General features: G+C 68.1%; 48 protein-coding genes (1 of these 48 running past the window's edge). 17 read left to right on the top strand and 31 right to left on the bottom strand.

The window, feature by feature from the left end; translation table 11 throughout:
* A protein-coding gene (locus ABD810_RS12025; protein ID WP_344938014.1) for an APC family permease crosses the window boundary here: on the bottom strand, positions 1 to 382 show its 5' end (the start). It extends 1,145 nt beyond the left edge of the window; the window shows 382 of its 1,527 coding nt (coding positions 1-382); its start codon is at positions 380 to 382; its stop codon lies off the left edge, out of view.
* Positions 383 to 478: 96 nt separating this feature from the next.
* Between ABD810_RS12025 and ABD810_RS12020 the strand changes: the two genes are divergently transcribed.
* Positions 479 to 1,228 carry a FadR/GntR family transcriptional regulator gene (locus tag ABD810_RS12020; RefSeq protein ID WP_344938012.1) on the top strand — a complete coding sequence of 250 codons (750 nt, stop codon included), beginning with the start codon at positions 479 to 481 and terminating at the stop codon, positions 1,226 to 1,228.
* A 472-nt stretch (positions 1,229 to 1,700) separates the two neighbouring features.
* Here ABD810_RS12020 and ABD810_RS12015 read toward each other — a convergent pair whose 3' ends face one another.
* Positions 1,701 to 2,285 carry a TetR/AcrR family transcriptional regulator gene (locus tag ABD810_RS12015; protein WP_344938010.1) on the bottom strand — a complete coding sequence of 195 codons (585 nt, stop codon included), beginning with the start codon at positions 2,283 to 2,285 and terminating at the stop codon, positions 1,701 to 1,703.
* 244 nt (positions 2,286 to 2,529) lie between these two features.
* On the opposite strand from ABD810_RS12015, the gene ABD810_RS12010 reads away from it, so the two are divergent.
* The 3 genes from ABD810_RS12010 to ABD810_RS12000 all read left to right on the top strand — a co-directional run bounded on the left by ABD810_RS12010 (position 2,530) and on the right by ABD810_RS12000 (position 5,022).
* On the top strand, positions 2,530 to 3,345 hold the full coding sequence (locus ABD810_RS12010; RefSeq protein WP_344938008.1) for an SGNH/GDSL hydrolase family protein: 816 nt from the start codon (positions 2,530 to 2,532) through the stop codon (positions 3,343 to 3,345).
* A 75-nt stretch (positions 3,346 to 3,420) separates the two neighbouring features.
* The gene (locus ABD810_RS12005) at positions 3,421 to 3,825 is read left to right on the top strand and encodes a tyrosine-type recombinase/integrase (RefSeq protein WP_344938006.1); all 405 of its coding nucleotides are present in this window, start codon (positions 3,421 to 3,423) and stop codon (positions 3,823 to 3,825) included.
* Positions 3,826 to 4,503: 678 nt separating this feature from the next.
* On the top strand, positions 4,504 to 5,022 hold the full coding sequence (locus ABD810_RS12000; protein ID WP_344938004.1) for a hypothetical protein: 519 nt from the start codon (positions 4,504 to 4,506) through the stop codon (positions 5,020 to 5,022).
* 235 nt (positions 5,023 to 5,257) lie between these two features.
* Here the strand turns inward: ABD810_RS12000 and ABD810_RS11995 are convergent, their stop codons facing one another.
* From ABD810_RS11995 to ABD810_RS11955, 9 genes are all read right to left on the bottom strand, one after another.
* Positions 5,258 to 6,652: a cytochrome P450 family protein gene (locus tag ABD810_RS11995; protein ID WP_344938002.1), complete on the bottom strand. Its 1,395-nt coding sequence runs from the start codon at positions 6,650 to 6,652 to the stop codon at positions 5,258 to 5,260.
* Between the two features lie 1,362 nt (positions 6,653 to 8,014).
* Positions 8,015 to 9,505, bottom strand: a complete 1,491-nt coding sequence (locus ABD810_RS11990; protein ID WP_344938000.1) for a CoA-acylating methylmalonate-semialdehyde dehydrogenase — start codon at positions 9,503 to 9,505, stop codon at positions 8,015 to 8,017.
* A complete protein-coding gene (locus tag ABD810_RS11985) occupies positions 9,502 to 10,158 on the bottom strand; it encodes an SRPBCC family protein (RefSeq protein ID WP_344937998.1) in 657 nt (218 codons plus the stop codon). The genes ABD810_RS11990 and ABD810_RS11985 overlap by 4 nt, the downstream gene beginning before the upstream one ends.
* Before the next feature lie 2 nt (positions 10,159 to 10,160).
* Positions 10,161 to 12,509, bottom strand: a complete 2,349-nt coding sequence (locus ABD810_RS11980; protein ID WP_344937996.1) for a molybdopterin cofactor-binding domain-containing protein — start codon at positions 12,507 to 12,509, stop codon at positions 10,161 to 10,163.
* Positions 12,499 to 12,987: a (2Fe-2S)-binding protein gene (locus tag ABD810_RS11975; RefSeq protein WP_344937993.1), complete on the bottom strand. Its 489-nt coding sequence runs from the start codon at positions 12,985 to 12,987 to the stop codon at positions 12,499 to 12,501. Before ABD810_RS11975 ends, ABD810_RS11980 begins: the two co-directional genes overlap by 11 nt.
* Before the next feature lie 21 nt (positions 12,988 to 13,008).
* Positions 13,009 to 14,697, bottom strand: coding sequence for a thiamine pyrophosphate-binding protein (locus tag ABD810_RS11970; RefSeq protein ID WP_344937991.1), 1,689 nt, complete (start codon positions 14,695 to 14,697; stop codon positions 13,009 to 13,011).
* Between the two features lie 57 nt (positions 14,698 to 14,754).
* A complete protein-coding gene (locus tag ABD810_RS11965; RefSeq protein ID WP_344937989.1) occupies positions 14,755 to 15,618 on the bottom strand; it encodes a carbon-nitrogen hydrolase family protein in 864 nt (287 codons plus the stop codon).
* A 12-nt stretch (positions 15,619 to 15,630) separates the two neighbouring features.
* Positions 15,631 to 17,046 (bottom strand): dihydropyrimidinase, encoded by a 1,416-nt coding sequence (gene hydA / locus ABD810_RS11960; protein WP_344937987.1) that lies wholly within the window; start codon positions 17,044 to 17,046, stop codon positions 15,631 to 15,633.
* On the bottom strand, positions 17,043 to 17,921 hold the full coding sequence (locus tag ABD810_RS11955) for an ABC transporter permease (RefSeq protein ID WP_344937985.1): 879 nt from the start codon (positions 17,919 to 17,921) through the stop codon (positions 17,043 to 17,045). Before ABD810_RS11955 ends, hydA begins: the two co-directional genes overlap by 4 nt.
* Positions 17,922 to 18,263: 342 nt before the next feature.
* On the opposite strand from ABD810_RS11955, the gene ABD810_RS11950 reads away from it, so the two are divergent.
* On the top strand, positions 18,264 to 19,103 hold the full coding sequence (locus ABD810_RS11950; protein WP_344937983.1) for an FAD binding domain-containing protein: 840 nt from the start codon (positions 18,264 to 18,266) through the stop codon (positions 19,101 to 19,103).
* Positions 19,104 to 19,278: 175 nt separating this feature from the next.
* Here the strand turns inward: ABD810_RS11950 and ABD810_RS11945 are convergent, their stop codons facing one another.
* From ABD810_RS11945 to ABD810_RS11935, 3 genes are all read right to left on the bottom strand, one after another.
* On the bottom strand, positions 19,279 to 19,941 hold the full coding sequence (locus ABD810_RS11945; protein ID WP_344937981.1) for a FadR/GntR family transcriptional regulator: 663 nt from the start codon (positions 19,939 to 19,941) through the stop codon (positions 19,279 to 19,281).
* 184 nt (positions 19,942 to 20,125) lie between these two features.
* Positions 20,126 to 21,661 (bottom strand): sugar ABC transporter ATP-binding protein, encoded by a 1,536-nt coding sequence (locus ABD810_RS11940; protein ID WP_344937978.1) that lies wholly within the window; start codon positions 21,659 to 21,661, stop codon positions 20,126 to 20,128.
* Between the two features lie 34 nt (positions 21,662 to 21,695).
* Positions 21,696 to 22,730, bottom strand: a complete 1,035-nt coding sequence (locus ABD810_RS11935; protein WP_344937975.1) for a sugar ABC transporter substrate-binding protein — start codon at positions 22,728 to 22,730, stop codon at positions 21,696 to 21,698.
* A 185-nt stretch (positions 22,731 to 22,915) separates the two neighbouring features.
* Between ABD810_RS11935 and ABD810_RS11930 the strand changes: the two genes are divergently transcribed.
* Entirely contained in the window at positions 22,916 to 23,044 is a 129-nt protein-coding gene (locus ABD810_RS11930; RefSeq protein WP_344937973.1) for a hypothetical protein, read from the top strand.
* Positions 23,045 to 23,060: 16 nt separating this feature from the next.
* Here ABD810_RS11930 and ABD810_RS11925 read toward each other — a convergent pair whose 3' ends face one another.
* From ABD810_RS11925 to ABD810_RS11910, 4 genes are all read right to left on the bottom strand, one after another.
* Positions 23,061 to 23,441 (bottom strand): integrase core domain-containing protein, encoded by a 381-nt coding sequence (locus tag ABD810_RS11925; RefSeq protein WP_344937971.1) that lies wholly within the window; start codon positions 23,439 to 23,441, stop codon positions 23,061 to 23,063.
* 131 nt (positions 23,442 to 23,572) lie between these two features.
* Positions 23,573 to 24,658 carry a 2,3,4,5-tetrahydropyridine-2,6-dicarboxylate N-succinyltransferase gene (gene dapD / locus ABD810_RS11920; protein WP_344939010.1) on the bottom strand — a complete coding sequence of 362 codons (1,086 nt, stop codon included), beginning with the start codon at positions 24,656 to 24,658 and terminating at the stop codon, positions 23,573 to 23,575.
* A 677-nt stretch (positions 24,659 to 25,335) separates the two neighbouring features.
* Positions 25,336 to 25,719, bottom strand: coding sequence for a hypothetical protein (locus tag ABD810_RS11915; protein ID WP_344937969.1), 384 nt, complete (start codon positions 25,717 to 25,719; stop codon positions 25,336 to 25,338).
* 512 nt (positions 25,720 to 26,231) lie between these two features.
* Positions 26,232 to 27,191: a LysR family transcriptional regulator gene (locus tag ABD810_RS11910; protein ID WP_344937967.1), complete on the bottom strand. Its 960-nt coding sequence runs from the start codon at positions 27,189 to 27,191 to the stop codon at positions 26,232 to 26,234.
* 74 nt (positions 27,192 to 27,265) lie between these two features.
* Between ABD810_RS11910 and ABD810_RS11905 the strand changes: the two genes are divergently transcribed.
* Positions 27,266 to 28,099: an aldo/keto reductase gene (locus ABD810_RS11905; protein ID WP_344937965.1), complete on the top strand. Its 834-nt coding sequence runs from the start codon at positions 27,266 to 27,268 to the stop codon at positions 28,097 to 28,099.
* 290 nt (positions 28,100 to 28,389) lie between these two features.
* Here ABD810_RS11905 and ABD810_RS11900 read toward each other — a convergent pair whose 3' ends face one another.
* The 3 genes from ABD810_RS11900 to ABD810_RS11890 are packed head-to-tail and all read right to left on the bottom strand — an operon-like array spanning position 28,390 to position 30,181.
* Positions 28,390 to 29,151: an ABC transporter permease gene (locus ABD810_RS11900; protein ID WP_344937963.1), complete on the bottom strand. Its 762-nt coding sequence runs from the start codon at positions 29,149 to 29,151 to the stop codon at positions 28,390 to 28,392.
* Complete coding sequence (locus tag ABD810_RS11895) at positions 29,148 to 29,969, bottom strand: ABC transporter ATP-binding protein (RefSeq protein WP_344937960.1); 822 nt, start codon at positions 29,967 to 29,969, stop codon at positions 29,148 to 29,150. Before ABD810_RS11895 ends, ABD810_RS11900 begins: the two co-directional genes overlap by 4 nt.
* Complete coding sequence (locus ABD810_RS11890) at positions 29,969 to 30,181, bottom strand: hypothetical protein (protein WP_344937958.1); 213 nt, start codon at positions 30,179 to 30,181, stop codon at positions 29,969 to 29,971. Before ABD810_RS11890 ends, ABD810_RS11895 begins: the two co-directional genes overlap by 1 nt.
* Before the next feature lie 689 nt (positions 30,182 to 30,870).
* Between ABD810_RS11890 and ABD810_RS11880 the strand changes: the two genes are divergently transcribed.
* The 5 genes from ABD810_RS11880 to ABD810_RS11860 all read left to right on the top strand — a co-directional run bounded on the left by ABD810_RS11880 (position 30,871) and on the right by ABD810_RS11860 (position 37,697).
* On the top strand, positions 30,871 to 31,893 hold the full coding sequence (locus tag ABD810_RS11880; protein WP_344937955.1) for a LacI family DNA-binding transcriptional regulator: 1,023 nt from the start codon (positions 30,871 to 30,873) through the stop codon (positions 31,891 to 31,893).
* A gap of 242 nt (positions 31,894 to 32,135) precedes the next feature.
* A complete protein-coding gene (locus tag ABD810_RS11875; protein ID WP_344937952.1) occupies positions 32,136 to 34,232 on the top strand; it encodes an alpha/beta hydrolase-fold protein in 2,097 nt (698 codons plus the stop codon).
* A gap of 202 nt (positions 34,233 to 34,434) precedes the next feature.
* Positions 34,435 to 35,799, top strand: coding sequence for an ABC transporter substrate-binding protein (locus ABD810_RS11870; protein WP_344937949.1), 1,365 nt, complete (start codon positions 34,435 to 34,437; stop codon positions 35,797 to 35,799).
* Positions 35,800 to 35,874: 75 nt separating this feature from the next.
* A complete protein-coding gene (locus tag ABD810_RS11865; protein WP_344937947.1) occupies positions 35,875 to 36,816 on the top strand; it encodes a carbohydrate ABC transporter permease in 942 nt (313 codons plus the stop codon).
* Positions 36,816 to 37,697 carry a carbohydrate ABC transporter permease gene (locus tag ABD810_RS11860; RefSeq protein ID WP_344937945.1) on the top strand — a complete coding sequence of 294 codons (882 nt, stop codon included), beginning with the start codon at positions 36,816 to 36,818 and terminating at the stop codon, positions 37,695 to 37,697. The genes ABD810_RS11865 and ABD810_RS11860 overlap by 1 nt, the downstream gene beginning before the upstream one ends.
* 199 nt (positions 37,698 to 37,896) lie before the next feature.
* Here ABD810_RS11860 and ABD810_RS11855 read toward each other — a convergent pair whose 3' ends face one another.
* The 3 genes from ABD810_RS11855 to ABD810_RS11845 all read right to left on the bottom strand — a co-directional run bounded on the left by ABD810_RS11855 (position 37,897) and on the right by ABD810_RS11845 (position 44,893).
* Complete coding sequence (locus ABD810_RS11855) at positions 37,897 to 43,191, bottom strand: caspase, EACC1-associated type (protein ID WP_425566892.1); 5,295 nt, start codon at positions 43,189 to 43,191, stop codon at positions 37,897 to 37,899.
* Between the two features lie 78 nt (positions 43,192 to 43,269).
* The gene (locus ABD810_RS11850) at positions 43,270 to 43,665 is read right to left on the bottom strand and encodes an effector-associated constant component EACC1 (protein WP_344937941.1); all 396 of its coding nucleotides are present in this window, start codon (positions 43,663 to 43,665) and stop codon (positions 43,270 to 43,272) included.
* A gap of 229 nt (positions 43,666 to 43,894) precedes the next feature.
* A complete protein-coding gene (locus ABD810_RS11845) occupies positions 43,895 to 44,893 on the bottom strand; it encodes a D-alanyl-D-alanine carboxypeptidase family protein (RefSeq protein ID WP_344937939.1) in 999 nt (332 codons plus the stop codon).
* Between the two features lie 203 nt (positions 44,894 to 45,096).
* Here ABD810_RS11845 and ABD810_RS11840 point away from each other — a divergent pair, with 203 nt between their 5' ends.
* Genes ABD810_RS11840 through ABD810_RS11830 form a run of 3 tightly spaced genes read left to right on the top strand, consistent with a single transcriptional unit; the run spans position 45,097 to position 47,772 of the window.
* Entirely contained in the window at positions 45,097 to 45,771 is a 675-nt protein-coding gene (locus tag ABD810_RS11840) for a response regulator (protein ID WP_344937937.1), read from the top strand.
* Between the two features lie 7 nt (positions 45,772 to 45,778).
* Positions 45,779 to 47,290 (top strand): ATP-binding protein, encoded by a 1,512-nt coding sequence (locus ABD810_RS11835; RefSeq protein WP_344937935.1) that lies wholly within the window; start codon positions 45,779 to 45,781, stop codon positions 47,288 to 47,290.
* Positions 47,287 to 47,772 carry a GerMN domain-containing protein gene (locus tag ABD810_RS11830; RefSeq protein WP_344937933.1) on the top strand — a complete coding sequence of 162 codons (486 nt, stop codon included), beginning with the start codon at positions 47,287 to 47,289 and terminating at the stop codon, positions 47,770 to 47,772. The genes ABD810_RS11835 and ABD810_RS11830 overlap by 4 nt, the downstream gene beginning before the upstream one ends.
* Positions 47,773 to 47,873: 101 nt before the next feature.
* Here the strand turns inward: ABD810_RS11830 and ABD810_RS11825 are convergent, their stop codons facing one another.
* The 7 genes from ABD810_RS11825 to ABD810_RS11795 all read right to left on the bottom strand — a co-directional run bounded on the left by ABD810_RS11825 (position 47,874) and on the right by ABD810_RS11795 (position 55,036).
* A complete protein-coding gene (locus tag ABD810_RS11825; protein WP_344937931.1) occupies positions 47,874 to 48,566 on the bottom strand; it encodes an aspartate/glutamate racemase family protein in 693 nt (230 codons plus the stop codon).
* Positions 48,567 to 48,695: 129 nt separating this feature from the next.
* Positions 48,696 to 50,066, bottom strand: a complete 1,371-nt coding sequence (locus tag ABD810_RS11820) for a UDP-N-acetylmuramoyl-tripeptide--D-alanyl-D-alanine ligase (protein WP_344939007.1) — start codon at positions 50,064 to 50,066, stop codon at positions 48,696 to 48,698.
* A 5-nt stretch (positions 50,067 to 50,071) separates the two neighbouring features.
* The gene (locus tag ABD810_RS11815) at positions 50,072 to 51,028 is read right to left on the bottom strand and encodes a D-alanine--D-alanine ligase family protein (RefSeq protein WP_344937929.1); all 957 of its coding nucleotides are present in this window, start codon (positions 51,026 to 51,028) and stop codon (positions 50,072 to 50,074) included.
* 147 nt (positions 51,029 to 51,175) lie between these two features.
* Positions 51,176 to 52,294, bottom strand: coding sequence for an LLM class flavin-dependent oxidoreductase (locus ABD810_RS11810; protein WP_344937927.1), 1,119 nt, complete (start codon positions 52,292 to 52,294; stop codon positions 51,176 to 51,178).
* The gene (locus ABD810_RS11805; protein ID WP_344937925.1) at positions 52,291 to 52,536 is read right to left on the bottom strand and encodes an LLM class flavin-dependent oxidoreductase; all 246 of its coding nucleotides are present in this window, start codon (positions 52,534 to 52,536) and stop codon (positions 52,291 to 52,293) included. The genes ABD810_RS11810 and ABD810_RS11805 overlap by 4 nt, the downstream gene beginning before the upstream one ends.
* Positions 52,533 to 53,708 carry an LLM class flavin-dependent oxidoreductase gene (locus ABD810_RS11800; protein ID WP_344937923.1) on the bottom strand — a complete coding sequence of 392 codons (1,176 nt, stop codon included), beginning with the start codon at positions 53,706 to 53,708 and terminating at the stop codon, positions 52,533 to 52,535. The genes ABD810_RS11805 and ABD810_RS11800 overlap by 4 nt, the downstream gene beginning before the upstream one ends.
* The gene (locus tag ABD810_RS11795) at positions 53,705 to 55,036 is read right to left on the bottom strand and encodes an NtaA/DmoA family FMN-dependent monooxygenase (RefSeq protein WP_344937921.1); all 1,332 of its coding nucleotides are present in this window, start codon (positions 55,034 to 55,036) and stop codon (positions 53,705 to 53,707) included. Before ABD810_RS11795 ends, ABD810_RS11800 begins: the two co-directional genes overlap by 4 nt.
* 512 nt (positions 55,037 to 55,548) lie before the next feature.
* Between ABD810_RS11795 and ABD810_RS11790 the strand changes: the two genes are divergently transcribed.
* Both ABD810_RS11790 and ABD810_RS11785 read left to right on the top strand, forming a co-directional pair.
* Entirely contained in the window at positions 55,549 to 56,109 is a 561-nt protein-coding gene (locus tag ABD810_RS11790; protein ID WP_344937919.1) for an RNA polymerase sigma factor, read from the top strand.
* Positions 56,102 to 57,133 carry a CU044_5270 family protein gene (locus ABD810_RS11785; RefSeq protein WP_344937917.1) on the top strand — a complete coding sequence of 344 codons (1,032 nt, stop codon included), beginning with the start codon at positions 56,102 to 56,104 and terminating at the stop codon, positions 57,131 to 57,133. Before ABD810_RS11790 ends, ABD810_RS11785 begins: the two co-directional genes overlap by 8 nt.
* Positions 57,134 to 57,671: the final 538 nt, after the last annotated feature.

Here is a 57,671-nt window from a genome sequence, read left to right as displayed (position 1 = left end):
GCAGCCACGGGACGTGGGGCACGCCGATACTCTCGAGGAACGCTTGAGTGAACAGGGCCGACGCCGGCACGGTGCAGACCGTAGACAGGATGTAGTAGCCGAGCAGGGCGAAGCCGGAGAAGAATCCGGCGCGTGGACCAAGTGTCGCCCCGACCAGCGCATAGGCGCTTCCGGCGTGGTTGTACCGTCGGGTGAGCACCGCGAAGCCGTATGCGATGAAGGCGATTCCTATCCCGCCCAAGATGAATACCAAGGGCACGGCTTTCCCGACCAGCGCCGCCGGAGCCGAGCCGTTCAGCGACAACGCCAGCGTGGGCGCCATGACACCCAACCCAAGGGCGGCTGCCCCCCAAAACCGCAACGATCGCTGCAGACCGGCCATGAACGTCCTCCAGAAAAAGGGCCTCTGGCGAGCCCAATTGGCAAGATGGTCGTCCTCTGATCTGCGCCCTGTCAAGAGCTGATCTAGAATCTGACCGTGACCGAACCGGGGATCGGCGATGCACAGCCGTCGCCGTCCGCTCCAGAACAGTTGGCCATGAGCCTCCGACGCGGGATCGCCCTCGGCACGTTTGAGCCGGGAGCGAGACTTCCGAACGAACGCACGCTCGCGGATCGCCTGGGCGTCTCCCGGATGACCGTGCGAGCAGCAATGAGAATGCTCGCCCTCGAAGGGCTCGTGACCACGTCACGAGGCCGTAGCGGCGGCACTTTCGTTGCTTCCACGCCCATCCAAGAGGCTTATGGCAGCCAGGAAGCACAGGGGATCGACCGCTTCGTCGCGCAGGTTCACGACAACTTCGAAGTCAGGCTCGCCGTCGAGCCGCTAGCAGCGCAGCTCGCGGCGGAGCGCGCCACCGCCCCTGAACGCGCCACCGTACTTGACCTCCTTGACACAAGCGTGTCCGGTATCCGGCACTACCGGATGCTCGACTCCCGATTTCACCTACTGATCGCACAAGCCTCGGGCAACACATCCCTGGCCCAGATCATCGAGGGACTGCGCACCGAGTTCTTCCTGTGGGCGGACGCCGCCTGGGCGCGGCTCGATTGGGACCTCCTCACGCCACCAGAGCAGGACTTCGGGCTCACCCATCGACGGCTTGCCGAGGCCATCGTCGATGGAGACCCTGACCGGTCTCGCGCCCTGATGGAGGCACACATCGAGGACGGCCTCCGCCAACTCAAGTCGGTCATCGCATCGGCATCACGCACGCATCCCAGCTGACCGCCCGCGTTCCGCATAATTCGTTCCGGCTGGAGCCTGTAACCTCGGGGGTATCTCAGCGCCCCCCGAACCACGTTCCAGTTCAGATAGCCAAATGCCCGTTTTTCCTCGTTCGTCCCCGTCGCTTCCGAACACGGTGCTGAGTTGGTGCTGACATTTGAGCTATACCCCATACCGGTGTAACGGGCTAGCGTGATCATCATCACGGGTGAGCCGCGCTAGCACTTCAGCACGGCGCCAGGTGTCACATGGGTCCTGAGGCATGGGGGGACTGTACGGGGTGTTGGTGTTTAATCTCTCTGCGACAGAGCCGTTAACTGGACACACCCTTCCAGCCCGGCTCCGGGCTGAGGTCGTCCACGACCGCCAGTGTGAAGGGCCTCCCGCGCGGATCCGTGCGATACCGGGAAAGTGACCGTGGGTCGCGAGTTCACGTTGACGCGCCGGCTCGGCCCCGTCGGTGCAGGGGTGCTCAGTGGCTGTGGTCTTCGCGGGGGCGGTTGAGCAGCAGGTCGGCGGCGCGGGCAAGGACCTGGGCACGGGTGCGGTCGCCGTGGTCGGCGGCCAGGAAGTGCTCGCCGATTGCCAGGCAGAAGGCCAATATGCTGCGGGCCTCGACCTCCTCGGCATCGGAGCAGAAGGTGCCGATCAACTCGCGCAGCAGCGCCATGCGCCGGTTGTCCACCCGTCGCAAGCGCTCGGCGACCGCCTCCTCGCGCCGGGCCCAGTCCCGGATCGCGAGGTCGATGGGCAGCAGGCGGCCGCTGGAGAAGGTGAGCACCCCCGCGCGTTGGATCTTGGCCCTCGGGTCGCCGCCCTCGCGCTCGATGCGTTCGATCACCTGGTCGGTGCTCTCCCGCTCCCAGGCGTCCAGCATCGCCTTCAGCAGCGCGTCCCGGTCGGTGAAGAACCCGTAGAACCCGCCTTTGGTGACGCCGAGCTTCTTCGCCAGCGCCTCGACGCGGACGGCATCCGGGCCGCCGGTCGCCAGCGCCTGCAGCCCTTCCTCGATCCACCTGTCACGCGGTGTGCGAGTTGCGCCCACGATGTGTCTCACCTCACCTCTCCCCCGTGTATACGCCACCGTATAAGCGGGCTAACCTCAGCTTATACGGTGGCGTATATGAGCGGAGACAATGAGATGACTGTTGGCGGCGTCGGGGAACAGCGGATCTGGCGCGGTCGGCTCGGTCTGCGACTCGGCCGAGGGCGATCGCGGGACACCGGCGCCGCAGCAAAGATCGCACAGCTGACCGAACGAGCCGCCTTCGCCGACGCGAAGATCGAAAGGCGGGCGGCGCATGCCCAGCGGTGAGTACCTGCGCTACGTCGCCCTGGGCGACAGCCAGACCGAAGGGCTTGGTGATGGCGATGACATCACCGGCCTGCGCGGATGGGCCGACCGGCTGGCCGAACAGCTCGCGGCGGGCGTCCCCGGTCTCCAGTACGCCAATCTGGCCGTACGCGGACGGCTGGCCGCCCAGGTCCACGCCGAACAGCTCGAGCCCGCCCTGGCCCTGCGCCCCGACCTGGCCACCGTCGTGGCCGGAGTCAACGACCTGTTGCGACCCCGGTTCGACGCCGACGAGGTGGGCGGCCACCTGGAGGCGATGTTCGCCGCGCTCACCGCACAGGGCGCCCACGTGGCGACCGTCACCTTCCCCGACATCGCACGGATCATTCCGCTCGCCCGCCCGCTCAGCCCTCGTGTCGCCGCGCTCAACCACCGCATCCGCGTCGCCGCCCGCCGTCACGGAGTCACCGTCGCCGAGACCTCCCACCACCCCGTGACCACCGACCCGCGCCTTTGGAGCCAGGACCGGCTGCACGCCAGCCCCCTCGGACACGAACGGATCGCCGCCGCCATCGCCCACGCACTGCAGCTTCCCAACAGCAGCGAGGCGTGGATCCACCCGCTCTCCTCCTTGGCGGTCACTCCCTCCCGGTGGCGCGCTGGGGCGACTGAACTGCGCTGGGCCGCAGCCTTCCTGGGCCCCTGGCTCGGCAGGCGCCTGCGCGGCCGCTCCTCAGGCGACGGCCGAACCGCCAAGCGGCCGCTGCTCACACCGGTGATCGGCGCAGATCGAACGATGCCGGGCCGGTCGTCGGCGTCGTAGCCGACCTCGGCAGGCTCACCGTCGACCGAGAGCCGCGACCGTTCCTCAATCGCTGACAACCGTCTTGGTCGGGTCGTGTCGGGGTGGTCTGCCGGCCAGGCAATCGTGTGGCAGACCGGCACCGCCCGGCTGCTGCCCCGGCTGCTGGCCGGGCGCAAGACCGGCCCGTTGTTTCTCACCGACCGCAAGGCGCGCCCCTCGGTGGCGCTGGTCGACGTCGACCCCCGTACCAGCCGCGCCCGGCTGTCGTACCGACGGGCAGCGGAGGTGTTGGAACAGCACACCACCGACCTACCGGGCGGGCCCTACACGCTGCACCGGCTGCGCCACTCCGGCCTGACGCACGCCGCCGAGGACGGTGCCTCCACACCGATGCTGATGGCGCTGTCCGGGCACACCTCGGTGCGATCACTGGCCAAGTACGCCCGGGTGTCGGCCGAGGTGCTCGGCCGGTGGCAGGCCGGACGCGGGTGGTCGTGATGGATGGCCTCGCGGTGAACGGCGCTGTCGATGGCAGGGTTGTCGACTTGAATGCCGGGCGTCAGGTGAGCAAGCGTCGTGGTGGTCATCGGTCGACATGGTGGCGGTGACCGCGAGGGGCGTGGAGGTCACCGTGCCAGACGACATCAGCGGAGTGAGGCTCCAAGTCCAGACCGGGAGCCGGATCGTCGGCTACCGCAGCGGCGCGTCAGAACCCTTCGTTCGACGACGGACGGGTGATCGGAATGTCTGCCGTCACCAATGCTTCGAGCTCCCTGGACAGCCGATCGGTCGCCATGCTTCACCAGGTCGAGCCGGTGCTTCAGAACGATGGTGGAACGCAGATCAGAAAGGTCCGGGCTGTCTTGGCCGGGTGGGGCTACCGTCTCGGCCGAGACGACGACAAGCTCCTGCCGATGGTGGCCTGCCAGCTGTTCCTACTCAACCGCAGCCCCCACCTCGAGGACCTGGCCACCGAACTGTTCGACCGAGTCCGGGCCGAACGGCTCTTTGGCAGCGGCGCGCGCCTCAACACTCTGCACGCCGTTCAACGCGCGGTCGCCGATCTCGGATTCTGCCGCCCGCCGGTCCTGACTGCCGGCCGCACCACGCCCAAAGCCGGAGGGGCACCGCAGGTCTGGACGCAGCGGACAGACCATCCGCGGCAACGCCTCCGACGTGCTCGCCCGCGACGCCATCTGCCTGCTGGACGTCCCTACCCACAAGACCGGGACGTCGTTCACCAAACCGATCGACCCGCTCATGGGCGAGGCCATCCAGGCCTGGCAGGCCATCCGACCGGCCCAGCCCAAGATGGTTGACCGCCGCACCGGTGAACAAGCGGACTTCCTGTTCGCCTTCCGAGCCCGGCGTGTCCCGGCGACCTACATCAACGGCACGATCATCCCGCTGCTCTGCCGCAAAGCGGGCGTCCCCGCAGCCGACGTCCGCGGCAACATCACCAGCCACCGGGCCCGGTCCACGATCGCCTCACAGCTCTACAACGCCAAAGAACCCATGACCCTGTTCGAGCTGCAGGCCTGGCTCGGACACCCGCTCCCCGCAGTCCCGAAAGAGCCCCGGCCTGCGGGGCCGATCATCGAGAGCCCTCGCACCGGCGAGGGCTCTTTCACGACGCGGGACCCGGGGAGCCTGTGGATCAGGGGCGCGGCGGGTTGTGGGGTGCGCCTAGCATGAAGGGCCTGTCGTCCCCCTGAGGAGGTTCGGGTGCTGCCGGGCACGGATCCGAACGCGGCCGGACCCACGGAAACGAGGCCTCTACGCGGCCCGGGCCCACCTCCGCGAGATGGCGGGCGACCGGGGAGCGGCCGTGGAGGGCTACCGCGCGGCGGCGAGCCGCACCACCAGCATCCCGGAGCGCGACTACCTCACCACCCGCGCCGCCCAACTCGCCGCAGAGCGGGAGAGCCGGTCACTGGCGCCGTAGGCCCTGAAGGAAGCGCCACAGCGCCGAGCGTGGAGGCTCCTGGTGCTGGGGGGCCGGGGCTTGAGAGCGTCCCTGACTGATGGGCCTTGAGCCGGCGTTGCCCGAGGGGGTGTGGGCCTGACTGAGTTCGAACTGCACCGGCAGCGACCGCAGCGCGCGGAGGAACGGTGAGGGCCGCCACGGCAACTGGTCGGCGGGAAGCGCGAGCCGGATGCGGGAGAACCGCTCGAACAGCCGGCTGACGGCGATCGCGGTAATACGGGTGGCCAGCCGCTGTCCCTGGCAGCGGTGCGGGCCGACGCCCCATGCCAGGTGGGCTCGGGTGCTGCGTATGGCGTGGGGGTCAATGGCGGCGCCGAAGGCCGGATCCGCATGGGCGCCGGCCACGGACACCATGACCGGATCGCCGGCGGCTATGACGAAGCGCCCCATCTTCACGTCGACCGTCGGGAAACGGAAGGTGAGGTTCGCCATCGGGGGGTTGACCAGCGCCACCCGATTGATCGTTTCCTCGATGATCCCGTCGTTCAGGCTCGCCCGAACGTGAGGATTGACCAGTATTTCGACGATCGTGTTGCAAATGAGGCTCGCGGTCACGTCGCCCGTGAGGACCGGAAGCATTATCAGCTCGCGGGCCATCTCGTCGACGGTGAAGTCGGGATTGGCCGCGAGCATGTACGACGGGAAGTCCTGCCCGGGGTTCCTCATCTTCGTGACGGCCAGATCGACCACCGAGCTGAGGAGCCGGTGCGTCGCCTCGGCCGCGTCGGGACCGGCGTCGAGCATCCGCCAGATGTCCATGAAGACGTCGTCGCCCTGTGCGCTCTCGAAGCCGAGGAGACGGTTGATGACCATCAAGGGAAGCGGCCGTGCGAACTGTGCCGAGAGGTCCGCCCAGCCCACGGTGCCACTGCCCTCCGAGAGCACCGTGATCAGGTCGTCGGCGTACTTCTTTGCGGCGCGCTCCAGGGCCTGGGACTGCACGTGGGTGTGGTCCTGGAACGGCGCGAGCGCGGAGGTCCAGGCGTCGCGCACCCGGCGCAGCGGAGCCCCATCCTGGAACGCCGAGCTGTTCACCTCGAACGCCGGGGACAGCGGCCACTCCGGTGGTATCCGGCCCTCTGCTCTGTCCCGCCAGTTCGCTAGACGCTTGCTCCAGATGCCGCCCTGGTCCCCGAGGATCTCGCGAACTTCGCTGTAGCCGAGCACGAGCCAGACCGGCACCCCGAGGAGGTCGACCGGCGCGACCGGCCCGTACGTGTCGCGGAGACGTTCGTGGACGAGACTCGGGCTCGAGTCGTAATCCCTGGTGAGCAATGGTTCTGCGCGCATCGACGACAGCAGTTGGGGGATCGATGCGGTCCAAGGGTCAGGTTTCACGGGGGGCAGTACCTCTCTTGTTACGCGACCTTGGCGAGGTGGCGCGACTGCCGCCCCGAGAGCAGTCACGCGTGGCGCCGACCTGAAAGGAAATAGCAGGCTATCCGGTACTGTACGGGAAAGGGGAAGTTTCGGATGGGTCGTATGTGTCCGAACGAAGCAATACTTCTCGACGAACAGGACGCCCGCGGGCAACCCCATCCGCGGCACACCGCCCGAGGTCAAGCCCGTGCGGGTCCTGGCCGAAGCCGTCCTCCCCGGGACCCGCCAAGCGCCTGCCGCTTTTGCGAATCGGAGACGGGCACGCCGCGTTCGGGAGGCGGCTCGGGGAAACCCACTGGTGGAAACATCAGCAGGGCGCCCCGAGTCGACCTCACCGGTGGCGCAAGCCCAGCAGCAACCGGTCATTGATGTCGCACAGGTCATAGACCCTCTGCGTCCCGACAGCCCCAGATCGCAGTCGATGACCTCGATCTCGCACCCGTCCCAGCCCATCCGAGCCGCCAGATCGGCCAGATCGTACTGACGCCGGGCCGACTCGGTGTGCTCGCGGATCTGGACCAGCGTCGACTGGCGGACATACACGATCGCGACGCGTTCCAGGTGGGAACGCGTCACCTTCGACTCTCCCCGGATCGTCGGTGCTCGCCTCACCGCTGTGGCCTTGTCCGTTCGTCACGGCGGCAGCGTCACCGCCGGGCGCCGTCTCGCGCATCCGGCGCGCCGGCACTGTCTCCGGGCCGCCGGCCAGGGCGGATTCCAGCATGTTCGCCAGCACCGCGATCACCTCGGCGCATGCGGTTAAGCCGCCCGGTCCCGGCTGATCCAGGGGGTTCTGCTCGCCGGCACCATGACCGCCGACCCCTATTGTCATGATTCATCACCGCTTGAACAGGATTGGTCTTTCTTCTCCGAAAAGGCCACCCGGTCCCCGGCAATAACTACTCGCACCATGGCAGACGAGACGAACGACCAACACCACCGCAACGGTCACAATCTGTTACTGGCGGTGTGAGGAATGCCACCGTTTGGGTCACCGGTCATAGGGCACCACGCTCCGATGACACTTCCGCAGGTCACCGGGCCGGGGAGGGCCTCCCCAGTTCCCGCCGCCACTATCGATACGTTCCGCGCCCCATACGCCGGGGAGTTCTTCACGGCTGCGCTCCAGGCTCTTCGCCGCTTCCATGGCCTTCACCCCGATTTCGACGGGCTCGGCACTCCCTTGTCCCGCCCCGAAGACGGCTGAGTAACGACGCCGCAGGCTTCGCGTCATGCTACGGACCGCGCGATGGCCAACTCGCCTTCGAGTCTCCATCTGGACGCCGCCGTCGCTGATCCGCGCGACGTGAGCCCTGACAATCAGTCCTGGGTGGGGAAGCCAAGGTTGATTCCGCCGTGGCTCGGGTCGAGCCAGCGGGAGGTCACGACCTTGCCGCGGGTGAAGAAGTGCACGCCCTCGGCACCGTGCGCGTGGGAGTCGCCGAACAACGACTGCTTCCAGCCGCCGAAGGAGTAGTAGGCCATCGGCACGGGAATCGGGACGTTGATCCCGACCATGCCGACCTCGACCTCGTTCTGGAAACGCCGGGCCGCGCCGCCGTCGTTGGTGAAGATCGCGGTGCCGTTGCCGTAGGGATTGCTGTTCACCAACTCCAGCGCCGCCTCGTACGTCGGCACCCGCAGCACGGAGAGCACCGGCCCGAAGATCTCGTCGGTGTAGAGCGACATCTCCGTGGTGACCCGGTCGAACAGCGTCGGGCCGAGCCAGAAGCCCCGCTCGTCGCCGTCGATGTCCTGCTTGCGGCCGTCCACCACGAGTTCCGCTCCCGCCTCGACGCCCGCGTCAAGATAGGACGCCACCCGATCGCGGTGTGCGCGGGTGACCAGCGGCCCCATGTCGCAACCGCGCCGGCCGTCGCCGATTCGCAGTCGCGCCATCCGCTCGGTGATCTTGGCGATCAGCTCGTCGGCCACCGGCTCGATGACAACCAGCGCGGAGATCGCCATGCACCGCTCTCCCGCCGAGCCGAAGCCGGCGTTGATCGCGGCGTCGGCGACTAGGTCGAGGTCGGCGTCGGGGAGCACCACCATGTGGTTCTTCGCGCCGCCGAGCGCCTGGACTCGCTTGCCGGCCCGGGTACCTTGCTCGTAGACGTACTTCGCGATCGGCGTCGAACCCACGAACGAGACGGCCTTGACATCGGGGTGCTCCAGCAGCCGGTCCACCGCGACCTTGTCACCGTGCACGACGTTGAGCACGCCGTCGGGCAGCCCGGCCTCGCTCCACAGCGCGGCCATGAAGTTCGCCGCGCCGGGGTTCTTCTCGCTGGGCTTGAGCACGACGGCGTTGCCGGCCGCGATGGCGACGGGCAGGAACCACATCGGCACCATGGCCGGGAAGTTGAACGGGGAGATGACGGCCACGACGCCGAGCGGCTGGCGGATCGAGTGCGAGTCGACCCTGGTCGAGACGTTCTCCGAGAAACCGCCCTTGAGCAGATGGGGGATGCCGCAGGCGAACTCCACCACCTCCAGCCCCCGGATCACCTCGCCCAGGGCATCGGCGAGGACCTTGCCGTGCTCGGCGGTGATGATCGCGGCCAGCTCCTCCTTGCGGGAGTTGAGCAGTTCCCGAAAGGAGAACAGCACCTGCGCGCGCTTGGTCAGCGAAGCGTCGCGCCAGGCGCGCCAGGCGTTCGCTGCCGAGGCGACGGCCTCGTCCACTTCGGCGGGGGAGGCGAGATCGACGTGCCCGGTCACCTGGCCGGTGGCGGGGTCGAACACCTCGCCGGCGCGTTCACCGGTACCGACCCACGGCCTGCCGTCGATCCAGTGGGTCGTGTGCGTCATTTCCGCTCTCCGTGGGTGGTGCGGATCGCGCGGTCCCGGCGAGCACCAAAGATCTTTCGGAAGGTCCGGCGGACCCAATCGGCGATGAGGGATCCCAGCAGCGGCAGCACCCGCAGCGCCGACTCGTCCTCGGCGGGAGCCGGGGGGGCCGGAGCCGGGCGGGTGGGAGGTGCGCTCTCCGCGGCGACCGGCACGGCGGTCGCGACCGACTCCAGGATGGCCTGCTCGATCCGCTGGGAGGTCTGGGCCACCATCCGGTTGCCGACCTGCTCGATCACTCCCTTGCCCATGGTGGCGACGCGACCGGTGAGGGCAAGGTCGGTGCTCACGGTGACGCGCGATCCGGTGGCCGTCGGGACCACCGACATGGTGGCGTTGGCACGCACCGATCCGGCGGTGCCGCTCTCCTCACCCTCCGCCTCGATGGTGGCGACCCTGGTAACCGGATCCGCAGACAGGATGCGGGCGATGCCGCCGTACTTCACCGTGACGGGACCGACCTTGACCTTCAGGGTGCCCCGATAGGTGTTCTCGTCCAGCGCTTCCTGCAGGCTCACGCCCGGTACGCAGGTCGCCACCCGGTTCACGTCCATCAGGTAAGCGAAGGCCACATCCGGCTCCGCCATAATAACGAAACTGTGTTCGAGGTTCATGGCTAGTCCTTATCGATAGCGGCGAGGATCTCCGCTGGGAAGAGAGGCATCGAGGTGACGGAGACCTCGAACGGGGAGAGCGCGTCCTCGATGGCCTCGGCGATCGCCGCGACGACCGGGATGATGCCCGCCTCTCCGGTGCCCTTGATACCGAGCGGGTTCCAGGGGGAGGGGGTTTCCAGGTGGTCGAGGACCAGTGGTGGCAGGTCGTCGACGCTCGGCAGGTGGAAGTTGAGGAAGCTGGTGGTGGTGGGCTGGCCGTTGTCGGAGAAGGTCAGCCGCTCCAGCAGCGCGCCTCCGATGCCCTGGATCAGCCCGCCGATCACCTGACCGTCCACGACCAGCGGGTTGATGACCCGCCCGCAGTCGTGCACGACGACGTACTGGTCGATGGTGACCCGTCCGGTTCCCGGATCGACCTCCACCATCACACCGTGGGCCCCGCTGCCGAACACCCACTGACCGCTGCGGAAGTACTCGGTGGCCGAGAGCGAGACGGGCGCCTCGGAACCGGGCTCCCGGGAGACCCAGGGGACGGGCCGCTCCGTTCCGGGGTAGCGGATGGGGTTGGAACCGCTGGCGATGTCGGCGAGGCTCACCCGGGAGTTCTCGTCACCGCGGACGAAGACGTTCCCGTTCCCGGTCTCCAGGTCGTCGGGGGAGCATTCGAGCAGTACGGACGCGGTCGCGAGGATCTTCGTCCGCAGGGCCTGGGCGGCAACGGCGACCGCGTTGCCGCTCATCACCGCGGCCCGGCTGCCGAACGTGCCGTGTCCCACCGCGTTGGGACCTCCCGCCGCCGTGACCACCTGGACCTGCTCGACCGCGCAGCCGAGGACGTCTGCGGCGATCTGGGCGAAGGTGGTGGCATGGCCCTGCCCCTGGGATGGGACCGAGACTTCGAGAACGATGCGCCCGCTGCTGTTCAGCGTCGCGGCGCACCCCTCGTAAGGGCCGACGCCGGTGCCCTCGACATAGGTGGCCATGCCCAGGCCGAGGTGGCGGCCCTCGGCCCGCGCCGCGCGCTGCCGCTCCCGGAACGCCTCGACGTCGACGTGCGAGAGCATCCGGTCGAAGCCCTCCACGTAGCTGCCGCTGTCGTAGATCGCCCGGCTGCCGTCGTGCAGGTCGAGCCCAGTGTCGTAGGGGAAGGCGTCGGAGGGGATGAGGTTGGCGCGGCGCACCCGCCACGGCTCCACGCCGAGCCGCTTGGCGACCGCCACGATCAGGCGCTCCATGACGAAGACACCCTGCGGCCGACCGGCGCCCCGGTAGGGGCTCACCGGCGGCTTGTTCGTGTAGAGCACCCGGCCGCTGTAGCGGTAGTGCTCGATGTCGTACTGTCCGGGCAGGTGTGTTCCCGTGACGGCCGGCACAGCGATCCCGTACGGAATGTAGGCACCGGTGTCATGATCGAAATTGGTGCTCACCGCCAGGATCCGCCCGTTGTCGTCGAAGGCGACGACGGCCTGGTGGTGCTGTCCCCGCTCCTGGTTGGCACTGATGAAGTGCTCCCAGCGGTCCTCGGTCCACTTCACCGGCCGGCCCAGCTGGAGCGCGGCGTAGGGGACGAGCACCTCCTCCGGGTAGAACAGCATGATCTTGGTTCCGAACCCGCCGCCGACGTCGGGCGCGGAGACCTCCAGCTGGTCCAGCGGCACGTCCAGGATCCGGCTGAGCCCCTGGCGGATCGCGACCGGCGACTGGGTCGAGTCGAACACGGTGAGCTTCTGCCGGCGCGGATCCCAGTCGGCGAGCACGCCGCGGCCCTCCAGCGGGCTGCCGCAGCTGCGCTCGATGTCGAGGGTCAGCTCCAGGGTGTGCGGCGCGGACCGGATCACCCCTTCGGGATCACCCTTGACCTGCGACACGACGGCGGCCACGTTGCCGGGGATGTCGTCGTGCACGAACCGGCCGTCGCGCCCGGCGTCGTCGAACTCGACGACCTCCGGCAACGGCTCGTAGTCGATCTGGATCAGGTCCGCCACGTCCTCGGCGATGTAGCGGTCATTGGCAACGATCATGACGATGGCCTCGCCCACGTAGCGGACCCGGTCGACCGCCAGCGGCCGCTGGGTGCGCGGCGCCAGCAGGTCGGGGTGCGGGCCCAGCAGCGGCAGCGGGCCATTGAGGTCGCCGAGGTCGTGGCCGGTCAGGACCAGCCGCACCCCCGGCGCCCGCCGGGCCTCTTCGACGTCGATGCCGGTGATCCGCGCGTTCGCGTGCATGCTGCGGACGAAGTACGCGTGTAGCGAGCCCGACACGTGGATGTCGTCGAGATACATCCCGTTCCCGCGCAGCAGCCGGTCGTCCTCCAGCCGCAGCATCCGCCGTCCCACGTTAGCCGACATCGCCGCAGGCCTCCTTCGGTCCCGCGCAGATCTCGTCGACCGCGTTCATGATGTTGCGGTAGCCCGTGCACCGGCAGAGGTGCCCGCGAAGGGCGTCAACGGCCCGCTCCTTCGAGGGAGGTCCCTCCTCTTCCAGTACCGCGGTGAGTGACATGAGGATTCCCGGGGTGCAGAATCCGCACTGCAGGGCGTGGTTGCGCTTGAAGGCCGCCTGAACGCAGGAGAGTGGCTGCCCAGGCTCGGCCAGGGACTCCACGGTGCGCACCGCCTTGCCGCTTACCTGTACGGCGAGCATCAGGCAGGCCCGCACCGGCCGGTCGTCGACGAGCACGGTGCAGGCACCGCACACACCGTGCTCGCAGCCGACGTGTGTACCGGTCAGGTCCAGATCATGGCGGATGAAATCGGACAACAGCAGGCGGGCTTCCACCTCGCGCTCGACCAGCTGGCCGTTGACAGTGGTTCGGACGTAAGGCATCGGCGGCCTCCTCGGTTCAGCTCAGATAGCGGACGGGTCGATGCCCTGGTTTGCGTACGAGGTGACGGGGGCGATCGCCTCTCGATCGACGCGGGCGTCGATCAGCGTGGGAGCATCGCTCCGCAGCGCCGCGGCCAGAGCGCCGTCCAGCTCACTCTTGGAACGTACCAGGACACCGTCGGCGCCCAGCGAACGAGCCACCGCACCGTAGTCGAGGTCGGAGAAGTCGTTGATCTCCGGTATGACGTTCTTCTCGACGTACTTCTGCAGGTGGTACTCGAAGGCCAGGGTGCCGTTGTTGACAACCACGATCGTGACCGGGATGCCCACCCGCACCGCGGTCTCCAGCTCGGCGATGTTGTAGCCGGCCCCACCGTCACCGGTGACGCAGACGACCCGGCGGTCGGGTACCGCCAGCTGGGCGCCGAGCGCTCCGGGGATCGCCCAGCCGAGCGAACCCGCGGCCCGCAGGAAGGTGGTTCCCGCCTCCCGCGCCTGGTAGAGAACGCCGGCCCAGGCGGCCATGTAGCCGGTGTCGGCGACCACGACGTCGCTGGGTGAGAGCGACTCCGACAATGCGGACACCACCTCGCGGGGGTGCATCTGCCCGGACTCGCCGTCCGTCGAGGGCACCTTGAGCGCGCTCTGGCGCCAGTCGGCGACCCGCTCGGTCACCGAGGCCACCCACGCGGTGTCCCGCGCGCCCGTCGTGGCCTGCGGGTCGGCGCCCAGCGCCGAGATCAGGGCCTGGGCGGTGAGCTTCACGTCCGCCAGCACGTTGAGGGCCGCCGACGGGTCCAGCGCGTCCGAGCGGGTGTCGACCCTGATCAGGTCGGAGGAGAACATCGTGAAGGAGTCGCTGGTCACACTGCCCAGCCGGCTGCCGAGCACGAGCACGATGTCGGCCTCGGCGACGACGTCGTTGGCCACCCCGGCCGCGTAGCGGCCCACCACGCCCACCGCGAGCGGGTGCGCCTCGCTGATGGAGGCCTTGCCTCCGATGGAGGTGACGACCGGCGCCCGCAGGGCGTCGGCCAGCTGCTGCACCTCGGGGTTGGCCCCCGAGACGCGGGAACCGGAGCCCGCCATGATCACGACCCGGCGCGCGGAGGACAGCCGGGCCACCATCGCTTTGATCGCGTCCGGCGAGGGAGCCACCCGGTACTGCGGGGCCCGCAGGTGGGCCGCCGGGGCGTCCGGCGTGCCGTCGCCCGCCAGCGCCTCGGCCAGCACGTCACGCGGGATGTCCAGGTGCGCCGGGCCGGGCGCGCTGGTGGCCTCGTGCATGGCGCGGAGCAGCATCGACCGCACGTGCTCGCCGCGGAGCGCCTCGCCGGCCCAGTGGGTCACCGGGCGGTGCATCGCCAGCTGGTCCAGCAGCTGGTATTCGTGACGGTCACGGGTCGCCGCGGGCACCGAGCTGGTCAGCGAGACGACCGGGCTCATCGCCCAGTAGGCGTCCGCGAGTGCCGAGGCGATGTTGGCCGACCCCGGGCCGTGCTGGCCGTAGACGAAGGTCGGACGACCGGTCATCCGGGCGTAGCCGTCTGCCATGTAGGCCGCGCCCTGCTCGCTCCGGCAGGGGATCATCCTGATGCCCTCGCTCTGAAGGGCGGTCCACAGCGCGGGGTCACCACCGGTCAGCATGAAGAAGATATCGATCTCCTGTGCCCGCAGGGTCTCGGCGACGACATCGGCCACTCGTCTCACGTGAGCTCTCCTTGGTTCGGATTCATGTTCAGACTTGGGCAAATGACATGTACGGGGTCAGATTTGATACAGGGCGGGGCGCCGGCTCGTGGCCAGTCCCATAGCCGCCCGTACCGAGTCGAGGTGCGCCTCGTCGTACGGCGCGGAGGCCTGCTCGAAGGGGCCGTGGTCCGCCGCGTTCAGCACTGCCCCGTCGGGGCCGAACACGGCCGACCGCCCCAGGTAGTCGGCCGTCGTCCCGTCCGGCAGCGACTCCGGGCCGACGCGGTTCGCCACGACGGCGTACACCGACTGCTGGAGCGCCATCGCCTGCATCTCGGCGAGGAAGGTAGGTGCCGTCCCCACCGGCGAGGCGGTGGGGACCGCGACGATGCCGACCTCGTTGACGCGCAGGGTCGACCACGCCTCGGGGAAGTGCCGGTCGTAGCAGATCAGCACGCCCAGCCGGGCGAAGTCGAGGTGCCAGACCACCAGTTCGTGGCCCGGCTGGAAGTACTGGTCCTCCAGGAAGACCGAGCCGTAGTGACGGACGTTGCACAGGTGGGTCTTGTCGTAGACGAGCACCTCGTCGCCGGACAGCACGCCCCGGCCGGGGAGCACCTCTCCGGCCCGGTCGAAGACGACCGCGGCGTTGCGGCTGCGGTCCGGCCCCGGCAGGCACAGGCCGGCCACGACGTAGCTGCCCGTCCGCCGCGCGAGGCGGCGGTAGGGGGCGAACACGCTCTCGGTGTCCTGGTTCGCCAGGGTGTCGGCAAGCCACTCGCCGAGGTCTGGGGCGACCGGGAAGTACGGGACGTTCGCAATCTCCGGGAGCACGATCAGGTCGTGCAGACCCTCCGCCAGGTGCAGGGCGTCCACCGTCGCCGCGTCCAGCCCTCCGGCGGCTACCTGCGCCGCCGTCAGCACGCGTTCGCCTACCACGTCGCCTCCCGTTCAGACCGTGTCGTAGGAGCTGGGACCGCGCCGGATGAGCTGCCCGCGGCCGGGGCGGCTGATGGCCTGACCCCGCTCGGCGACCAGCTCGCCGCGCGAGTAGACGTAGCGCGGCCAGCCGTGGCACTCGTAACCCTCGTACGGGTCGTAGTCGGCCTTGGAGTGCATCTGGTCCGCGGTGAGCACCCGCACGTCAGCCGGGTCGATGACGGCGATGTCGGCGTCCGAGCCCACCGCGATGACACCCTTCTTGGGGTACATCCCGAACAGCTTCGCCGGGTTCGCGGAGGTCACCGAGACGAAGCGGCAGGGGTGCAGGCGCCCGGTGCGCACACCCTCGGAGAACAGCATCGGCACGCTGGTCTGCAGGTTGGACACGCCCGCGGGAATCTTCCAGAACGGTGCCTCGGCCAGCTTCTGCTCGCTGCGCCACGGGGCGTGGTCGGTGGCGTAGGTGTCGATGTCACCCAGCCGCAGGCCCTCCCAGAGCGCCTCGCTGTCCTCGGTGGAGCGGATCGGCGGCAGGCACACGAACTTGTTGCCCTCGGACTCGGGCAGCTCGTAGACGCTCTCCTCGAGGAAGAGGTAGACCGGCCGGGTCTCCACGAAGATCTTGTCGAAGCGTTCGCGCACCTCGCGGACCGCGTCCAGCGAGGCGGCCGTCGACAGGTGCACGAAGTACACCGGCGCTTTGAGGAAGGCCGCGTACTCGGCGATCTTCCGGGTGGCGATCGCCTCGGCCTGCGCCGGCCGGGCCTGCGGCAGGTACTCCACGCCGGTCTGCCCACGCTCACGGAAGGACTCGGTGAGGTGCTCGATCAGGGCGCCGTCCTCGGCGTGCACGTTGACCAGGATGTTGCTGGCCGCCGCCGCCTCTAGCACCTTCAGGATGCCCGAGTCGGGCAGCTGGAACCCGGTGACCGCGCCGAAGACCTTGACGCTGGTGAACCCGTCGGCCACCAGGGCGGGGAACTCCTTCACCGCGGTTTCGGCATCGCTCGTCACGACGACGTGCAGGCCGTAGTCGATGTTCGACTGGGTCTTGGCCAGCTCCAGGTCACGGTCGACGGCGCTCCGCAGCGACTCGCCCTCCTCCTGGAAGGCGTAGTTGATGATGGTGGTGATGCCGCCGGAGGCCGCGGCCTGGGTGCCGGTGTCGTAGTCGTCGGCGTTGTGCGACCCGACGTAGCTCACCCAGTGGTGAAAGTGCGTGTGCACGTCGATCGCGCCGGGCACCACGAAGCATCCGGCGGCGTCCACTACCTCGGTGGCGGGGGCGTCGATCTCGCCGAGCGCCACGATGACGCCGTCCTTGATTCCGACGTCCATCGGCTCCATCGACTCCGCGTTGACGACCATGCCGTTGCGGATGATGAGGTCCAGGGGCTGGGCCTCGGACTGCTCAATGGCGCTCATGCAGCCACTCCCTTAGTGCTGATCTTGGAAAGACGGTCAAGTAGCGCGGCAACGAGGATCAGCGAACCGATCGCGACCTGCTGCCAGAAGGCGGTGACGTTCAACAGCACCAGCCCGTTCTGGATGCTGGCGATCAGGACGGCTCCGACGACCGTCCCGGCGATGCTGCCGACCCCGCCGTTGAGCGACGTGCCGCCGATCACGACCGCGGCGATCGCCGCCATGAGGTCGGCACCGCCCACGGTTCCCGAGCCGGCGTCCAACCGGGAGGCGAGGATGATGCCCGCGACGCCGGCCAAGCCTCCGCTGAGCACGAGGACGACGGCCTTGGTGCGCCGTACGTTCACTCCCGACAGCCGGGCCGCGTCTGGGTTGCCGCCGACGGCGTAGATGTTCAGGCCGAATGAGGTGCGGTGCAGCACGAGGGCGAGCACCGCCAGGATCACCGCGGCCATCAGGACCGGCGCCGGGATGCCGAACAGGCTGCCCTGACCGATCGCGCCGAACTGGGGTCCCAGCCCGAACACCGAGGTGCCCTGCGTGAGCAGGTAGGCCGCGCCGCCGGCCACGCTCAGCATGGCCAGGGAGGTGACGAACGAGGGCACGCCCAGCTTGCTGGTGAAGAACGCGTTCACCCCGCCGACCGCGGCACCGGCTAGCACGCCGAGCACCAGGGCGACCGGCCAGGGCAGTCCCACGGTCACGATGAGAACGGCGGCCAGCGAGCCAGCCAGTGCCTCCACCGAACCGAGCGACAGGTCGATCTCCCCGGCGATGAGCGCCAGGGTCAGCCCGCCCGCGATGATCGCCAGGGTTGAGGCGGCCAGGAAGATGTTCAGCAGGTTCGGAACGGTGGCGAAACTCGGGGTAGCCACCGTGAGACCGATCCAGATGATGACCAGGGCTGCCGTTGTCCCGCCGACCGAGGACCGCGCACCGCGCAGAATCCGGATCGCGCGACCGGCCGGCGGCGCCGGGGCCCGCGTGCGCAATGGCCCGCTTTGCGCCTGTTGAGTTTTCACGTGCCCTCCTGCCCTTCCGAGGGTCGAACCAAGTGGAATGTCCCGAAGCCTGGCAGAAACCATCAGAACCAGTCAAGATATTGGCCTGACCAATTATCGATAAGTGCGGATACTCTTTGGAAGCTTGCAGGTCTTTACCAGGGAATCTATCCTTGGTCTGCTAAAACTGGTCAGTCCAGACGTTGGAGGTTCGTCATGAAGCCCGCGATGATGGAGTACTACGCCCCCACCCGGCTCGACGAGGCCACCACCTTGCTGGCCGAAGCCGCCGAGAACGGCGGAAAGGTGATCGCCGGAGGCCAGAGCCTGATCCCGATGATGAACTTCCGGCTGGTCCGCCCGCCGGTGCTTATCGACCTCGGCGGGGTGGCGGAGCTGACCTCGATGGAGGCGACCGATTCCCACCTGTCCCTGGGCGCCATGGTGACCACCGCGACCATCACCTCGTCTGATCTGGTACGCCGCAACTGGCCACTGCTCGCCCACGCGGCGACCTGGGTGGGACACGATCAGATTCGTAACCGGGGCACCGTCGGGGGAAGCCTGGTCCACGCCGACCCGTCGGCGGAGATGCCCGCAGTCATGCTCCTGGCCGATGCCGGCCTTGAGGTCCGCTCGGCCACCGGGTCACGCACCGTGGACGCGGCGGACTTCTTCTGGGGATACATGTCCACCGCGCTGGAGGAGGACGAGATCCTGGTCCGTCTCACCCTGGAGATCCCCCCGCCCGGTACGCGCTGGGGCTTCTGCGAGTTCGCGCAGCGGCACGGCGACTTCGCCGAGGCCGGGGCCGCCTGTCTGCTGCCGCCCGGCGGCCAGCCCCGCGTTGTCGCGTTCGGCGCCGCGGACAGGCCCTTCCGGGCCACGGAGACCGAGTCGGTACTGCTCGCGGGCCCGGCAGTCGACGCCGAGAAGCTCAGGCGCGCCGCGTCGGAGGACGCGGCGCAGGCAGAGGTCAAGGACCGGACCAAGGTTCGTCTGCTCGGCACAATGGTGCAGCGGGCCATCGCCATGGCCAGGGACCAGCAGGTCTGACCAGACAGACGAGGACAGGCCCGGCCGGACGCGCGTGCGCGTCCGGGCCGGGCACTCCTGTGCGGGCCGGGCATGGGTGTGGCTCGGCCGGACGCGCGGGTGGGCCTGGTCGGGCGGTTGTGTCGGTCCCTTCGGGATCTTTTCCGCGGATCCCGAAGGAACGGTTACGTAAGCCCTAGACGGGACGGAACTGGTCCTCCACCCGGGCCAGGTGCAGCAGCATCGCCGCCCTCGCCCGCTCCGGGTCACGTGCCCGGATGGCCGAGGCGATCGTCCTGTGCTCGACGGCGGACAGCAGCCGGGACTCGGCGCTGTTCGCGGTCACCGCGAGCACCTGATACTCCAGATCGCGAATGCCGCGGACCACGCTGAGCAGCAGGCGGTTGTTCGTGCGCCGCACGATCCACTCGTGGAACGCGATGTCCAGCTCGGGGAAGGTGTGCTGGTCCGAGGCGTCCAACGCGTCGAGCAGCTGGTCGAGCTCGCCGAGATCGTCGTCCGGCAGGTGCATCGCCGCCATCGCGGCGGCCTGCGGCTCAAGAAAACGCCGCAACTCGAACAGGTCGATCTCCGAGCCACGGACCAGCCGGAAGGCGTAGCTCAGCGGCGCCAGGAGAAACTCCGGACTCAGATCCGTGACGTACGTGCCAGCGCCGCGCTTGGACTCAACGATGTTGACGGCCTCCAGGCTCCGCAGTGCCTCGCGCACCAGCGGCCGGGAGACCCCCAGCAGCGTCGCGAGCTCCCGCTCGGCCGGCAGCACGTCTCCGGGAGAGAGCTCGCCGTTCAGGATCAGGTTGATGACGTGCTCTTTCACGTCGTGGAGAGGGCCAGACACGGTCTTCACGCTACCGGAGGTCCGCCGAGGATATGGAAGGCGAAGAGGTGCCGACGCGCCGTCGGCACTCGACCGTGTCCGCCCCGGGCCGACGACCGGTTCCGCCGGTTGTGCCGGTGCCGGGTCAGCGGCCGGTTCCACCGACCCGGACCTATCGGCGCTGCTCACCGTTTCGGTTATGACGTCACGCTGCGGGGTGCATCGAGGAGGAGGTTGTCGCATGACGCATGATCTCCTTTTCGTCTGTTCCGCGAGGCAGTTCGGCGGCGACGGCACCCTGGCGGAAGACGAGCACCCGATCACTCATGCCGCAGATCTCCTGGCCGTCCGAGCTGACGAGGATCACGGCCACCCCCGTACGGCCCAGCTCGCGCAGGATCGCATAGATCTCCGCCCGTGCGCCGACGTCCACGCCGGCTGTCGGCTCGATCAGGATGAGCACCTTCGGACGGGTCGCCACAGACTTCGCGATGACAACCTTCTGCTGGTTGCCGCCGCTGAGCCCGCCCACCGGGACCGCCGGATCCGAAGGTTGGATGTTGAAGTCGGCGATCGCCTCCAGCGCCGCCTGCCGGACCCGCTGGCGTCGCAGCATGGCACCGGCGCTGCGGATCGAGCCCCGTACGGTCGGGCAGGCTGCGATAGTCAACGCGAGGTTGCGCTCGATGCTCATATCGGCCACCAGGGCGTCCGATCGGTTCTCCGGGACAAGGCCGATCCCCTCGCGCATCGCCTGCGCGGGTGAGGAGACACGGATCCGCCTGCCCTGGACCGTCACCTGGCCGCCAACGAGCGGACGTACGCCGGCCAGCGCCTCCGCGGCCTCCACCATCCCGGCACCGACCAGGCCGGTGAGGCCCAGCACCTCGCCGGCACGTACCTCCAGCGAGAGCGGAGGCGCGGTGCCGACACCGACGTTCGATACCTTGAGCACCGGTGCGTCGCCGGACTGCTCCGTCGCCGGCGGGTACATCGCCTGAACCGGCCGGTCCAGCATCGCGGCGATCATGGAGTCCACGTCCAGCTCTGCCTTGCCGAGCCGTTCCACGACGGCGCCGTTGCGCATGACTGAGGCCCGGTCACACAGCGTCGTGATCTCGTCCAGGCGGTGACTGACGTAGACCAGCCCCACGCCGTGCTCGCGCATACCGCGCAACCGATCGAACAGCGCCTCACGGTCGGCCGCGGTCAGCGAGGCCGTCGGCTCATCGAGGATCAGCACCTTGGCGTCGGTGGCCAGCGCGCGGGAGATCTGAACAAGCTGGGCTTCGGGTACGGACAGCGCGGAGATCGGCGTCGTGACGTCGAAGTCCAGCCCCATCGTCGCCAGAGCCTCTTCCACGATTGGCTTGGCGCCGCGCCGGTTGAGCATTCCCCACCGCGTCGTACGCTGCGATGCCTGAGACTTTCCCAGCAGGAAGTTGTCCAGAATGGTCAGCCCTTCCACCAGCGGCAGGTGCTGGTGGATGGCGTAGATGCCGAGCTTCTCCGCGTGCAGCGGGTTGCGCAGGACCGTCTGCTCGCCGTTGACCTCCAGACGCCCCCGGTCTGGGGAGTGCACGCCGGTCAACACCTTGATGAGTGTCGACTTGCCCGCGCCGTTCTCCCCGACGAGGGCGTGGATCTCACCCGGCTCAAGGCTGAAGCTCACCGCGTCCAGCGCCTTGACACTGGAGTACGTCTTACTGACCTCGACGGCTTCGAGAAGCGGCCCGCTCATTGGGCATTCTCCACAGCTCGCATGTCCGTTGTCATCAGCACTTCCCCGAGATGGCCTTGGTGACGCGCGCACGCAGCATATGGTCCACCTCGAACGGCGAGCCGTTCACAGTCACGCTCTTCGCGCCCTGCTCGATCTCCTTGAGGTGCTCGGTAGTCAGCAGCGTGATGGGCGGTTCGATCTTGGCGGGAACCTTCTCGCCCTTGATGGTGGCCAGGGAGGCGTCGATGAACTTGGCTCCGATCTGGTCCAGGAACAGGATCCCGTCGGCCGCAAACGTTCCCTGATGGGTCGCCTGCAGGCCGATGCAGCTGCCGTTGTAGCCGATGAGAGTCACCTTGTCCTGCAGTTTGCGGGCGCGCAGGGCGGACAGCGCCCCGAACGCCATCTCGTCGTTGTCGGCGAAGATCGCATCGATGTCGGAGTTGGCGGTGAGCAGGTCAGTCGTCACGCGCAGGGCTTTGTCCCGTGCCCAATCAGCCGGCTGGCGGGCGACCACCTTGGCGTTGGGCGCGGTCTCGGCCAAGCCCTGCTCGAAGCCGTCCGCTCGCTCGATACCGGGAGTGTCAGCCGGGGCCCCCTCCAATACCAGAACGCGGCCGGATCCGCCGAGCTTCTCGCCGAGCCACCGGCCGGCCACCTTCCCGCCCGCGGTCTCGTCCCCGATGAGCGAGGACGTGACCAGGCCGTTGCCGTCGGTGCCGGGCACCTGCGACTGAAGGATGAAGACTGGGATGTTCGCCTGCTTGGCCTGCTGAAGCATCGGCATGATCTGCTGCTTGTCCCACGGCTCGATGCCGAGCGCGTCGACCCGCCGCGAGATCATGGTCTGCACCTTGCTGATCATGTCCTGCATGTTGGCACTGTCCTGGGCCAGCAGCTCCACATCAGCGTGCTTACCGGCCTGTGCGATGGCAGCGTCCGCCATGTCCTTGATCGCGGGGTTGTTCCACGCTTGCGTCACCATCCCGATAGTGGTCTTACCAGTTTCGATTGATGTCTCCGCTGTGGCGCAGGCGGTGGGAAGCACGAAAAGGATGCCTGCCGCCGCGATTGTCCAACGACGCATGATATCTCCAGGGACCAGGGAGGGGATTCGCTAGTTGGCGGTTGCTAGTGCGGTTGAGCGTGTCATCGAGGCGTAACCCTGTCAAGATTTTGGCCTGACCAATTTTCTAGACTGCTCGCGAGCGCGATGGGCCACGCCGGCAGTCTCCGGTAGGGCAGTCATTCAATTACCCAAAGGAGGCGGTTGTGGATGAGACGCAGCGGCGTGAGGGCCGTCCGGAGCCGGCCAGGGCGCGCAGGCAGCGCGGGCTGGGCCAGGGAGCGGCAGCGGAAGCGGTCAGGGTGGGCCCGACGACCTGGGTGGCAATCCCCTGAAAGCGTGGAGACGTTTCTATGCGGCGGTGGCCTCGCGAGGCCTTGTGGTGGTGGCCGCTCGGGCAGCCATGATTCGGTGTTCGTAGTCGATGAGGAATAGCCCGTCGGTGGCGCTGTGCCGGCGGCGGGTGTTGTAGAAGTCGGTGATCCAGGTTGTGATCTTCACGCGTGCCTCGTCGCGGGTGGCGAAGCGGTGCCGGTGGACGAACTCGACTTTGAGGGTGAAGTTGAACGACTCTGCGGCGGCGTTGTCCAACGCGCAGCCGGCCCGGCCCATGGACTGGATCACGCCCCAGTGCCGGCAGGCAGCCTGGAAGCGGGCGGCGGTGTACTCGCTGCCACGGTCGGTGTGGAAGATCACCCCGTCGACGGCGCCGCCTCGGGTGACGGCGGCCATCTGCAACGCGGATGGCGCCCGCCGAGCCAATACACGGCGCAGTGCATTCGGCGACCGCGTTGCCAGAGGTCTCGTGCTCCCTATATCGACCCCGAGACGGACCGGGGCCCACCGAGCTAATGGCTGTCCTGTCAGGCCGCCGACCGCTCTGTCGCCGCCTCGCTGTAGTCGTTACCTATCTCATCGAATTGTTGAGACGGCCCATCATTTTCACCGGGTTGTTGATCGCTAGGCGAAGGGGGTCCATGCCAGGGGACCGCTTCGACAGTCCCGCTGATGGAATTGCGACGATAGAGCAGGGCAGGGCGGCCCGATAGCTCCCGCGCCTTCACGACATCGCCATTGACCAAAGTAACCTTGGTGCCAGAGGTAAGGAAAAGGCCGGCTTCAACGATGCAGTCGTCACCTAAGGAGATTCCGAGGCCGCACATAGCGCCAAGAAGACAACGTTCCCCGATAGAGATAGATCCGCTACCCGGGATATTCCCCATGATAGAGGCGCCACCTCCAACGTCTGAGCCGTCCCCCACAACCACACCTGCGGAGATCCGGCCCTCAACCATTGAGGTACCTAGCGTGCCCGCATTAAAGTTAACGAAGCCCTCATGCATCACGATCGTACCCCGGCCCAAATAAGCTCCTAGCCGTACCCGTGACGCGTCGGCGATCCGCACTCCCGCTGGCTGCACATAGTCAGTCATTCGGGGAAATTTATCGATCCCGTGAATAGTTAGGTAGCCGGCTTCGGCTCGGACCGCCAACCGGGCGGCGTCAATTTGTTCCAGAGGCATTGGGCCGATGGATGTCCACGCTACATTCGAGAGCAGTCCGAAAATTCCATCTAGATTTAATCCGTGTGGTTTGACCAGACGATGGCTAAGCAGGTGTAGACGAAGATATGCGTCGTGCGTGTCGACTGGCGGGTCAGCGAGGTCGGCAATTGTAGTGCGAACCGCAATAGTCTCAACACCGCGTCGGGGATCCTGGCGGAGCGCAGCTGCGTACTGCCTAACCTCATCGCTGGTAAGGCGTATGGTTACCGCTCGGCCCGGTTGTTCTACCAGCTGTGGTGCTGGGAACCAAGTGTCCAATACAGTGCCGTCTGGGGAAATGGTGGCAAGGCCCACAGCTATCGCCCCGGTTGCCTCATCGATCCGGTCATAACCGTGGCTAATCGGCCGCTGAAACACCGACGGAAGATCGACAGAAAAGCTCATGGCCATGCTGTCGGGTGCTGGAGCACGTCGCGCCCCACCTGCAACCAGCACGCGCGCCCACCACGGGGACACTCTTGAGTCGGCGGTGTCAGGCCGGCAGGGTGCCAGGAGTGATCGGGAAGATCTCCCGCTACCGGTGATGGGGTATCGGGTTGGACAGTGCCGCATGCGGAATCGGTCCGCCGGTTGGTAGCGGACCGGGCCGGCGATCTGACGGCGCAGGACCGCGTTCTGGTGCCGCAGCGCGAGCGATTCCGCATCCTTCACGGCCTCGCTGCGTAGCAGCACCCCCGGGACGGACAGCAGCCGGCGGACACCTTGTACACCAGTGAGGCCGTCACGCGGACATGCTGCCAGTCGAGACCGAATCGCTGCCGCCACATGTAGCGACGACTTTCCGACCCCGACAAGATCGGCTGTGGCGTTCTCGAACGGCCCGGCGTGCGGCGTTTGGACAGCCGGGCCAGGCCGGTGCCCGGGTCCAGGTCGCCCGGCGGCAGTGGGACGCGAGCGCGGCGATGGGTGAGGAAGACCGACCTGGCCGGGCGCCCGTCCAGCAGACGGGCACCCGACCGCGTGCGAGGTCAAGGTGCCGACGCCGGTCCCGGCCCCTACCGCGAGGCCGGGCGACCGGTCTGCCTGGCCGTGGGGCTCGGCGACCGGCCGCCGGCAGCCGTTCAGCCCTTGCCGCGGACCGTGATCGGCATCTGCGGCATGCGGAACCGGTCCTGTTCGGCCGCGCGGCTGGCGGCCGCGGGCCCGGACCGCCTGGCCAGCGGGGCTGGAGCGCCGCCCGACATCCCGCCGGTCGTGAAGTCCCACCACACCCCAGGCACCTCGTCGGCGACGACGGTCTCCGCGGTCCTGGTGCCGCCGTCATACCTCAGCGTGTAGATCAGGCGCTGGTTGTCGTCGGTGATGAAGGCGGTCACCGGCCAGGACTGCCCTGGGGCGCTGCCGGCGAGGTGGGTAGCGCCTCCAATGTAGCTGTGGAGGCTGCTCACCCAGTCGTCGTCGACGTACTCGTAGGCGAGGGCCGTGCCGTCCTTGCTGAGGAACATAACGCGCGGCGCGCCCCTGACCGCGGAGGCGATCGCGTCGGCGGTCAGCTCCCGCCCGGCCGAGTGCCGAAATGGGTGCCCGGCAACCGGCGTCGCGCACTAGGCGGAACTCCTGCGGGTAAGCCTCGGCGTCCAGGCGCCGCATCGACGGGACGCGTTGCAGTAGTGCGCCGTCGCCTGGTTCTCCCCGTCCTCCTTGTAGCTGCCGAGCCCCAGGGCGAGGCCGCCGTGTCAAGGGTCAACGAAGTTGATCGCATAGCGATGCCGTCGGCACCCTTGATTCGGTGGTCTCAACCGGGACACTCGATCAGCGAGGAGGACGGACCTTCGGATTCGAAAGCATCGACGATCATGGTTCCGAACGGTTCAATGCGGGTCAACGGGCATACGCGGTCCATACCTTCAACGATCGTCCGTCACTGCCCTCACCATCGATCGCAGCAAGGCGGCCGAGGCGTGGCGGCCCCCACGACAAGCTCGCCGTCCGCTACCAGGCCTCCTGCACACCGCGATCATCCGGTGCGGTCGCCGGTGTGCTCTCGTCTCCTCGTCTTCGGTTCCGCGCGATCACCAGCGGCTGTGGTGCCGCACCTGGCGAGAGCGGCGATCACCGCGCGGATCGCCGGCCGCCGTTCGGCGGTCGAACGCCACGACGCGAACACCCGCCGCCGCAACATGGGTCTCGTCGGTACGATGCGTACTCCGTCCGGTACCGGCCCGCGCCCCAGCCGCGGGCTGATCGCGATGCCGATGCCGGCGGCGACGAGCGCAAGCTGGGTCGAGTGTTCGGAAGCGGTGTGCATGAGTCTCGGGGCTACGCCGTGCTTGCGAAGCACCTGCTCGATCCAGTCACTGCAGATCTGCCCGCTCGACCAGGTGACCCACTCTTCATCTGCGAGATGGTCCAACAGCAGCCTCTCGCGCCGGGCGAGCGGGTGCTCCACCGGCAACGCGACATCGAGCAGGTCGTCCAGCAGATGCAGGCGTGACAGCCCGTCCGGCAGTTCCACCGGCGACTCCGCCCAGTCCTGCACCACCGCGACGTCGACGTCGCCGCGGCACAGGAGCGGCACGGCGTCCGTCGGCTCCATCTCGGTCAGGCGTACCACGAGCCGCTGATGCTCCGCACGCAGTGACCGCAGCACGTCCGGCAACAGTGCGCGCGCGGCCGTCGCGAAGGCGGCCACCGTCAGGTTGCCGACCACCGCGCCCCGCCGGTCGGCGAGATCGGCTTCGATGCGTTCCACCTGGGCCAGCAGCCGGTCGGCGTGATCGGCGAGTGCCACCCCGGCGTCTGTGAGCCGGATGCCGCGGCCGTGGCGCTCGACCAGGAGCTGACCCACTTCGCGCTCGAGCCGGGCGATCTGTTGTGACACTGCCGACGTGGTGACGTGCAACGCCTCAGCGGCACCGCGTACCGAGCCGCTCGTGAACACCGCATGCAGCACACGCATGCGTTCCAGGTTGAGCACGTAGCAATGCTACGCAGAACTGGGAAGAAAGTCTCGCTTGTCTAAATCGATACCGAGCCCGCAGAGTACTGCCCATGACCCCTACCACCCTCACCCTCGGCGATCTGACCGTTGCTCGGCTGGGCTTCGGTGCGCTCCGGCTCGATGCGGCGACGGCCGGCGAACGGGCGGCTTCGACCGCCATCCTGCGTCGCGCGGTTGAGCTCGGCGTCACGTTCATCGATACCGCGGACTCTTACGACCTGGGCCGGAACGAGGAACTGATCGCCGAAGCGCTGCACCCCTATCCGGCCGATCTCGTCATCGGCACCAAGGCAGGGCAGTGCCATCCCGGCGATGAGTGGATCCCGCTCGGGCGGCCGGAGTACCTCCGCCAGCAAGCGGAGCTCAGCCTCCGCCGGCTTCGCGTGGACTGCATCGAGCTATTCCAGCTGCACAGGATCGACCCGGCCGTTCCGCTCGCTGACCAGGTCGGTGCGCTGAAGCGTCTGCAGGACGAGGGAAAGATCCGGCACATCGGGCTGTCCGAGGTCACCATCGCCCAACTGACCCAGGCCACCGAGATCGCGCCGATCGTCAGCGTGCAGAACCTCTACAACCTCCACCACCGCCGCTCGGAGCGCCTACTCGAGCACTGCGAACAGCTCGGGATCGCATTCATTCCCTGGCTCCCCGTGCAGCCGAGCGCCCACGCAGGGGCCGGTGAGCCGATAGTCGAGATCGCCGACCGACTCGGCCTCTCAACCACTCAGGTCGCGCTGGCCTGGTTGCTGCACCGCTCTGCGGTGATGCTGCCGATCCCCGGCACGTCAAAGCTCGCGCACCTGGAGGAGAACCTCGCCGCCGCCCACGTCGTGCTGAGTGATACTGACCTGACCGCGCTGGACCCGGTACCCATGCGCGTTTAGCAAGCCACGTGCCCGGCCGCATGCAGGCGGGAACCCCGGCCATCACCGCGATTTGCGTCACCCAGCCCGCCCAGCCGGAAGGAGGTGTTGCATCCACTCGCCCATCGGTCGCGGTGGCTATGTCGACGAGTCCGGATGGCCTTTGTCGATGAGCTCGGGAGGCGAACGGGGTGCCCGTCACGCCTTGGGGAATCGCGATGCGCATCGGCAAGGTCGCATGCACCTACCGGGTCGCGGTCTGCCTGTCCGCCGTGCTGATCTGGAGCAGGACGGACTCGATCGGCACGGGCCTAGGAGATCTTGCGGCGGTAGGAGTTCATGGCGAAGATGTAGGCGACGATGAGGATGCCGGCGCACCAGGCGAGGGCGAACCAGATGTCGGTGCCGACCGGCTGCTGGGCGTACAGGTTGCGGATGGCGTTGACGATGGAGGTCACCGGCTGGTGCTCGGCGAAGGCGCGCACCGGGCCGGGCATGGTGGCGGTGGGCACGAATGCCGAGCTGAGGAACGGCAGGAAGATGAGCGGGTAGGAGAACGCGCTCGCGCCGTCCACGGACTTCGCGGACAGGCCGGCGATGACGGCGAGCCAGGTCAACGCCAGGGTGAACAGGATCAGGATGCCGGCGACCGCGAGCCACGCCGGCACTCCCGCCCCCGAGCGGAAGCCCATGAGCACAGCGGCGAGCACGACGACCACAAGTGAGATCACATTGGCGACCAGCGAGGTCAGCACGTGACCCCACAGCACGGACGACCGCGCGATCGGCATGGACTGGAAGCGCTCGAAGATGCCGCTCTTCATATCCATGAAGAGCCGGAACGCGGTGTAGGCGATGCCCGAGGCGACCGTGATGAGCAAAATGCCGGGCAGCAGGTAGTTCACATATGAAACCGACCCTGTGTTGATCGCGCCGCCGAACACGTAGACGAACAACAGCAGCATGACGATCGGCGTGATCGCGGTCGTGATGATGGTGTCCACGCTGCGCGTGATGTGGCGCAGGGACCGTCCCAGCAGGACGGCGGTGTCGCCGAAGAAATGCTTGGTCATCGTTGTTCCTTACTCGTCGGTGCCGGCGTTGCGGTCATTGCCGGCTCGCCGTTCTTGCCGTCGGTGCCGATGAGCGCGAGGAAGACGTCCTCGAGGGTCGGCTGCTTCTCGACGTATTCGACCTTGGCGGGCGGCAGCAGCCGCTTGAGCTCGGCCAGGGTGCCGTTCACGATGATCCGGCCCTGGTGCAGGATCGCGATCCGGTCGGCGAGCTGTTCGGCCTCGTCCAGATACTGCGTGGTGAGCAGCACCGTCGTACCCTGGCCGGCGAGTTCCTTGACGGCCTGCCACACCTCGATGCGCGCCTGGGGGTCGAGCCCGGTCGTCGGCTCGTCGAGGAAGATGACCGGCGGATCGCCGATGAGGCTCATCGCGATGTCGAGGCGGCGGCGCATGCCACCGGAGTACGTCGACACCTTCCGCGCGCCCGCCTCGGTCAGCGAGAACCGCTCCAGCAGGTCATCGGCGATCGCGCCCGGATTCTTGAGGTGCCGAAGCCGGGCGACCAGCACGAGGTTCTCCCGGCCGCTGAGGATCTCGTCGACGGCCGCGAACTGTCCGGTGAGGCTGATGGACTCACGCACGTCCGCGGCCTGCGTGGCGACGTCGAAGCCGTTCACGCTGGCAGTCCCCGCGTCGGCCTTGAGCAGCGTGGACAGGATTCTCACGACCGTGGTCTTGCCCGCCCCGTTGGAGCCGAGCAGGGCGAAGATGCCGCCCCGCGCCACGTCGAAGTCCACGCCGCGCAGCACCTGCAGTGTCTTGTACGACTTCTCCAGGCCCTGCACATGGATTACCTGGGTGTGTTGTGCTGTCATCAGACTGTCCTGTCTTCTTTCCTGGTGTCTTCGCTCGCGGCGCGCTCGATGGCGCTGGTGAACCGCTCCCGCTCCCGGCCGATCCACCGCCCGACGGAGTAGTTCTGCACGAACGCCTCGACGAACTCCACGGGGTCCGCCCCGAAGATCTCGCGGATCGGGGTTCCGTCCGCCGCGCTCTGCTCGAACAGATCGGCGAGGTCCTCGAACATCGAAGCTGGAGCCGTTCGGTGAGGAAGCTCCAGGTCCTCCAGAACTCGTCGAGGTACTCCCGTCCCTGAGCGTTCAGGGAGTACACCTTGCGCGGCGGACCCTTCTCGGACGGGACCTTCTCCACGTCGACGAGGCCGCGCTGCTCGATCCTGATGAGCAGTCGCCTGTCTGCCCATGGAAAACACCCCGACTTCCGCTACTCGGTGTCGCTGACTACCGGTACAAAGTAACACCGAGTACTGGTACCTAGCAACACCGAATAGTGGAGTGCAAGCCGGGACCGCAAGCGTGTCGCCGCCGCGGATGCGGCGGGAGCACCGGTGGCCACAAGCGCAGCCGCGAAAGCCACCATCGCCGACCACCCTGATACCGCGCCGTCGCCGTGCTGACATGACCGCTGACACGCAGGACGGTCGCCGGGGACGGCTGACGGACCTATGATCCGCCGCTACGTCATCTGGCGGAACGAACACACCACCGACGAGCGCGTGCGCAAGGTCGTCGCCCGGGCCGACATCGCCTGACTGCCCGGTCCCCGCACGAAGCGGCGCATCGCGTCCGCTTGCCCCGATCTGGCCATGTCCTTTAGGGCGTGTATGGGAGGCCGAAAGGTTCTTGTACACACAAACGTCATCAGTTACGTTGTCGCTGGAAACGTAATCGATAACGTTTGCAATGAGAGGGCCGTATGGCCGAGGTCGGTGCGCCGGTGACGATGAGCGATGTCGCGCGGGCGGCGGGTGTCTCCACCGCGACGGTGTCGCGGGTGGTCAATGGACGTTACGGCGTCAGCGCCGACACCGTCGCGCAGGTGCGTTCGGCCATCGAGCGGCTCGGCTACGAGTCGAGTCTGGTGGCGACAAGTCTGCGGCGCAGCCGTACCAATGTCCTGGGTCTGGTGACCCGTACCTTCCAGTCTTATACGGCCGAGGTACTCAAGGGTGTGATGAAGGCGCTGAGCGGGTCGGGCTTCGACTTGATCATCTACGCCAACAGTGATCTCTATGAGACGTACGCGGAGGGCTGGGAGCAGCGGCATCTGAACCGCTTGTCGGGCACGCTCACGGACGGGTGCATCGTGGTCACGCCCTGGGGCGAGGTGCGGAGCAGCACTCCGGTCGTGGTCATAGATCCGGTGAGGGGCTCGACGGCGCCGTCGGTGACGGCGGACAACCGCGTGGGCGCCACCTCGGCGGTCGAGCATCTGCTCGGTCTGGGGCATCGGCGCATCGGATTCATCGCGGGCCGTTCCAGCCTGGAGTCCGCGTGGTCGCGTGAGGAGGGTTACCGGGAGGCGCTGGCCGCGGCCGGTGTTCCGGTCGATCCGACGTTGATCGGCAGAGGTGACTTCAATCCCGAGTCCGCGGCCCCGTTGGCGCGCGCGTTGCTGGACAGGCCGGACCGTCCGACGGCGATCTTCGCGGCGAGCGACGGCATGGCGCTGAAGGTTCTGCAGGTCGCGAAGGAACTGGGGGTCAGCGTCCCCGACGACCTGTCGGTGGTCGGATTCGACAACATTCCGGAGTCGGCGTTCGCCGAGCCGGGCCTGACCACGGTGGATCAGTCGATGTATCGGCTCGGATACGAGGCCGCGCGCATGCTGAAGTCGCTGGTGACCGGCGAGTGGGAGGGGCAGCGCCAAATGCTGCTGCCGACCAGCTTGGTGGTCCGCGGCTCCACCACACCACCTGGGGCCGCGGCGAGAGCGTGACCCTCACCCACAGACCCAACGTCCAGGCGCACCTGAAGTTCAGATGAACAACGCGAAGCACTGATGGAGGTGAGGCGCACACCCCACGGCAACACCCACCCAAGAAATAGGCCGGCTAGTCGGGTCGCATCCGCCGCCGGCCCTTTAAAAGGAATGTGGTTATGCCAGAACTCTATCACGCGAGTTTACGACCGAACGGCGTCCGCCGCCTGTCGGCAATGATCATCGCCGGAGTGATGGTCATGGCGGTGATGATGCTGGCGCCGCGGTCGGCGTCGGCGGACACGCCTTGGCTCAATGTCTCCGAGGGCCGCTACGCGTCGTTCAGTGTCCCGGCGGCCTACGTCCAGGCCAATATGGGCCAGGTGTCGCAGATCATGGTGGAGGGCAACTTCGGCCCCTCCACCACCTGGACGGAGTTCGGGCTGACCCGCCGGGGCGACGTATGGTCGGGGACCCTCGGCCCGCTGAAGCCGGGGCTGTACTACTACCAGGTCACGGGCGACGACACCAAGAGTCTCAAGGATCCGACGAACAGTACCAGTGTGGCGTCCAAGCCTCTCTGGAGCACCTTCTTCGTTCCGGGCGACTCGGCCCGGCTGCTGGTGGACGCGCCTGCGGGGCAGGGCGGCAAGGTCGACACCCTGACCTACCGGACCAAGAACGAGGAGCGGTCGGCGCTGGTCTGGACCCCGCCTGGGTACTCGGCCAAGGGCGGCAAGCCGTATCCGGTGCTGTTCCTGCAGTCCGGTATGGACAGGAGCGCCACCGACTGGCTCGACCTCGGTCGGGCCAAGCAGATCCTCGACAACCTGTCGGCCGACGGTGCCATCAAGCCGATGGTGGTCGTCATCACCGACGGTCGCGGACCGGACGACGACAAGGAGCTCAAGGACCTCCGTAAGGCGGTCGGGGACGCCTACCGCGTCCATCGCGGCCGGGAGCACCAGGCCATCGCCGGTGTGGCCGAGGGTGGGTCGCAGGCATTGCGTGCCGCCCTGACCGGCCCGGGCGGGTTCGCCTACGCCGGCTCGTTCTCGGGCCTGCTGACGGAGCTCGCCGGCGGGAGGCCCGGTCCCGCTCCGGCCCCCGGTGTCAAGCTGGTGCGCCTGTACACCGGGAACGTGACCGATCCCGCGTACAACGCGACGAACAGGCTGACGAAGGCGCTGGACCGCGCCCGTGTCAGGTACGAGTTCGACGGGGTCAACCCCGACGGCGGGGCGAACTGGACCGCCTGGCAGGAGAACCTGATCGATTTCGTGCCGCGGCTGTTCCGCAAGGTGTCGGACCACGGTCCGAGCGCCGGTCACGGTCCGCTGAAGGGCGAGTTCGCTCCGCCGCCGCCCGGCACCACCCCGACGCCGTTCGTGAAGGACGGCTTCGTCACCTTCGAGACCACGACGGACTTCAAGGACGTCCAGCACCTCACGGTGTGGGCGAACATCGCTCCCGGCGGGAGCTGGCTGCGCGTCCCGATGTCGCGTGACGGCGACCGGTGGCGGGTGACCGTGGGGCCGCTGGAGCCGTGGTTCTACTACTACCGGTGGATCGTGGACCGGGTAGGGGTCAAGGACGCGTCGAACCCGACGAAGATCACCTCTGAGCCCGCCTGGAGCAGCTTCTTCATCCCCGGCGAGCGGGCGCGCCTGCTCTCGGACGTTCCCGCCGGCCAGGGCGGAAAGGTCGAGAGCCTGACGTACCGGAGCAACGTGGCGAACGCCGACCGGACCGCCTTGGTGTGGACCCCGCCCGGCTACGACCCGAACCGCGCGGAGCCGTATCCCGTGCTCTACCTCCAGCACGGTAGCGGCCAGAACTACACCGACTGGACCGAGATGGGACGCGCCAAGCAGATCCTCGACCACCAGTTCCTCGACGGGGACCTGGTGCCGATGGTGGTCGTCATGGGCAACGGCAACTCGTCCAACTTCAACAAGGAACTGCTGGAGAACATCGTTCCGGCGGCCCGCGCCTGCTACCACATCGCCAGTGACCCGTCGCGGCAGGCCCTCGCCGGCCTGTCGATGGGCGGTGGCCAGGCGATCGGCGTGCTCAAGGCGTACCCGGGTCAGTTCGCCTCCATCGCGGCGTTCTCGGCCGGGTTCGGCAGCGGGACCGGTGTCGACGTGGCGGCGATCAACAGCAAGACCAAGCTGTTCCGCGTGTACGTCGGCGACGTTACCGACTTCGTATACCCGTCGTTCATGGCGGGACTGACCACGATGAACAACCTCGGCGTCCACTATGAGTTCGACGGGGTCACCCCCGGACCGCACGGCTGGGACGTGTGGCAGAAGAACCTCGTCGACCTGGCGCCGCGTCTGTTCAAAGGCTAGGTAACTCCGTCCACGGCGACATCACCGGGGGACGTCGGCGTTCCCGGCCCCCCGGTGGTGCCCGCCGGACACGGTGTGAGCGTTCACATGACGATCGGCCTGGACAGGGCACGGGCTGCGCACCGTGCCCTGTCCAGGCCCATCGTTCGACCGCAGCAGCGGCGCATGGACTTTCGTGCGCCGCGATCCCGAAGGAGAGATCATGTCAATGAAGAGAACACTATTTGCCGCGGCGGCCGTGCTCACGGTCGCGAGCGCGCTTGCCGCCTGCTCCCCCGATCAGGGACAGGGCACAGCCAATGCGGGAGGAAACAACGCGAGCAGCTGCACGAACACGATCACCAAGAAGGAACTGCCGGTCGTGACGATGTGGGGCTGGTACCCCAACATGCAGCTCGTCGTCGACAACTTCAACAAGCAGAACAGTGAGGTGCAGGTCTGCTGGACCAACGTCGGTCAGGGCGGTGACGAGTACCAGAAGTTCCAGACGGCCATCTCGGCGGGCACCGGGGCGCCCGACGTGATCATGGTCGAGATGGACCGCATCCCCACCTTCCAGATCCAGAACGCGCTCGTCGACATCAAGAAGTACGGCTTCGACGGCGTCAAGGCCAACTACAGCGAGGGCGCGTGGAAGGACGTCTCGGTCGGTAACGCGGTATATGGCGTGCCGGTCGACGGCGGCCCGCTGGCGATGATCTACCGCAAGGACATCTTCGACAAGTACAAGATCACGCCGCCGAAGACGTGGGCCGAGTACGAGCAGGCCGCGCAGAAGGTGAAGGACGCGGGTGGCCCGCAGTTCGGCGACTTCGGGGCGAACGTGTCGGCCCTCACGATGGCACTGCAGATCCAGAAGGGCGCCGCTCCGTTCACCTACGACCCGGCGCAGCCGAAGTCGATCGGTATCAAGCTGAACGACCAGGCGTCCAAGGACGTGCTCGACTACTGGGGGCGCCTCGCGCAGAAGGGCCTGGTCGGGAAGCAGGACCAGTTCACGCCGGAGTACATCTCCGGTGTGATCAACGGTAAGTACGCGACGTACATCTCGGCTGCCTGGGCGCCCGGATACCTCACCGGCGCCGGCGTCGGCAAGGGCAAGGACACCGGCAAATTCGCGGTGGCGCCGCTCCCGCAGTGGGACCCCAGCAACCCGGTGCAGGTGAACTGGGGTGGTTCGGCCTTCTCGGTGACGAGCCAGGCGAAGAACCCCGAACTCGCGGCGAAGGTGGCGTTCGGCCTCTATGCCGACGATGCGTCGCTCACCGACGGCTGGACCAACCAGATCATCTTCCCGCTGAACCTCAAGGCGCTCAAGTCCCCCGAGTTCGTGGACCTGAAGGTGGCGTTCTTCGACGGCCAGCAGGCGAACAAGGAGGTCTACGTTCCCGCGGCGAACGGCTACAAGGGCGTCACCTACAGCCCCTTCGGCCAGTACTACTTCGACGCCATGACGAAGCAGGTCAGTGCCATCACCGAGGGCTCCGTCACCGGCTCACAGGCCGCTGACAAGCTTCAGGAGGACGTGGCGGCGTACGCCAAGGAGCAAGGCTTCACCGTTCAGTGACCGAAGGTCGGGCCGGCCGTCCTCGGCCGGCCGGCCCACCTCGAAACCCCCAGCAGCAACATCCCGGAGCCCAAGATGACCCTCCTGATCAAGGAGAGCGCACCGCGCACTCAAGAGAAGACGAACAATGTCTACGGCAAGGTGCGCCTCCGTGAGCACCTGATGGGATGGCTCTTCGTCGGGCCATTCGGGATCGTCTTCCTGGCGTTTCTCATCGCGCCGCTCGCGTACGCGCTGTACCTGAGTCTTTTCCAGAAGAAGCTGATCGGCGGCACCAGCTTCGTCCTGTTCGACAACTACGTGAAGGCGTTCACCGACCCGAGCTTCCTCTCCGGGACGTGGTTCGTCATCCGCTTCTCGCTGGTCGCCATCCCGCTGCAGATCATCATCGCGCTCGCGATGGCCCTCATCCTGGATGCCGTGACCTCTCTGTTCGTCCGCTTCTCGCGCCTCATGATCTTTCTGCCCTACGCGATCCCCACGGTCATCGGGGCGGTCATGTGGGGATTCCTGTACAGCAAGAGCTTCGGGCCGCTCACCGACATCTTCGGGTTGTTCGGCGCCGACGCGCCCGACTTCTTCAGCAGTAATCTGATCTTCTACGGTCTGCTGAACGTCGTCACCTGGCAGTGGGCCGGTTACTACATGATCATCCTGTACGCGGCGCTACAGGGCATCGACCCGACGCTCTACGAGGCCGCCCGCATGGACGGCGCCGGCAAACGGCAGATCGCGCTCCGGATCAAAATCCCGCTGATCACCCCTGCGGTGGTCCTGATCCTGGTCTTCTCGCTCATCGGCACCCTGCAATTCTTCAACGAGCCGCAGATTCTGCGGTACCTCGCGGCCGGCACGATCGGACCGGAGTTCACGCCCAACATGTACGCATATCAGCAGGCGTTCGCGCTCGCGAACTTCAACTACGGATCGGCGATCTCCTTCGCCCTCGGCGGGGTCGTCTTCGTCTGCGTCTACGCCTTCCTGTTCTTCACGCGCAAGCGGAGGAGTTTCCTCTGATGACCGACCGATCTCGCACCATCGCACGCCGCCGGCCGCAACGCCACCTCCCCATGCAGGTGCTCCTCGGCTTCCTGGTCGTGTATTTCCTTTTGCCGTTCTGGTGGGTCATCGTCAACAGCTCCAAGGATTCCCCCGGCCTGTTCGGCGGCGGCAACACCCTGTGGTTCACCGACAGTGTCGACTACCTGGGGAACCTCGAACGGCTGTTCACCTATGACGGCGGCATCTACGGCAGGTGGATTCTCAACTCCACGGTCTACGCACTCGCGGGCGGGCTCGGGGCCACGGTCCTCGCGGTCATGGCCGGCTACGGGTTCGCCAAGTACCGTTTCGCCGGCAGACGTTTCAGTTTCTCCGTCTTGCTCGGCGCGTTGATGGTGCCCGGAACGGCCCTGGTGATCCCCACCTTCATCATGTTCTCCGGGCTCGGCCTGACGAACACGATCTGGGCGGTGATCCTCCCGTCACTGCTCAACCCGTTCGGCGTCTACCTGATGCACGTGTACGCGCGTGACGCGGTTCCCGACGAGATCCTGGACGCGGCGAGGGTCGACGGCGCAGGTGAAGTGCGGACGTTCTTCCAGGTCGCATTCCCGCTGATGCGACCCGCGGTGGTCACAGTGCTGCTTCTGTCGGCCGTGGCCTCCTGGAACAACTACTTCCTGCCCCTCGCCATGCTCTCCGACAATCGCCTCTTCCCGGTCACCGTCGGACTCGGCGTCTGGCAGGGAATCGCCTCGGCGAACAACGCGGGCGGCACCTCCCTCTGGAGCCTCATCATCTTGGGCGCGCTCGTGTCGGTGATCCCGCTCATCATCGCCTTCTTCACCCTCCAGCGGCACTGGCGCGGCGGACTGTCGGTCGGAGGCCTGAGGTAGTCCGGGTCGGTCTCCCGGGCTCGCCACCGTGGACCAAGGCATCGAGCCCGGATGGTGGCCGCCACACCGATCCCCGACCGCGCCGTGGCCCTGCTGCGTCGAGGATGGGGCCGGAGAACGGGGCGGCACCGTGCCGGTGACTGAGTTCTTGGCGGGTGAGGCCGGTGCGGCATCCTCGACGCCATCAAGTGGCAGTACCTCACCGGCGTGGCTGGATGTAAAGGAGAATGCTGAGCACGATGGGAAGGAGGAGGCTTTCGGTGAGGAGGTAGAGCGCGCCGAAAATCAGCCCCAAGATGGCGCTTTCGAGCATGCGCGACATCCCCATGGGGAGCCGGCCAAGGGCCACGATCGCCGTGACGGCCAGCATGGCGGGGACGACACCGAGAGGGGTCAGGCCGACGACGGCCGCTATCGCGAAGCCGTGATGCAGAATTTCTCCACCTACTCCCGCGGTCACCACCAGCGCGTATCCGAGGCGGCGCTCACCTGCCGTGAGCGGTGACCGCGTGGGCCCACCGCCAGAAAGGATCTTCGCCGGCTCTTCCGCGGTGCCCGGGGCCGCCGCACGACGGGTGTCGTTCTTACGACGTGGCCGACGTTCCATGACCGCGAACACGACCCACGCGGTCACCAGGATCGCGCCCGTCACCGCCGGCCATACGGGGTTCGGGGCCGCGATGCCAACGTGCCGACGACTCACTCCGGGGCCGATGGCCACGATCACCGCGACCAGAGCGATCGACACCCAGTCCGCCACGATGAGGATCCACTGCCCTCTAGGGGACGTGCGCGTACCTACCAGCCGGTAGGTAAGGATCGGGTCGGAGACGGCCAGGTGCAGGAGAAGGATCAGCGTCAGGACGAAGGCGGCACCGGTGAAGACAGGGGCTGGCTCACCCCACAGTGTCCGGCCGCTGGCAGGGTCGGCCGTGGAACGCCCGGCCAGGTCGGTTCCGGATGGGCACGTGGCCTGATAGGGGACTTCGGGGGCTTCCGTGGCCCATTCGTCCGAGGACAGACCCCGGCCCGCCGCCTGACATGCCCAGCCGTCCAGACGACCGGCGAGACGCAGAGCCGGTTCCACGTTCCAGATCGCGGTGGTGCCGTTCAGCCTGCCCAAGGCGATGGACTCGTGGCCTGGGTTGAAGTCGATCGAGGCCACATCTCCGCCGTTCTCGCCGAGCACCGCGCTACGTGCGGGACGTCGCGGATCACTGATGTCCCATAGCCACGCGGCCTGGTCCTGCCCTGTCGTGGCCAGCGTTCGATCGTCACGGCTGAAGGCCACGGCGGCATTGACCCCTGCGGGCAGGACGGCGTGGAGCGCCGGATGCCGGAGATCGCCGACAGCCCAGAGCTCGACTTGGGCGCTTCGGCTCGCCTCGGCGTACCCGCCGATGGCGAGCATCGTGCCGTCGTGGCTGTACGCCAGCGCACTCGCCGAGGAAAAGGTAGAAGAGGTCAATGTCGCCATAGGAGTCGCGTGGCGGGGGTCGCGGACGTTCCACACGGTCGTCACGCGCCCTCCTGTGGCGGCGAGCAGCCGTCCATCGGGGCCGAAGGCCAGGTCAGAGAGGATTCCGCCGGCGGATCGAAACAGGCGATGGGGATCAGCCCGATTCGTCACATCCCACAGCCACACACCGGCACCGGCGCTGGTTGTGGCAAGGACGCGGCCGTCGGGCCGGAACTCGAGTGCGTTCACCGATCCGGTGTAACCGGGCAGGGACGCCACCGGTTGAGGATGATCGGGTGTGGAGATGTCCCAGAGCCGCACGGCGGACGTGCGACGCTGCGCCCCGAAACCGGGATCGCCTCCCGTGGCCATGGTGCGGCCATCCGAGCTTAGGGCGACACCCCGGACCCCCTGCTCCAGGCGCAGAGCGCCGAGGGACACCGGCCGGCGTGTTTGCCTCAAACGCCATAATCGGACGTGCTTGTCGACGATATCGGCCACGGTGGCCAGCAGATCTCCCTTGGGGCTGTGCGCCACGGCCCCTATCTGGTCCTTTGCGGGAGGCAGTTCGGTGGTGAGGGACGGCCTGAAAGCGCCGCCGATATCCCACAGGACAGCGGTCCCATCGAAGCCGACCGTTGCCAGCGTGTTCCCCCGTGAGCCGAAGGCGGCGGCTTCGACGGTGGACACGTGACCCTTCAGGCTGCTCGTCCGCCGAGGATGCCGAGGGTCGGAGACATCCCACAACCAGACACTCCTGTCCCAGCTCGTGGTGACCAGCAGGGGAGCGCCAGGGTGGAACGCGACGGCGGCCAGCCAGCCGCCCTGGCCCTCGAGACGCTTCAGGTAAGCGACATGATCGTGGCCCGTCACGGCCCACAACTCGGTCGTGCGGTCCAGGCTCGCGCTCGCGAGGATCCCGCCATCAGGGCTGAAGGCGAGCCCTGTGATGAAGTCGCGTTTTCGTACGGCACCCCGGCGGGGGTGGCGGACATCGGACAGGTCCCACAGCCGAACGGTGCTGTTATCCCCGATGGCGAGTATCGGCTTGGTGGGACTGAACGCGATGCTCGGCACATTCCCGGCATCGCCGCTCAACACCGCCGTCCGTTGCGGCCGGGCCGGGTCGTGGACGTCCCAGATCCAGATGGTCTTGGCGAGGTCGACGACGGCCAGCACGGGTGACGTGTGACTGAACGCCACGGCCCCAGGCACGAGCTCCTTGTCCACCAGATCGGTGAGGAGACGCGGGCGACGAGGATCGCGGACGTCCCACAACCGGACGACGTCGCTCCTGCCGCTGGTGGACGCGAGCGTGTATCCGTCGCCGCTGAAGCTCACCCATGCGGAAACCGACGTGTTGCGGGCGGCGTCCGGTTTCGACGGTCCGACGGGCAGCACCGCGAGGAACTCGGGATAGCGCGGACGAACGGCGTTCCACAGGGAGACGCTCCCATCGCCCATGGCGACGGCGAGCAAGGACCCGTCGGGACTATAGGCGACCCCGCGCGGCTGACCGGACGAAGCGCTCAAAGACGCGGCGATCGGCGATTCCGTCAGCGCCTCGGCGATAGCGGTTCTGCTGTCCTGTGTCGAGGACATACGATCGGAGGCCAGCGCCAGCCGCATCGCCGTACGAGGATCGGTGGCCCGGGTCGCCGCGGCACGCGTGAGGAGAAGCCGGGCCGTCGCGAGGCGCTGCTGTTCTTCGGCGGCACGCTGTTTCACCAGGGCGTAGAACGCCGTACCGGTGGCGAGCAGCAGCAGTGTGACAAGCGCCGCGATCATTTGCCGCAGCCGGCGAGTCCGCCGACGAGCCGCCTCCTGCTCGTGGTTCTCCAGCTGAATGCCGGCAGCGAGGAACGCCTGGGCCAGCGCGCCGATCCTTTCGCGCCCGGCGTCGCCCTGCGCCCATTCGCGGGCCACAGCCAGCCGGCTTCCTCGGTAGAGACCGGCGGGATCGCGGTTGTCGCGTTCCCACGCGCGAGCGGCCTCGACCAGGTGCTGGTGAACGAGCAGTCCGGCACGGTCGTCGTCTATCCAGCCCCGGAGCTTGGGCCAGGCGTGCAGCAGCGCGTCATGTGTGATCTCAACCGTGTTCCGGTCGATGGTGACCAACCGGGCGTCCTCGCCGGCGAACGCGTCCAAGATCGCCGCCGCCTGGCCGGGATCCGGTAGATCGGCGATCAGCTCGGCGTGAACCACGCGGCGGCGGCTGTCGTCGGTGCCGTCCCCGATGTGCACCAGACGCAGCAGCAGCCGGCGTGCCGTCTCCTGCCCGCTCTCGTCCAGCCCCGCGTAGACCTGGTCGGCGGAGGCCGCGATCGCTCCTCGGATGCCGCCGGTCCGCTCGTAACCCGCGACGGTCAGGACGCGCCCCTGGCGCTGCCGCCAGGTGGTCAGTAGCGCGTGGGACAGCAGGGGCAACATACCTGCCGCGTACGGTGTCCCGTTCTGGCTGGGTTCATCCTCGACGCCAAGGTCCCGCATCAGGACCTCGACCAAGCCGTGCTGCAATCGCAGGCCGGCGGCGTACGCCGGTCTCTCGATCGCTCCCCGCAACTCCGATCCGGACATGGATCCGACGAGGACCGCGTGATTCTGCAGAGCCGACAGCAGCTCGGGGTAGGCGGCACACTGTCCGTAGAAGTCGGCCCGCACTCCTATGGCGACCAGCGCCGATGGCTCGCCTCCGTCTCCTGCGGCCGCGTTGTACAAGGCCTGGATGAACGCCCGCCGGGCCTGTTCGTCGTCACACTGGGTGAAGATCTCTTCGAACTGGTCGACGACGAGGACCACCCTGGCGCCCGCCGAGCCCCCGTCACCGGCCTGCTGCCGCAACGCCGCACGCAGAGCAGAACCGAGCCGTGCGGGCTCATCGGTGAAAGGCTCGGCCGCGGCGCCGGTCAGGGACGCCACCTGGTGAGCGAGCGCGGCCATCGGATCGGCGGTCGGGTTGAACACCAGACAGGGCCAGCTCGCCGAGCCCGGAACACCGAGTGCCCCACGCGCCAACGCCGGGACCAGGCCCGCTCGCAGCAGCGACGACTTTCCCGCCCCTGAGGCACCCACGACCATCAACGGGCCCGCGTCGTCGTAGCGTGCGGCGAGGCTGCCCGTCAAAGCCGTGGTGAGCCGCTCCCGGCCGAAGAACCACGGGGCGTCCGCACGTTCGAAGGCCGCCAGCCCCTTGTAAGGACACACGTCGGCAAGCGACTCGCCGTCGTCCGGCGTGGACGGCAGAGACGTGTCCACCCCGACCGGGGGCCGATAGGCCGGATTGAGGGCGATCACCAGGTCGCCGACGCTTCCGGTGGCACGGCAGCGGGGCCGCGGAAATCCCTGCGCGGGCAGCACCCGGCTGAGGTATCGGTAGGTGTCGTGCCAGGTGAAGGACGACGGCCCGGCCGGATCTCCGTCGGTCAGCAGGCGGAGCAGTTCACCGCTGAAGGCCGTATGCACCCGTCCGGGAGGCGCGAGCGCCATCTCGTCGTACCCCGCCGATGTCAGGACGAAGCCTCCGGCGACCTGCGCCAGGTTGACGACCTCGTCCGCCGGATCGCCAAGCCCACCGGCCGCCCTGCCGGAGAAACAGCAGTCGAGTATGACGACACACGATCGCGCCCGGCTTTCCAGCAGATACTCACGCACCGTGCCGTACGGCAATGCCGTGTGGCGCAGATGGGTCGGACGGCGATCGGTGTTCCGTGCCGCGAGATGCAGCGCCCCCGTGGTGCTGACCAGTCCATGCCCGACGTAGTAGAAGATCACCAATTCGGTGGCCTGTTCGACCACCGTGCCGATCGCCTCGCCCATCTCCACCGGTGTGGGCGGGTCGCGCAGGACCTGTACGGCCTCCGGGCGCAGGCCACACCGCTCGACCAGCGCACTCCGCAGATCCACGAGCGTCTGCTCCACAGCGGGGACCGCAGGAAGATCTGATTCACCTCCGTGGCTCCCGGTCCCGATCAGCAGCGCACGCACTCCGAGAGGGGACGAGGTGCCCGGCGTCTCACCGGGAGATGGATAGCGCATCATGGCATGTCGGCTCGTATGGCCTGTCTCCCCAATATCGGGTCCGATTCTCTCGGCTTAACGAGCCGGCCGGCGTAGTCAGGGATTTTCCTTTAGTGGCATCCGATCCTCATCGGCTCTCCCCAGGAGTTCCGCGACCTGGGCGGCCAGCGCTTTGGTCTCGGTCGCGTTCAAGCCTTTGATCCCCTTGGCGGTGACCTCGAGGCTTTCTGTGTCGCGGGTGAGTTTCACGCTGACTTCACCCGCTCGGGTCTTCAACCATGCGATCACGACGGTTGCGGCGGTGGCCGCCGCGCCACCGGAACCCAATATCAGCTGCAGGAGATCGGTACTCGAACCGAGCGCGCCGTCAGGGATGTCTGCCGATCTCAGCTCGATCCGTCCGCGCAGGTCTGGCTCTTCGATGAGCCATGCGTACAGATCGGACAATTCACCTGCCGGGTCGTTTGCTGTGACCGTCAGCGCAGCAATCATGAACACCCCTCCGCGCTCGAATCCTCCGCCCCATCTGTACCCTCAAGCATTTTCCAAGTTCGAAGCGCGGCCTGTCGATGGTAATGACAACTCCATCTGGATCCAGTAGGCGATATCGCTTTCCCGAAGCGTGAGGCTTACTCGCCTGTTCCGTTGCCGCTGGTGGCTCGCCGTACAAGACGAGCCCGAATTCGTGATCATCAGGGGCAAGGAGAAGGGCCGGGGGCATTCACGGAATCGGGGTTCTTCCAGGATCCAGGTATCGCCGGGCCGCCACGATCAACCTCCTGCTCGCGGCCAACGCCGCCTCCTTCTTCTCCTCGAGCGTGTCGTCGGGGTCGCCCTGGCGCAGGACCACCCCGAGGATCAGCCGGTCGCGGTCCCCGGAAGTGGGACGGACGGCCCACAGCAGCGCTCCGCCCGCCGCCGTGCTGGTGCCGGTCTTGAGACCGACCACCCCGCGCAGCCCGAGCAGTTTGTTGCCGTTGACGATCTCGCCCGCGATGCCCGGGATGGTGATCTTGGCGGTGGCGACGATGTCACGCAGCACTGGGTTCTTCATGGCCTGCCTGGCCAGCTTGAGCTGATCCACCGCCGTGCTGACCGTGGTGGGTTCGTATCCGCTCGCCCCGGTGTAGGTGGTGTTCTTCATGCCCAGCTTGGCGGCGACCGCGTTCATCCTGCGGACGAAGGCCAGCTCCGAGCCGGCGTCCCAGCGGGCCAGCAGACGTGCGGCGTTGTTTCCTGAGGGGATCAGCATCAGCTCGAGAAGCTGCCGCTCGGTGAAGATCTGGCCCTCGGTGATCGGCACCGTGGACTCGTCTCGGTTCCCTGACTCGATCGCCGCCTGCCGGTCGACCTGGATGGACGGCCCTGCGGCGTTCCTGCCGAGGGGGTGGTCGCGAAGAACCACCAGAGCGGTCATCACCTTGGTGACGCTCGCGATCGGCACGGGCCGCTGCTCGCCGTGCACACTGAGGCCGTCCGCTTGCCCGGTGATCTCGACCGCTGCCTGCCCCGTCGATGGCCAGGGCAGAGCCGACGGCCGGTCCCCGGTGATCGGCGCCGACCTGGAACTCGACAACGACGCCTGCTGGGCCTGTGCGCCACTGTAGACCAGCCAGCCCCCGGCGGCGAGAACGGCGGATACGGCGACGCCGAGCACCGGCGTGACCGCGGCGGACAGCCGGTCACGGGGCCGAGATGGGATCGTGCGTGGCTCGTTCATGACGAACTACGATTGGTGCCGAATGTGCGCGCGTTGTCCGCCGCACGTCACCGTTTGCCGACGGCGGCCACGTCGGCGCGACGGTCGGCAAGGCCGTGACACAACCATGACACGGCGAAGACGAGGCGGGCACACGGTCGTCCGACAGTGGATGGTGTTGACCGGCGGGCGAATAACGGGGGCGTGCTGTGAAACTCGGGGGCGTGTCGCGAGTGTTGTTGATCGAGGATGACCCGGCCGTGCGGGAGGGTCTTGAGCTGGCCCTGACCCGGCATGGGCACCGGGTGCGCGCGGTGGAGTCCGGCGAGCAGGGGCTGGACCGGATGCGTACGGACCTTCCCGACGTCGTCGTGCTCGATCTGATGCTGCCTGGCATGGACGGCTTCGAGGTCTGCCGCCGCATCCGGGCCGCCGGCCAGGTACCGATCATCATGCTGACGGCGCGCGGCGACGACATGGACGTGGTGGCCGGGTTGGAGGCGGGCGCCGACGACTACGTGGTCAAGCCGGTGCAGCCCAGGGTGCTGGAGGCACGCATTGGCGCCGTGCTCCGGCGGATCGGCCGCGACCAGGCGGAGCTGGAGCGGCACGGGGACCTGACCATCGATCGGGCCGGGATCGTGATCGCCAAACGCGGCGTGCCGGTGGACCTCGCCCCGACCGAGCTGCGCCTGCTGCTCGAGCTCTCCGGCACGCCGGGCCGGGTGCACAGCCGCCAGCAGCTGTTGGAGTCGGTATGGGAGCACGGGTATTTCGGCGACTCGCGTCTGGTGGACGCGTGCGTGCAGCGGTTGCGCGCGAAGATCGAGGACGACTCGGCGGCGCCCGTCTACGTGCAGACGGTGCGTGGGTTCGGGTACCGGTTCGGGCCGGTGTGAGCCGCCGGTGACACCCCGGCCGAGCCTGGGGCTGCGTGCCCGGCTGTTGTTCGGCTTCGCACTGCTGTGCGTGGTCACCGCGGCGGCGGTGGCCGGCGGGATCTACGTCCAGGCCCGCAACGCCATCCTGCAGAGGACCCAGGATGCCGCGGTGCAGTCGATGACCAGCCGCCTGGAGGCGCTCTACCCGTTGCGGAGCGCGGCACCGGGCCCGGACGAGCTCGGCGAGATCGCCGCGGCCGCGGCCGACCAGAACAGCCTTGCGGTCGCCGTCTACCGCGAGATGCACTCGCCGGGGAGCCCGCCGCCGCCGGCCGGCCCCCCGCCGCAGGGGGACCGGCCGCCGCAGGGGGGCCGGAGGCCGGGCGGGAACGTGCCGATCCTGGATCCCGGGAGGATTCCACCGGAGCTGCGGCGGGCGGTGGCCGGCGGCGACATCGTGTGGCAGCGTGTGGTGTGGCAGCGCGCGCCCCTCCTGATCATCGGTACGCCGTTGCTGATCGTCGAGGAGGACCGGACGACGCGGGTGTCCGGTATCGAGGTCTACGTCGCGCGCAGCCTGCTTCCCGAACAGCGCAGCATCGACGAGCTCGCCGCACGCGCCTGGCTCATCGGCGGCGCGGCCCTGGCGTTCGCGGTCGTCCTGGCGTTGCTGGCCACCCGTGGCGTGCTGCGCCCGGTGCGCGAGCTCGGCCGGGCGGCACGCCTGCTGGGCGAGGGCGAGATGCGGACCAGGATCGCGGTCCGCGGCTCCGATGAGCTGGCCGACGTGGCACGCACGTTCAACAACACCGCCGCGGAGCTGGAACGGCACGTCAAGCAGCTGCGCGAGATGGAGGCCGACGCCCGCCGGTTCGTGGCCGACGTGTCCCACGAGCTGCGCACCCCCCTGGCCGCGCTCGCTGCGGTCGCCGACGTCCTCGACGAGGAGGCGGACCGGCTGCCAGAGCCCGCCGGCAGGGCCGCCAGGCTGGTCAGCCAGGAGACGCTCAACCTCACCGCTCTAGTGAACGACCTCATCGAGATCAGCAGGTTCGACTCCGGCGTCGCGGCCCTCGCGCCGAACGAGGTCGACGTGGCCGAGCTGGTGCGCGCGACCCTGCGGGCCCGGGGCTGGTCGGAGTCGGTGCACACCGAGGTCCCACCCGGGGTGACGGCGTGGCTTGACCCGCGCCGAGTGGACGTCATCCTCGCGAACCTGGTCGGCAACGCCCTGCGGCACGGCGAGCCACCGGTGTCGGTACGGCTCGGCGCCGACCCGCACTGGATCGCTCTTGAGGTCCGCGACCACGGACCCGGGCTGGACGAGGCGGTGCTGCCGCACGTGTTCGACCGGTTCTACAAGGTCAGCGCGGCCAGGGCCAGGTCCGAAGGCAGCGGCCTGGGCCTGGCCATCGCGCGGGAGAACGCGCGCCTGCACCGAGGCGACCTCACCGTCACCAACGCCCCGGACGGCGGCGCCATCTTCACGCTGCGCCTCCCACGCCGGGCACACGATCCGGACGGAAGCCCCGAATGAGGACCGGACTCGCCCGCCGCATGCTCGCCGCGGGCCTCATATCGCTCGTCGCCGCGGCCGGCTGCGGCGTGCAACCCAGCGACGTCATCGTCGCCGGCGACCCGCCGAGCGGACGCGTCGCACCGACCACGACGATCACCCTCTATCTGGTGAAGAACGGCCGGCTCAGCGCGGTAACGCGGCCTAATGATCGTCCAATGTTCCAAGGGGAAACGCTCGCGCTGCTGGCGGACGGACCCACCGCGGGGGAACAGGCGCACGGATTCACCACCGACGTCCCGCCCGAAGCCGACCCGTTCTCGGTGACCGCCAAGTCGGCCGGCCACTTGGTGGTGACCCTGTCCACTCCGGCCGGCGAACTGTCCACACTGGCCGTCGGGCAGATCGTGTGCACGGCCGCCGCCATGGCGCCGGGAAGCCCTGCCCGGGTCACCGTCGTCGGTGCTGGGCAGAGCGTCGGCCCCCAGAAATGCCCGGGGTAACGGTAGAGACCTGTCCTCCACTTTGGGCAGATCGCCAGGGTCTTGGAGGAGACTGAGTGAAACGTGCCAACGCGCCGTTGAAGAACGCGGCCGAGGGTGCGTCAGCCGGCCAGCGCGAAGCCGGCCGCCGCCTCCGCGTGCAGCCGAGCGCTCGGCAGCAGTGGGATGGCGGTGTTCTTCTCAGTGATCAGGAGCTCGATCTCCGTGCAGCCGAGGATGACGCCTTCGGCTCCGTCGGCTGCGAGATCGGCGATGATCTGGGCGTACGCGTCCCTGGAGGACTCCCGGAGCACCCCGCGCACCAGCTCGTCGAAGATCACGCGATGGACCAGTTCCCGCTGCTCGCGCCGCGGGACGACCACGTCGAAGCCGTGGGCGGCCAGCCGATCCCGGTAGAAGGGCTGCTCCATGGTGAAGCGAGTACCCAGCAGACCGACCTTGCGCATCCCCCTGGCGCGGACCTCCGCGCCCACGGCGTCGGCGATGTGCAGCACGGGCACGCTCGCGGCCCGCGCCACGTCGTCGCTCGTCCGGCTGAAGGTGTTGCTGCAGACGAGCAGGACCTCGGCGCCGAGATCCTCCAGTTTCCTGCCGGCATCGGCCAGCAGCGTACTCACCTCGTCCCAGCGGTCGGCGAAGATGAGGTCCTCGACGGTCGTGTAGTCGACCGACCAGATGAGGCTGTTGGCGGAATGGCTGCCGCCGAGTCGCTCCCGTACCCGCTGGTTGATGATCTGGTAGTAGATCACCGTCGATTCCCAGCTCAACCCGCCGATGAGACCGATAGTGCGCATGGAACTCCGTTTCGATAGCTTGTGCCGGCCACGGTGACGGTGCCGCCACTGGCCTGGTCGAGTGCGGTCAGGCGGCGCATCAGCATGGACGTGCCCGATCCGCCCGGCCCCTCGGCGCTGCGCCAACGGTCAGGCGCCGGCCAGCGCACGGGCGCAGGCACCGAGCCCGATCTCGCTGGAGGCCTTGACGAACACCACGTCTCCCGGTTCGAGAAGCGCGGTGGCCAGCCTGACGGCCCCGGCCACGTCCTCGACGGTATGGACGGCCACGCCCTGGTTCGAGGACTCCGCCGCCTCCGCCATCGCGAGCGGATCCCCCGCTCCGACCGCGATCAGCACGTCGAAGCGGAGGCCGGCGACGAGCCGGCCCATCTCCGCGTGCCGGGCGCGGGAGGCGTCCGCCTGCTGCCCCATCGCGCCGAGCACGGCGACGGTACGACGGGTGCCGGCCAGGGCCTTCACCGCCCGCAGCCCGGCCCGCATGGATTCGGGGCTGGCGTTGTAGGCGTCGTCGACGATGGTGACGCCATCAGGGCGTTCGACGATCTCCAGCCGGCCCGCGGAGCGCCGCCGTGCGGCGTTCAGCCCATCGGCGATCTCGGCGACGCCCAGGCCGAGTGCGGTGGCGACGGCGGCGGCGGCCAGGGCGTTGCTCACCTGGTGCTCGCCTATGAGGTTGAGCTCGACCGGGGCGCGGCCGGAGGGCGTCACCAGCTCGAACGCGGTTCGCGCGCGGTCGGCCATCCGCACACCTTCGGCTCGCACCTGCGCCTGCGCCGACCCGCCGTACAACAGGATCCGGGCCCTGGTGCGGCCGGCCATGCCCAGGACGTACGGGTCGTCGGCGTTGAGCAGTGCGAACCCGTCCGCCGGAAGTGCCTCGACCAGCTCGCCCTTGGCCTCGGCTACGTCGACCGGCCCGACTCCCATGCGCTCGACATGTGCGGTGCCGACATTGAGCACCAGCCCGACCTGGGGCGGTGCGAGCCCGGTCAGGTACGTCAGGTCGCCCTTCCGGCCCGCACCCATTTCCAGCACCAGGTATCGGGTGGTGGCATCGGCACGCAGCACGGTGAGCGGCAGCCCGATCTCGTTGTTGAACGACCTGTCGGTGGCGACCGTCGCGGCGTGCCGTTCGAGCACCTGGGCCAGCAGGTCCTTGGTCGTGGTCTTGCCCACGGAGCCGGTCAGGCCGATCACGGTCGGGCTGATGTGTTCGAGCAGGTGCCTGGCCAGCAGGCCGATCGCGAGCTGGACGTCCTGGGCCACGAGGGCGGGCACGCCGACGGGCCTTGAGGCCAGCACGGCGACGGCGCCGCCGGCGATGGCACCGGCCGCGTAGTCGTGACCGTCAACGCGGGCGCCGACCGTCGCGGCGAACAGGCCGCCAGGCACCACCTCGCGGGAGTCGACCGCCGCGGGCGCCGTCACCAGCGCCCGCGGGTCGCGCACGTCATACAGGCTTGCGCCGACGACCCGCGCGATCCTGTTCAGCGTCATGGGGATCACGAGCCGCTCCTGGCGAACGCGAGGTCGATGAGGCGGCGCAGCAGGTCCGGGTACGGGACACCGCTTGCGGCCCAGGCCCTGGCGTAGACGGAACGGGAGGTGAAGCCGGGCATGGTGTTGATCTCCAGCACGTACAGGCGTCCCGTGTCCTCCTCATAGAGGAAGTCGACACGGGACAGGCCGTAGCCACCGATCGCCCGGAAGGCGCGCAGAGCCAGCTCGCGCACGTCCTCGGCCACCCGTTCTGGCAGCACGGCAGGGATGCCGGCGATCTCGGCCTGGCTGAGGTACTTGGCCTCATAGTCGAGCCAGTCGCCGGGCACGATGAGCTCGCCGGGCACCGAAGCATCCGGAGTGTCGTAGCCGCCCAGCACGCCGCAGATGACCTCGCGCGCGGTCACCTCCTGCTCGACGATGACCATCCGGTCGTAGGCCAGCGCCAGATCTACGCCCGCGCGCAGCTCCTCCATGGAGGTGACACGTGAGATGCCGATGGAGGAGCCCATGTTGGCCGGTTTGACGTACATCGGCCAGTCGAGCGACTTCACCAGACCCCAGGAGTCGGTGGTGGTGCCCCATTCGTGCTCGGTGAACCAGATATGTGGGGTGACCGGAATGTCCTCCGCCAGAAACGCGCGCCGCATCGCGACCTTGTTCATGGCCACGGCAGAGGCCATGACGCCGCAGCCCACGTACGGGATGCCCAGCGTCTCCAGGTGACCCTGGACGACGCCGTCCTCGCCGAACGGCCCGTGCAGCACGGGGAAGACCACGTCCGCCAGATCGCGTCGCAGTTCCACCGGCCACCTGCCCTGCCGGTCGATGATGACGGCGACGGGCTCGTACAGCTCCCTCGGCAGCTCATCGAGCACAGCCTGCGCCGACCGCAGCGACACCTCATGCTCGGCGGATGGCCCACCCGCCAGCACAGCCACGCGTACGCGTTCAGTCACGATCGATCAGCCTTCCTCAGTGAGACGGAGACGGCCGGACCCACCGCTAGGGAACAGGCGCCGGTCGACCCCACTCACTGTCGGCGGAACGTATCCCCGCCTCGTCAGCGCCGTGTCATGGTTGTGTCACGGTCGCCGGCAATCTGGTCACTCGCGCCATGCTGCGGCGAGCAGTTCGTGTGAGCGGACCCGGTCGGCGTGGTCGTGGGCGATGGTGGTGACGAGCAGTTCGTCGGCCCCGGTCACGTCCCGGAGGACGCGCAGCTTGCCCGCGACCGTTTCGGGTGATCCGACGAACTGTGTGTCGAGCCTGTCGGCGACCAGCGCACGGTCCCCCTGGCTCCAGACATGCGCGGCGGCCTCCTCGGGCGCGGGGAACGCCATCGCGCCGGCGCCGGTGCGGATGCTGCGCACCCACAGCCCGTATGGTTCGGCGATCCTGCGGGCCTCCTGGTCGGTGGGGGCCACCACGACGTCGGCCGACACCATGACGTGCGGAGCGGCGAGCGTCTGCGACGGTTTGAACGCGTCCCGGTAGGCCTCCACCGCCTCGAGCACGGTGGCTGGGCTGACATGGTAGTTGGCGGCGAACGGCAGCCCGTGCTCGCCGGCGACCTGGGCGCTCTGGCCGCCGCTGCTGCCGAGGATCCACAGCTCCACTTCGGCGCCCTCACCCGGCTGGGCGTGCGCTAGGAACCCGTCGGCCGAGCGGTAGGTGCCCGCCAGCAGGGCCTGGATGTCGTCGACCTGCTCGGCGAAGTCGGGTGACTCGGCACCTGGCTGCTGCAGCAGCGACCCGTAAAGCTTGAAGAGCGGGGAGCCTGCGATGGTGGCGAAGGAGAACGCGGGCGGGATGAGCAGGCCGTCGACGATTCGTGCCGTGGCCTGCGGCGGGGCGGGCGCCTCGGCGGCGGAGCGCAGTTCCTTGGCGCGCTGGCCGGAGCGGCCCAGGCCGAGGTCGATCCGGCCGGGGTGGAGCGCGTCCAGGGTGCCGAACTGCTCGACCACGGCCAGGGGGGTCTGGTGGCCCAGTTGCACGGCGCCGGAGCCGACTCGGATCCGGCTCGTCGCCGCGGCGACGGCGCCGATGAGGACGGCGGGGGCCGAGCTGGCGACGCCCGGGGTGAGGTGGTGCTCGGCCAGCCAGTACCGGTGGTAGCCGAACTCCTCGGCTCGCTGTGCCAGGTCGATCGTGTTGTGGAGCGCCTCGCGCGCGGTCTGGCCGGAGACGATGGGGGCCAGGTCGAGAATCGAGAGCCGGGTCATGAGAGTTCTCCCTGGGAGAGCGGCCTGCTGGGGATCTCCTTGCGGAGGACGGGGGCGATGTGGCTCAGCACCACCGGCGGGGAGGAGGACAGGAAGGGCCGCTCGTGCCGCTCGCCGAAGGCGAAGCCGTCGAGGCCGAGTTCCTCGGCCAGGACCGCGCCGGCCACGACCTCGCGGAAGCGCTCGGTCACCGGCGGAGCGGAGACGTGGAGGGGGGGAGGGAGGGGCAGGAGGGCGGTCATGAAACCTTCTCGTAGCGGCTGGCCGGGCGGGTCAGGCCGAGCCTGCCGCGCAGGTCCGCCGTCTGGTATTCACGGCGGAAGGCGGCCCTGGTCTGGAGTGCGGGCACCAGGTCTCGGGTGATCGCCGTCAGGTCGTGGGGGAGGGTGCCGGGCCGGAGCCGGTAGCCGTCCAGCCCTGCCTCCTGCCATCCGATGAGCAGGTCGGCGAGGTGGTCCGGACTACCGGTGAAGACCAGGGCGTCGGAGACGAGTTCGGTGCCGTCCAGCTCGTCCAGGCGTGACTTGCGGTCGGCGCCGTTGTTCCCCAGGAAGACCACAAGGTCGGCGAAGATCTTCAGCGCCGGTCCGGTGCGGCCCACGGCGGCCTCCGCCGCTCGCACCTGGCCGACGATCGCCCCGGCGCTCGCCCGGTCGTGCGGGGTGACGTACACGACGTCGGAGCTACGGGCCGCGAACTCGTACGGCAGGGTGTCGTGGGCGAGCGAGGTCACCAGGGGCTGTCCCTGCGGGGATCGCGGGGTGATCGACGGGCCCTTGACGCTGAACCACTCGCCGTGGAAATCGATGTAGTGCAGGCGGTCGCGGTCGATGAAGCGGCCGGTCGCCACGTCGCGGATCTCGGCGTCGTCCTCCCAGCTGTCCCACAGGCGGCGGACCGCCTCGACGGCGTCGGCCGCCTCGCCGAACAGGCTCCCGACGTGCCGGGTGGTGGTGGGATCGGACAGGTCCAGCGGCGGGAACTCGCGGCGGCCGAAGTGGGCGGCCTCGTCGGGGCGGGCCGACACTCGGGGCCGCCACCCGGCCCGGCCTCGGCTGGCGTGGTCGAGCGAGGCGATGCCGATCGCGACGTGGAACGGTTCGGTGTGGGTGGTGCTGGTGGTGGGGACCAGCCCGATGCGGGAGGTGATCGGGGCCAGGCTGGACGCCAGCAGGACCGCGTCCAGCCGGCCGCGCACCTGGTCCAGGCGCTCGTCGGGGCCTTCGAAGCGGGTGGACTGGAGGCCGAGCGAGTCTTCGAAGGTGACAAAGTCGAGCAGGCCGTGCTCGGCTTCGAGGACCAGTTCGGCCCAGTACCCGGCGGTGAACAGCCGGTCAGGATGGGCTCCTTCGGTCCGCCATGCGGCCGGATGCCAGCCCGCGCCGTCCAGCGCGACGGCGAGATGCAACGTCATGACGTCTCCTTTCTGAGGCCGAGGTGATCGCGGAGGGTCGGGCCGGTGTAGTCGGTGCGGAAGACGCCTCTCTCCTGGAGCAGCGGGACGACCTTGTCGACGAGGTCGTCCAGCCCCCCGGGTGTCAGATGCGGGACGAAGATGTAGCCGTCGGCGGCGTCGGCCTGCACGAACGCGTTGATCTCGCCGGCGACCGACGCCGGGGTGCCGATGAAGGTCTGCGGCGCGGCGACCTCGATGACCAGGTCGCGGATGGACAGGTTCTTCTCCTGCGCGAGTGCCCGCCACTTGGCGGCCACCTCGCCGCGGTCGCGGCGGAACTGCGCCCGGCCCTTGGAGACGCCCTCCTCCAGGTCCGGTTCGATGTCGGGCAGCGGCCCGTCAGGGTCGTAACCGGACAGGTCGCGCCCCCAGATCCCTTCGACGAAGGAGATCGCGGTCTGCGGGCTCACCTGGGCCCGGCGGATCCCGGCGGCACGTTCGGCCGCCTCCGCGTCGGTGTCGCCCAGCACATACGTGACCGCGGGCAGGATCTTGAGGTCCTCCGGCAGCCGGCCGTACGAGGCGAGGCGGCGCTTGACATCCTGGTAGAAGGCTCGACCCTCCTCCAGCTTGCTGTGGCGACTGAAGATGACATCGGCGGCGGAGGCGGCGAACTCGCGGCCCTCCTCAGAGTCCCCGGCCTGGATGATCACGGGGTGTCCCTGCGGGCTCCGTGGGACGTTGAAGAAGCCGGAGATGTCGAAATGGCGGCCCTGGTGCCGGAATTGGGTGATACCGCCGTGCCTGACGAACTCGCCGGTGGCGGCGTCGGCGGTGACCGCATCGGGCGTCCAGGAGTCCCACAGCTCGCGGACGGTCTGCAGGAACTCCGCCGCCCGGGTGTACCGATCCGCCTCGTCCAGGAAGCCGCCGCGCCGGAAGTTCTCGCCAGTGAAGGCGTCGTAGCTGGTCACAACGTTCCAGGCGGCCCGGCCGCCGCTCAGGTGGTCCAGAGACGCCAGCCGGCGCGCCACCTCGTACGGCTCGTTGAAGGTGGAGTTGACCGTCGCGGCCAGCCCGAGCCGGGTGGTGACGGCCGACAGCGCCGACAGGACGGTGAGCGACTCGGGGCGCCCCACTACGTCCAGGTCGTGGATGCGGCCCTTCATCTCACGCAGCCGCAGCCCTTCGGCGAGGAAGAAGAAGTCGAACTTGCCACGTTCGGCCGTCTGGGCCAGATGCCGGAACGAGTCGAAGTCGATCTGGCTCCCGGAGAGCGGGTCGGACCAGACGGTGGTGTTGTTGACGCCGGGGAAATGCGCGGCGAGGTGGATCTGCTTGGTCATGAGGCCCTCCTGGTGGGCGATCCGGCGAAGGAGGTGTCCAGGTCCCGGTCCGCCGGCTCGGTGACCACCGCCAGAAGCGGCGCGGGGAGGGCGCAGCGTGTAGGGCCGCGCTGGGGACAACGGGGCAGCGGGACCGCGAAAGTCACCGCTTGGCACAGAGCGCGCTCGCCTGCCGTCTGAGGTCGACGTAGAGGCGAGCCACCAGAAGCTCGCTGCTACTCACGCACTCGATCCTCCGACAGATTCCCCGCAAAATCAATAGGAAATACATGGAATACTGAGCAGACCTCGCGACATACGTCCGAGAGGTGTACGACTTATCCCTACCGGCAGATCGCCGACACCCCAGGCCGGCGAGAGGCGGATGACGGCCGGGAGTTCGAGCGAACGAGATCCTCGGGCACAGCTCCTCGTCATGACCCGAGTTAAGGGCTCTTCACTTTGATCGGGAAAGCGAATCGGCTCATCGGGTGATAACCCATGACCTGACATTCGCTCACGAGAGGTTCTCGATGAGAGCCACGCCAGTTGAAGGGTCGCCGGACCTGTCGCTCGACGATTTCTCGGCCGTCTTCGACGCCCACTTCAACGAGATCTACGGCTACATCGTCCAGCGGCTCGGCCATGGACAGGCCGAAGACGTGGTCGCCGAGACGTTCCTGGCCGCGTTTCGCAAGCGAGCGCGGTACGACCCTGCCAGGGCCAGTATCAGAACCTGGCTGTTCGGCATTGCCACCAATCTCATCGGCAAGCACCGCAGGACAGAGGCTCGTGCGCTGCGCGCCATGGCAAGACACGGTCTCCCCGTCGATTCACCAGGCCACGAAGAACGCGTGACGGCCCAGCTCAGTGCCGAGACCCTGCGCCCGGCGCTCGCCAAGGCCATCGCCGGTCTCGGGCGGGGCGAGCGCGACGTTCTGCTTCTGGCGGCCTTGGCGGGTCTGAGCCACGAGGAGATCGCCAACGCGCTCGGCATCGCTTACGGCACGGTCGGCTCAAGGCTGAGTCGCGCCAGAACCAAGATCCGCGCCGCCTTGGGCGGCACCAATCCGATGGAGGTCAGCCATGGATGAACTCAGCCAGATCCGCGAGCTGTACGGCCGGCCCGACCAGGACCCATTCGTGAAGACCAGGGTGGAGGCTCGCGTGCGCATGGCCAGCAGGCGGCGGCTGCTGCTGCTGCCGTGGCAGGTCACCGTCGCCGGACTCGCCGCAGCCGCGGTCGTGGCGGCGGTCGTGGTGCCTGGCATGGTCACCTCCCGCCCGGTGCCTGTCCCCTCTCCTGAGATCAGTACGACCACCCTGTCTGGTCACTCGATCCTGCTGGCCGCGGCGGCTAAAGCCGAGGCCGCGCCCGAGGGGGCTTACTGGCACGTCAAGCGGCTTTACAGGATGCGGTGGGCCAAGCCGTTCGGCAAGGAAGGCGACACCTACCGGCTGGAGGACTCTCGAATCGTCGAGGATTGGGTCGCCAAGGACGGCCGCGGCTGGTCTGGCTTCAAGCAGCTGGCCGCGCGTCCTCTCGATATGGATGCGTGGCGCCGCGACGGCTCGCCGACCGAATGGGGGACAGGAGAGGAACAGGGAGGCGGTTTCTCCACCTCGCCGGGCGAGGGAAGGCTGGTCCCGCACAAGGGCGAGCAGAAGTTCCGTCTCAGCGCCGCTGAGCTGACGCTGGAGGAGATCGAGGCGCTGCCCGCTGACCCCGAAGCGCTGAAGGACCAGGCGGTTGAGGCGGTACGCGCCGATGAGGACTTCGAGGGCTCGGTGGATGACAGCCTGCCGACGGTGCTGGCGTCGCTGCTGTACGAGTTGCCCACCTCTCCGCAGGTGAGAGGTGCGGCTTTTCGGGCTCTGGCCGAGCTGCCCTCGGTGAAGGTGGCAGGGGAGGCCACCGATCCGCAAGGCCGGCCGGGCGTCGTCCTCGCCTTCCCGATTCAGCGGGGCCAGCCCACTCAGGGCAAGCTGATCGTCGACCCGGAGACATCAATGGTGCTGGCCTTCGAGGTGATCGGCATGCCAGGTAAGGGCGATCGCACCGAGGTCGTGCTGGAGTCCGGGTGGACCGACTCTGAGCCGGTCGCGCCTTCTCTTTGAGTACGGCCGGCTAACCGGACAGGCAGCGTAAAGGGCGCCCTGAGTTTCGCCCTCACTGGTCACAGAAAGGGGCTTCCGGGGGCGAAGCTCAGGGCGCCGTGTCGGCGGCAGTCCGATGCGACCGCTTTGCGTGTCATCTGTCACGGCCATACGCGCCAAGCTCGTGCTGGACGCCCTGGATATGGGCCTGTGGCGGCGTGACCGCGCGGGAACCGCCTCTTGACTCACTAGCAAGAGCGGCCACGATCGCGGCAAGACGCCTGCACCAGCACGGACGCGTTCCTACTGAAACCGCTCCTCCTGCCCCTGGCGAGCGCTTGTAGTCATCACCAGTGGTGATAATCCAGGTCAATATCGGTGACTTCCACGCTTGGCGGGGTTGATGGACGATGGGGCCATGTAAGCGGCCACGAGAAACTCCTGATCAGCGGACAGAAAAGTCGAGGCTGATGGACAGGGAGTCCCGGCTGGCGGTCATTGGAAATCCTGGCTGATGGCCAGGTAGATCTCCTGATCTTGTCCGTGTGTCACGGCGAGG

The organism is Sphaerisporangium flaviroseum, from assembly GCF_039537005.1.
GTDB lineage: Bacteria > Actinomycetota > Actinomycetes > Streptosporangiales > Streptosporangiaceae > Sphaerisporangium > Sphaerisporangium flaviroseum.
Note: the sequence above shows the minus strand (reverse complement) of the source record. Positions and strands in the feature narration are given on the sequence as shown.

Excerpts from the sequence above, each read along its gene's own strand:
- ABD810_RS11915 (WP_344937969.1), bottom strand. The coding sequence starts at position 25,719 with ATGTTCCTCAGCAAGGACGGCACGGCCCTCGCCTACGAGTACGTCGAC.
- ABD810_RS11785 (WP_344937917.1), top strand. The coding sequence starts at position 56,102 with ATGGATGAACTCAGCCAGATCCGCGAGCTGTACGGCCGGCCCGACCAG.
- ABD810_RS11870 (WP_344937949.1), top strand. The coding sequence starts at position 34,435 with ATGTCAATGAAGAGAACACTATTTGCCGCGGCGGCCGTGCTCACGGTC.
- ABD810_RS11810 (WP_344937927.1), bottom strand. The coding sequence starts at position 52,294 with ATGACCCGGCTCTCGATTCTCGACCTGGCCCCCATCGTCTCCGGCCAG.
- ABD810_RS11975 (WP_344937993.1), bottom strand. The coding sequence starts at position 12,987 with ATGCCTTACGTCCGAACCACTGTCAACGGCCAGCTGGTCGAGCGCGAG.
- ABD810_RS11990 (WP_344938000.1), bottom strand. The coding sequence starts at position 9,505 with ATGACGCACACGACCCACTGGATCGACGGCAGGCCGTGGGTCGGTACC.
- ABD810_RS11950 (WP_344937983.1), top strand. The coding sequence starts at position 18,264 with ATGAAGCCCGCGATGATGGAGTACTACGCCCCCACCCGGCTCGACGAG.
- ABD810_RS11890 (WP_344937958.1), bottom strand. The coding sequence starts at position 30,181 with ATGTTCGAGGACCTCGCCGATCTGTTCGAGCAGAGCGCGGCGGACGGA.
- ABD810_RS11940 (WP_344937978.1), bottom strand. The coding sequence starts at position 21,661 with ATGAGCGGGCCGCTTCTCGAAGCCGTCGAGGTCAGTAAGACGTACTCC.
- ABD810_RS11860 (WP_344937945.1), top strand. The coding sequence starts at position 36,816 with ATGACCGACCGATCTCGCACCATCGCACGCCGCCGGCCGCAACGCCAC.
- ABD810_RS11935 (WP_344937975.1), bottom strand. The coding sequence starts at position 22,730 with ATGCGTCGTTGGACAATCGCGGCGGCAGGCATCCTTTTCGTGCTTCCC.
- ABD810_RS11880 (WP_344937955.1), top strand. The coding sequence starts at position 30,871 with ATGGCCGAGGTCGGTGCGCCGGTGACGATGAGCGATGTCGCGCGGGCG.
- ABD810_RS11800 (WP_344937923.1), bottom strand. The coding sequence starts at position 53,708 with ATGACGTTGCATCTCGCCGTCGCGCTGGACGGCGCGGGCTGGCATCCG.
- ABD810_RS11925 (WP_344937971.1), bottom strand. The coding sequence starts at position 23,441 with ATGGCCGCCGTCACCCGAGGCGGCGCCGTCGACGGGGTGATCTTCCAC.
- ABD810_RS11825 (WP_344937931.1), bottom strand. The coding sequence starts at position 48,566 with ATGCGCACTATCGGTCTCATCGGCGGGTTGAGCTGGGAATCGACGGTG.
- dapD (WP_344939010.1), bottom strand. The coding sequence starts at position 24,658 with ATGAGCTTTTCTGTCGATCTTCCGTCGGTGTTTCAGCGGCCGATTAGC.
- ABD810_RS11790 (WP_344937919.1), top strand. The coding sequence starts at position 55,549 with ATGAGAGCCACGCCAGTTGAAGGGTCGCCGGACCTGTCGCTCGACGAT.
- ABD810_RS11795 (WP_344937921.1), bottom strand. The coding sequence starts at position 55,036 with ATGACCAAGCAGATCCACCTCGCCGCGCATTTCCCCGGCGTCAACAAC.
- ABD810_RS11980 (WP_344937996.1), bottom strand. The coding sequence starts at position 12,509 with ATGTCGGCTAACGTGGGACGGCGGATGCTGCGGCTGGAGGACGACCGG.
- ABD810_RS11855 (WP_425566892.1), bottom strand. The coding sequence starts at position 43,191 with ATGCGCTATCCATCTCCCGGTGAGACGCCGGGCACCTCGTCCCCTCTC.
- ABD810_RS11865 (WP_344937947.1), top strand. The coding sequence starts at position 35,875 with ATGACCCTCCTGATCAAGGAGAGCGCACCGCGCACTCAAGAGAAGACG.
- ABD810_RS11805 (WP_344937925.1), bottom strand. The coding sequence starts at position 52,536 with ATGACCGCCCTCCTGCCCCTCCCTCCCCCCCTCCACGTCTCCGCTCCG.
- hydA (WP_344937987.1), bottom strand. The coding sequence starts at position 17,046 with ATGAGCGCCATTGAGCAGTCCGAGGCCCAGCCCCTGGACCTCATCATC.
- ABD810_RS11850 (WP_344937941.1), bottom strand. The coding sequence starts at position 43,665 with ATGATTGCTGCGCTGACGGTCACAGCAAACGACCCGGCAGGTGAATTG.
- ABD810_RS11905 (WP_344937965.1), top strand. The coding sequence starts at position 27,266 with ATGACCCCTACCACCCTCACCCTCGGCGATCTGACCGTTGCTCGGCTG.
- ABD810_RS11820 (WP_344939007.1), bottom strand. The coding sequence starts at position 50,066 with ATGACGCTGAACAGGATCGCGCGGGTCGTCGGCGCAAGCCTGTATGAC.
- ABD810_RS11845 (WP_344937939.1), bottom strand. The coding sequence starts at position 44,893 with ATGAACGAGCCACGCACGATCCCATCTCGGCCCCGTGACCGGCTGTCC.
- ABD810_RS11900 (WP_344937963.1), bottom strand. The coding sequence starts at position 29,151 with ATGACCAAGCATTTCTTCGGCGACACCGCCGTCCTGCTGGGACGGTCC.
- ABD810_RS12010 (WP_344938008.1), top strand. The coding sequence starts at position 2,530 with ATGCCCAGCGGTGAGTACCTGCGCTACGTCGCCCTGGGCGACAGCCAG.
- ABD810_RS11830 (WP_344937933.1), top strand. The coding sequence starts at position 47,287 with ATGAGGACCGGACTCGCCCGCCGCATGCTCGCCGCGGGCCTCATATCG.
- ABD810_RS11985 (WP_344937998.1), bottom strand. The coding sequence starts at position 10,158 with ATGAACCTCGAACACAGTTTCGTTATTATGGCGGAGCCGGATGTGGCC.
- ABD810_RS11895 (WP_344937960.1), bottom strand. The coding sequence starts at position 29,969 with ATGACAGCACAACACACCCAGGTAATCCATGTGCAGGGCCTGGAGAAG.
- ABD810_RS11875 (WP_344937952.1), top strand. The coding sequence starts at position 32,136 with ATGGCGGTGATGATGCTGGCGCCGCGGTCGGCGTCGGCGGACACGCCT.